Source organism: Rhodococcus sp. 14-2496-1d, from assembly GCF_002259365.1.
Classification (GTDB): domain Bacteria; phylum Actinomycetota; class Actinomycetes; order Mycobacteriales; family Mycobacteriaceae; genus Rhodococcoides.
In genome coordinates, this window is record NZ_NPFV01000010.1 from 1 (window position 1) to 57,671 (window position 57,671).

56 protein-coding genes and 1 pseudogene (1 of these 57 running past the window's edge) are annotated in these 57,671 nt (G+C 62.0%); 25 read left to right on the forward strand and 32 right to left on the reverse strand.

Annotated features, from left to right (window positions below; genetic code table 11):
• Positions 1–80: sugar phosphate nucleotidyltransferase (locus CH296_RS28555; protein WP_143546339.1), on the reverse strand; the 80-nt coding region annotated here is incomplete at its 3' end.
• Between the two features lie 496 nt (positions 81–576).
• Here CH296_RS28555 and CH296_RS06860 point away from each other — a divergent pair.
• Positions 577–1,608: a Coenzyme F420 hydrogenase/dehydrogenase, beta subunit C-terminal domain gene (locus tag CH296_RS06860; protein ID WP_256980378.1), complete on the forward strand. Its 1,032-nt coding sequence runs from the start codon at positions 577–579 to the stop codon at positions 1,606–1,608.
• Positions 1,609–1,616: 8 nt separating this feature from the next.
• Here CH296_RS06860 and CH296_RS06865 read toward each other — a convergent pair whose 3' ends face one another.
• The 19 genes from CH296_RS06865 to CH296_RS06955 all read right to left on the reverse strand — a co-directional run bounded on the left by CH296_RS06865 (position 1,617) and on the right by CH296_RS06955 (position 23,762).
• The gene (locus CH296_RS06865; protein ID WP_094684350.1) at positions 1,617–2,912 is read right to left on the reverse strand and encodes an oligosaccharide flippase family protein; all 1,296 of its coding nucleotides are present in this window, start codon (positions 2,910–2,912) and stop codon (positions 1,617–1,619) included.
• A gap of 3 nt (positions 2,913–2,915) precedes the next feature.
• Complete coding sequence (locus CH296_RS29770; RefSeq protein ID WP_143546335.1) at positions 2,916–3,575, reverse strand: CatB-related O-acetyltransferase; 660 nt, start codon at positions 3,573–3,575, stop codon at positions 2,916–2,918.
• Complete coding sequence (locus CH296_RS06875) at positions 3,572–4,699, reverse strand: polysaccharide pyruvyl transferase family protein (RefSeq protein WP_094684351.1); 1,128 nt, start codon at positions 4,697–4,699, stop codon at positions 3,572–3,574. Before CH296_RS06875 ends, CH296_RS29770 begins: the two co-directional genes overlap by 4 nt.
• On the reverse strand, positions 4,692–6,101 hold the full coding sequence (locus CH296_RS28560) for a hypothetical protein (RefSeq protein WP_143546336.1): 1,410 nt from the start codon (positions 6,099–6,101) through the stop codon (positions 4,692–4,694). Before CH296_RS28560 ends, CH296_RS06875 begins: the two co-directional genes overlap by 8 nt.
• The gene (locus tag CH296_RS06885; protein WP_094684353.1) at positions 6,098–7,099 is read right to left on the reverse strand and encodes a glycosyltransferase family 2 protein; all 1,002 of its coding nucleotides are present in this window, start codon (positions 7,097–7,099) and stop codon (positions 6,098–6,100) included. The genes CH296_RS28560 and CH296_RS06885 overlap by 4 nt, the downstream gene beginning before the upstream one ends.
• Positions 7,080–8,294 carry a glycosyltransferase family 4 protein gene (locus CH296_RS06890; RefSeq protein WP_094684354.1) on the reverse strand — a complete coding sequence of 405 codons (1,215 nt, stop codon included), beginning with the start codon at positions 8,292–8,294 and terminating at the stop codon, positions 7,080–7,082. The genes CH296_RS06885 and CH296_RS06890 overlap by 20 nt, the downstream gene beginning before the upstream one ends.
• On the reverse strand, positions 8,291–8,989 hold the full coding sequence (locus CH296_RS06895; RefSeq protein ID WP_094684355.1) for a DapH/DapD/GlmU-related protein: 699 nt from the start codon (positions 8,987–8,989) through the stop codon (positions 8,291–8,293). The genes CH296_RS06890 and CH296_RS06895 overlap by 4 nt, the downstream gene beginning before the upstream one ends.
• Entirely contained in the window at positions 8,986–10,110 is a 1,125-nt protein-coding gene (locus CH296_RS06900) for a glycosyltransferase (RefSeq protein ID WP_094684356.1), read from the reverse strand. Before CH296_RS06900 ends, CH296_RS06895 begins: the two co-directional genes overlap by 4 nt.
• A 58-nt stretch (positions 10,111–10,168) precedes the next feature.
• Entirely contained in the window at positions 10,169–11,680 is a 1,512-nt protein-coding gene (locus CH296_RS06905) for a sugar transferase (protein ID WP_094684357.1), read from the reverse strand.
• 497 nt (positions 11,681–12,177) lie between these two features.
• Positions 12,178–13,497, reverse strand: coding sequence for a UDP-glucose/GDP-mannose dehydrogenase family protein (locus CH296_RS06910; RefSeq protein ID WP_094684358.1), 1,320 nt, complete (start codon positions 13,495–13,497; stop codon positions 12,178–12,180).
• Positions 13,498–13,655: 158 nt separating this feature from the next.
• A complete protein-coding gene (locus CH296_RS06915; RefSeq protein ID WP_094645992.1) occupies positions 13,656–13,955 on the reverse strand; it encodes a hypothetical protein in 300 nt (99 codons plus the stop codon).
• Between the two features lie 51 nt (positions 13,956–14,006).
• The gene (locus CH296_RS06920) at positions 14,007–15,512 is read right to left on the reverse strand and encodes a sugar transferase (protein ID WP_230596900.1); all 1,506 of its coding nucleotides are present in this window, start codon (positions 15,510–15,512) and stop codon (positions 14,007–14,009) included.
• 254 nt (positions 15,513–15,766) lie between these two features.
• The gene (locus CH296_RS06925; RefSeq protein WP_256980360.1) at positions 15,767–16,636 is read right to left on the reverse strand and encodes a sialate O-acetylesterase; all 870 of its coding nucleotides are present in this window, start codon (positions 16,634–16,636) and stop codon (positions 15,767–15,769) included.
• Positions 16,633–17,850 (reverse strand): lipase family protein, encoded by a 1,218-nt coding sequence (locus CH296_RS06930; RefSeq protein WP_256980361.1) that lies wholly within the window; start codon positions 17,848–17,850, stop codon positions 16,633–16,635. Before CH296_RS06930 ends, CH296_RS06925 begins: the two co-directional genes overlap by 4 nt.
• Positions 17,851–17,854: 4 nt before the next feature.
• A complete protein-coding gene (locus CH296_RS06935) occupies positions 17,855–19,126 on the reverse strand; it encodes an acyltransferase (protein ID WP_032397205.1) in 1,272 nt (423 codons plus the stop codon).
• A gap of 16 nt (positions 19,127–19,142) precedes the next feature.
• Positions 19,143–20,381, reverse strand: a complete 1,239-nt coding sequence (locus tag CH296_RS06940; RefSeq protein ID WP_256980362.1) for a lipase family protein — start codon at positions 20,379–20,381, stop codon at positions 19,143–19,145.
• Complete coding sequence (locus CH296_RS06945; protein ID WP_094684360.1) at positions 20,378–21,055, reverse strand: YveK family protein; 678 nt, start codon at positions 21,053–21,055, stop codon at positions 20,378–20,380. Before CH296_RS06945 ends, CH296_RS06940 begins: the two co-directional genes overlap by 4 nt.
• Complete coding sequence (locus CH296_RS06950; RefSeq protein WP_094684361.1) at positions 21,052–22,296, reverse strand: S9 family peptidase; 1,245 nt, start codon at positions 22,294–22,296, stop codon at positions 21,052–21,054. Before CH296_RS06950 ends, CH296_RS06945 begins: the two co-directional genes overlap by 4 nt.
• Before the next feature lie 5 nt (positions 22,297–22,301).
• Positions 22,302–23,762, reverse strand: a complete 1,461-nt coding sequence (locus CH296_RS06955; protein ID WP_094645995.1) for a polysaccharide biosynthesis tyrosine autokinase — start codon at positions 23,760–23,762, stop codon at positions 22,302–22,304.
• A gap of 110 nt (positions 23,763–23,872) precedes the next feature.
• Between CH296_RS06955 and CH296_RS06960 the strand changes: the two genes are divergently transcribed.
• The 10 genes from CH296_RS06960 to CH296_RS07005 all read left to right on the forward strand — a co-directional run bounded on the left by CH296_RS06960 (position 23,873) and on the right by CH296_RS07005 (position 35,464).
• Positions 23,873–25,294: an O-antigen ligase gene (locus CH296_RS06960; protein ID WP_256980363.1), complete on the forward strand. Its 1,422-nt coding sequence runs from the start codon at positions 23,873–23,875 to the stop codon at positions 25,292–25,294.
• Between the two features lie 138 nt (positions 25,295–25,432).
• Positions 25,433–26,926, forward strand: coding sequence for a glycoside hydrolase family 5 protein (locus CH296_RS06965; RefSeq protein WP_256980364.1), 1,494 nt, complete (start codon positions 25,433–25,435; stop codon positions 26,924–26,926).
• Positions 26,927–27,353: 427 nt separating this feature from the next.
• On the forward strand, positions 27,354–28,487 hold the full coding sequence (locus CH296_RS06970) for a glycosyltransferase (protein ID WP_094684362.1): 1,134 nt from the start codon (positions 27,354–27,356) through the stop codon (positions 28,485–28,487).
• Positions 28,484–29,479 (forward strand): GDP-mannose 4,6-dehydratase, encoded by a 996-nt coding sequence (locus CH296_RS06975; RefSeq protein ID WP_032396558.1) that lies wholly within the window; start codon positions 28,484–28,486, stop codon positions 29,477–29,479. The genes CH296_RS06970 and CH296_RS06975 overlap by 4 nt, the downstream gene beginning before the upstream one ends.
• On the forward strand, positions 29,476–30,450 hold the full coding sequence (locus CH296_RS06980; RefSeq protein WP_256980365.1) for a GDP-mannose 4,6-dehydratase: 975 nt from the start codon (positions 29,476–29,478) through the stop codon (positions 30,448–30,450). Before CH296_RS06975 ends, CH296_RS06980 begins: the two co-directional genes overlap by 4 nt.
• Positions 30,447–31,064, forward strand: a complete 618-nt coding sequence (locus tag CH296_RS06985) for an acyltransferase (RefSeq protein ID WP_032396559.1) — start codon at positions 30,447–30,449, stop codon at positions 31,062–31,064. Before CH296_RS06980 ends, CH296_RS06985 begins: the two co-directional genes overlap by 4 nt.
• Positions 31,064–32,131 carry a glycosyltransferase gene (locus tag CH296_RS06990; RefSeq protein ID WP_256980366.1) on the forward strand — a complete coding sequence of 356 codons (1,068 nt, stop codon included), beginning with the start codon at positions 31,064–31,066 and terminating at the stop codon, positions 32,129–32,131. The genes CH296_RS06985 and CH296_RS06990 overlap by 1 nt, the downstream gene beginning before the upstream one ends.
• 30 nt (positions 32,132–32,161) lie before the next feature.
• Positions 32,162–33,322 carry a lipopolysaccharide biosynthesis protein gene (locus CH296_RS06995; RefSeq protein ID WP_032396561.1) on the forward strand — a complete coding sequence of 387 codons (1,161 nt, stop codon included), beginning with the start codon at positions 32,162–32,164 and terminating at the stop codon, positions 33,320–33,322.
• Positions 33,319–34,428, forward strand: coding sequence for a glycosyltransferase family 4 protein (locus CH296_RS07000; RefSeq protein ID WP_094645998.1), 1,110 nt, complete (start codon positions 33,319–33,321; stop codon positions 34,426–34,428). Before CH296_RS06995 ends, CH296_RS07000 begins: the two co-directional genes overlap by 4 nt.
• Position 34,429: 1 nt before the next feature.
• Positions 34,430–35,464 (forward strand): hypothetical protein, encoded by a 1,035-nt coding sequence (locus tag CH296_RS07005; RefSeq protein WP_256980367.1) that lies wholly within the window; start codon positions 34,430–34,432, stop codon positions 35,462–35,464.
• A gap of 7 nt (positions 35,465–35,471) precedes the next feature.
• Here the strand turns inward: CH296_RS07005 and CH296_RS07010 are convergent, their stop codons facing one another.
• The 3 genes from CH296_RS07010 to CH296_RS07020 are packed head-to-tail and all read right to left on the reverse strand — an operon-like array spanning position 35,472 to position 38,309.
• The gene (locus CH296_RS07010) at positions 35,472–36,092 is read right to left on the reverse strand and encodes a GntR family transcriptional regulator (RefSeq protein ID WP_032396563.1); all 621 of its coding nucleotides are present in this window, start codon (positions 36,090–36,092) and stop codon (positions 35,472–35,474) included.
• Between the two features lie 28 nt (positions 36,093–36,120).
• Positions 36,121–37,065, reverse strand: coding sequence for a pyruvate carboxyltransferase (locus CH296_RS07015; RefSeq protein WP_094645999.1), 945 nt, complete (start codon positions 37,063–37,065; stop codon positions 36,121–36,123).
• Positions 37,065–38,309, reverse strand: a complete 1,245-nt coding sequence (locus tag CH296_RS07020; RefSeq protein ID WP_045197130.1) for a CaiB/BaiF CoA-transferase family protein — start codon at positions 38,307–38,309, stop codon at positions 37,065–37,067. The genes CH296_RS07015 and CH296_RS07020 overlap by 1 nt, the downstream gene beginning before the upstream one ends.
• 168 nt (positions 38,310–38,477) lie before the next feature.
• Between CH296_RS07020 and CH296_RS07025 the strand changes: the two genes are divergently transcribed.
• From CH296_RS07025 to CH296_RS07045, 5 genes are all read left to right on the forward strand, one after another.
• On the forward strand, positions 38,478–39,824 hold the full coding sequence (locus tag CH296_RS07025) for a 2-hydroxycarboxylate transporter family protein (protein ID WP_256980368.1): 1,347 nt from the start codon (positions 38,478–38,480) through the stop codon (positions 39,822–39,824).
• 72 nt (positions 39,825–39,896) lie between these two features.
• Positions 39,897–40,559 (forward strand): TetR/AcrR family transcriptional regulator, encoded by a 663-nt coding sequence (locus CH296_RS07030; protein ID WP_094657572.1) that lies wholly within the window; start codon positions 39,897–39,899, stop codon positions 40,557–40,559.
• 92 nt (positions 40,560–40,651) lie between these two features.
• The gene (locus CH296_RS07035; protein ID WP_094684363.1) at positions 40,652–41,806 is read left to right on the forward strand and encodes an NAD(P)/FAD-dependent oxidoreductase; all 1,155 of its coding nucleotides are present in this window, start codon (positions 40,652–40,654) and stop codon (positions 41,804–41,806) included.
• A 74-nt stretch (positions 41,807–41,880) separates the two neighbouring features.
• Positions 41,881–42,165: a hypothetical protein gene (locus tag CH296_RS07040; protein ID WP_094683526.1), complete on the forward strand. Its 285-nt coding sequence runs from the start codon at positions 41,881–41,883 to the stop codon at positions 42,163–42,165.
• Positions 42,166–42,250: 85 nt separating this feature from the next.
• Complete coding sequence (locus tag CH296_RS07045) at positions 42,251–43,036, forward strand: hypothetical protein (RefSeq protein WP_094684364.1); 786 nt, start codon at positions 42,251–42,253, stop codon at positions 43,034–43,036.
• A 2-nt stretch (positions 43,037–43,038) separates the two neighbouring features.
• Here the strand turns inward: CH296_RS07045 and CH296_RS07050 are convergent, their stop codons facing one another.
• Positions 43,039–43,446 carry a hypothetical protein gene (locus CH296_RS07050; protein WP_094683444.1) on the reverse strand — a complete coding sequence of 136 codons (408 nt, stop codon included), beginning with the start codon at positions 43,444–43,446 and terminating at the stop codon, positions 43,039–43,041.
• Positions 43,447–43,571: 125 nt separating this feature from the next.
• Between CH296_RS07050 and CH296_RS07055 the strand changes: the two genes are divergently transcribed.
• Positions 43,572–44,015 (forward strand): VOC family protein, encoded by a 444-nt coding sequence (locus tag CH296_RS07055; RefSeq protein ID WP_094684365.1) that lies wholly within the window; start codon positions 43,572–43,574, stop codon positions 44,013–44,015.
• Here CH296_RS07055 and CH296_RS07060 read toward each other — a convergent pair.
• A complete protein-coding gene (locus CH296_RS07060; RefSeq protein ID WP_094684366.1) occupies positions 44,012–45,772 on the reverse strand; it encodes a 2-isopropylmalate synthase in 1,761 nt (586 codons plus the stop codon). The two genes, CH296_RS07055 and CH296_RS07060, sit on opposite strands and share 4 nt — an antisense overlap.
• 177 nt (positions 45,773–45,949) lie before the next feature.
• Here CH296_RS07060 and CH296_RS07065 point away from each other — a divergent pair, with 177 nt between their 5' ends.
• Complete coding sequence (locus CH296_RS07065) at positions 45,950–46,630, forward strand: FadR/GntR family transcriptional regulator (protein ID WP_094684367.1); 681 nt, start codon at positions 45,950–45,952, stop codon at positions 46,628–46,630.
• A 27-nt stretch (positions 46,631–46,657) separates the two neighbouring features.
• Positions 46,658–47,140: a hypothetical protein gene (locus CH296_RS07070; protein WP_256980369.1), complete on the forward strand. Its 483-nt coding sequence runs from the start codon at positions 46,658–46,660 to the stop codon at positions 47,138–47,140.
• Between the two features lie 7 nt (positions 47,141–47,147).
• Here CH296_RS07070 and CH296_RS07075 read toward each other — a convergent pair.
• A pseudogene (locus tag CH296_RS07075) lies at positions 47,148–47,396 on the reverse strand (VOC family protein); the annotation flags it as partial.
• Between the two features lie 224 nt (positions 47,397–47,620).
• On the opposite strand from CH296_RS07075, the gene CH296_RS07080 reads away from it, so the two are divergent.
• From CH296_RS07080 to CH296_RS07095, 4 genes are all read left to right on the forward strand, one after another.
• Complete coding sequence (locus tag CH296_RS07080) at positions 47,621–48,598, forward strand: bile acid:sodium symporter family protein (RefSeq protein WP_094684368.1); 978 nt, start codon at positions 47,621–47,623, stop codon at positions 48,596–48,598.
• A gap of 172 nt (positions 48,599–48,770) precedes the next feature.
• Positions 48,771–49,751, forward strand: a complete 981-nt coding sequence (locus CH296_RS07085) for an NmrA family NAD(P)-binding protein (RefSeq protein WP_094684369.1) — start codon at positions 48,771–48,773, stop codon at positions 49,749–49,751.
• The gene (locus CH296_RS07090) at positions 49,748–50,533 is read left to right on the forward strand and encodes an SDR family oxidoreductase (protein ID WP_256980370.1); all 786 of its coding nucleotides are present in this window, start codon (positions 49,748–49,750) and stop codon (positions 50,531–50,533) included. Before CH296_RS07085 ends, CH296_RS07090 begins: the two co-directional genes overlap by 4 nt.
• 57 nt (positions 50,534–50,590) lie before the next feature.
• Positions 50,591–51,307: a TetR family transcriptional regulator gene (locus CH296_RS07095; RefSeq protein WP_094630484.1), complete on the forward strand. Its 717-nt coding sequence runs from the start codon at positions 50,591–50,593 to the stop codon at positions 51,305–51,307.
• 134 nt (positions 51,308–51,441) lie between these two features.
• On the opposite strand, the gene CH296_RS07100 is transcribed toward CH296_RS07095, so the two are convergent.
• The 5 genes from CH296_RS07100 to CH296_RS07120 all read right to left on the reverse strand — a co-directional run bounded on the left by CH296_RS07100 (position 51,442) and on the right by CH296_RS07120 (position 55,711).
• Positions 51,442–51,696 (reverse strand): WhiB family transcriptional regulator, encoded by a 255-nt coding sequence (locus tag CH296_RS07100; RefSeq protein ID WP_094684371.1) that lies wholly within the window; start codon positions 51,694–51,696, stop codon positions 51,442–51,444.
• A gap of 69 nt (positions 51,697–51,765) precedes the next feature.
• The gene (locus tag CH296_RS07105) at positions 51,766–53,079 is read right to left on the reverse strand and encodes an MFS transporter (RefSeq protein ID WP_094630486.1); all 1,314 of its coding nucleotides are present in this window, start codon (positions 53,077–53,079) and stop codon (positions 51,766–51,768) included.
• The gene (locus tag CH296_RS07110) at positions 53,076–53,939 is read right to left on the reverse strand and encodes a fumarylacetoacetate hydrolase family protein (RefSeq protein ID WP_094684372.1); all 864 of its coding nucleotides are present in this window, start codon (positions 53,937–53,939) and stop codon (positions 53,076–53,078) included. Before CH296_RS07110 ends, CH296_RS07105 begins: the two co-directional genes overlap by 4 nt.
• Before the next feature lie 36 nt (positions 53,940–53,975).
• Positions 53,976–54,656, reverse strand: coding sequence for a DUF4286 family protein (locus CH296_RS07115; RefSeq protein ID WP_094683438.1), 681 nt, complete (start codon positions 54,654–54,656; stop codon positions 53,976–53,978).
• The gene (locus CH296_RS07120; protein WP_218830245.1) at positions 54,656–55,711 is read right to left on the reverse strand and encodes an NAD(P)-dependent oxidoreductase; all 1,056 of its coding nucleotides are present in this window, start codon (positions 55,709–55,711) and stop codon (positions 54,656–54,658) included. The genes CH296_RS07115 and CH296_RS07120 overlap by 1 nt, the downstream gene beginning before the upstream one ends.
• 122 nt (positions 55,712–55,833) lie before the next feature.
• On the opposite strand from CH296_RS07120, the gene CH296_RS07125 reads away from it, so the two are divergent.
• Both CH296_RS07125 and CH296_RS07130 read left to right on the forward strand, forming a co-directional pair.
• The gene (locus CH296_RS07125) at positions 55,834–57,003 is read left to right on the forward strand and encodes a CdaR family transcriptional regulator (protein ID WP_094684373.1); all 1,170 of its coding nucleotides are present in this window, start codon (positions 55,834–55,836) and stop codon (positions 57,001–57,003) included.
• 88 nt (positions 57,004–57,091) lie between these two features.
• Entirely contained in the window at positions 57,092–57,538 is a 447-nt protein-coding gene (locus CH296_RS07130; RefSeq protein ID WP_094684449.1) for a GNAT family N-acetyltransferase, read from the forward strand.
• 13 nt (positions 57,539–57,551) lie between these two features.
• On the opposite strand, the gene CH296_RS07135 is transcribed toward CH296_RS07130, so the two are convergent.
• Positions 57,552–57,671, reverse strand: the 3' portion of a protein-coding gene (locus CH296_RS07135) for an EAL domain-containing protein (protein WP_179277652.1). 624 nt of this gene lie beyond the right edge of the window; 120 of the gene's 744 nt are visible here — the last part of the coding sequence; its start codon lies off the right edge, out of view; its stop codon occupies positions 57,552–57,554.

A 57,671-nucleotide genomic window follows, 5' to 3' on the forward strand; every position in this document is an offset into this window, starting at 1 on the left:
GGGACCAGCTGCTTGCTGACGCCCATCGTGATCGGATGAAGACGCGAGCCCGTGCCGCCCGCCAGAATGATTCCCCGCATGACGGCGAAGTCTTCCAGAAGTAGGCCAAATCCGCGCGACACCTGATCGCGCAAATCGAATACGACTGCGCCTCAATCTCACGGGCCGCCGCAGATGACTAGACCCTCGGTCGGCGAAGCGCGCTACCATCCACGAGTGTCCTGTTGGGGAGTGTCAGACCTCAATCGAGTGCAAAGTAAACACAGAACTCGTCGACTTCCTCGGAAGAGGGTTCTGCCAATTGCGAACTATACTTCGTCGAACCGCAGTGCTAGCGCGCCCGAGCAGTGCTACCCCACACAAGGAGCTTAAGTCTTGCGAACTGACCCACTCCGACATGCAGTCAGGCAAGTTCTCAAGAACGACAATTGCAGCGGATGCGGAGGATGCGCTCTTGTTTCCGATCGAATAACGATCGGGCTGGCTGAGGACAGCTACATGCGCCCGACCCTGGCTCCACGCAGCCCCTCGGAAACCAGGGAACAATCAAAACTCGAGGCCGACGTATTCAAAGCAATGTGCCCTGGCATCCGCGTAATAGCACCGCTCAAGAATCCAAACCAGCATGCGCACAATATATTTGGATCCTACTCATCCGCGTGGGTCGGTTGGGCGACGGACCCAGAAATTCGCCTAGCAGGCAGCAGTGCAGGCGTGATAACAGCCTTCACGAATTGGCTCCTAGAAACAAAACGAGTCAGCGCCGTGGTGGCGAGTCAGGAAGACCCAAGTAACCCTCGGAACACAGTCCCTTTGAAACTCCTTTCGCGAGATGATGCGATAAGAGCTGCAGGGTCACGTTATGCGCCGGTAGCCAACCTACCAATGGTTGCGCCATCGGATTTCGACAGTCAAGCATTCGTGGGAAAGCCATGTGAAGCTACTGCCCTGGCCCAACTATCGAATGCGATCGGAATTCCCCAAGAAGATCGTCCCATTACCGTATCTTTCTTTTGCGCAGGCACACCTCGCCAATCAGCAACCGACGCGCTCGCAGTTCTGCTGGAAGCGCCGTCTGACCAAATCAAATCGCTCAGATACAGAGGCGACGGATGGCCCGGAACATTCAAGATCACACTCAAAACCGGCGAATCGCGAACGATGTCGTATGACGAGTCATGGGGAACACACCTAGGCCGCACCGTCCAATGGCGGTGCAAGTTGTGCGTCGATGGGACCGGAGGACACGCCGATATAGCTGTAGGCGATTACTGGGAGGTGGACAGCAAGGGCTACCCTGCCTTTGAGAACGCGGACGGTAGGTCGGTAGTAATAGCGAGGACCCAGCGAGGAGAAGAACTTCTTAAGGAAGCAGCCAGATGCGGAACGCTCTCGCTTTCACCGCTCGACCTCAAGCTAGTAGCTGCTGTTCAGCCGCTACAGGTCGACAGAAAACACACTCTGGCCGCAAGACTTCTTGGGCGAAGTTTAGCCGGGAAACGCATACCCCGTTACTCCGGTTACGGACTCACTCGCCTAAGCGCAACTACAAAGAGAAGCCTCAAAGCGGCGGCAGGAACATTCATTCGAACAAGGCAAGGTCGCTAGTAATCACACTACCTCATGTACACGAACTTTCCCCGCACGCATAGTTGAAAACATGCCTTCAAATCAGCCACACCAATAACTACTACGGAAGGTCCAACCCGCAGCGTTCCTAGACATCCGACCGTTGTCACCAACCAACCGGCTGCCATTGATAGAGCGGCCCCAAACGCGCCAAAATCGCCAGACAGACAAAGAAGCCCGGCGACTGCGATAGCTAACCCAGCAACTTGCCACAAAGCCATCGCCGAGCCACGCCCTTCTGCGCCGAGCACTTGCGTTGCGACATAATTTACGACCAGAAAAAGCGAACTAGAGACCAAAACGACAGCAGCCGGAACTGCAGGCAAAAAGGCGCTGCCGAACAATAACGGCAAACCGTACGGCGTAACAAGCACCAGCGTCAACGCGCCCAGAATCCCAACAACAAATGCTGCCCGGATCGCTGATGCCCTCGCTCTAGGCAGGTTGCTCGAATTGGCAGATGCAACACCTCCGAATACCGCGGATCCAATCGCATATCCAAGCGCTAGAGGCAGGGTGGCAAGCGTAATCGCGACGGCTAGCAAACCAGCCTCGTACGAGCCCATCGTGGCGACCGCCAGGAGCAAGACGACAGTGCTCGCAGCGGTCTCAGCGATCTGACTCCCCGCGTACTTGACACCCTGCCGACCTAGATACTCAAAAGACATACGCGGACCACGCACGCTGACTCTCAGCAAGACAAAAGCAGTCAGAGCAGCAAGCGACGTGCCGGCTACATATCCCCACAAAAGAATCTCGAGCGTGACCTCCGAGAAAGCCCAAAATACAAAAACGGCAGTAGCAGTGACAAAAGGCTGAATAAAATGCAACAATGCAATGGCAAAATAGCGATGGGCCGCTATCAGCACACTCTGCGCACAAAGCACCAACACGAAGAACGCAGTGGTTGACATTGCCACCAAAAACCAGTTTCGTTGCGAATAAGTCAAATTTGGAACCAACAGTATCGAGACTACGACACCAAGACCAAATGCTGGCGAGAGCAAAAGAAGCACAATCCGATAAGCGCTTCGAACAACTGGCCGATGGTCGATAATTGAGGCTAGTCTCCGAACTGCCATGGGAATACCGAGACCAATTATCACAGGGGCCAGACCAAGGGCCGCTAGACATGTTGCATAAAGGCCTCTGCCGGACGGACCCAGCTCGCGTGAAATGATTGGTGCCGTGCCGAGTGCAATCAGCATAATTGCAACACGACTCACCGATATGAGCAACGGCGAATTAAACTTTCCTGCACCTCGAGGGGGAGACAGTGCCATGATTCAGCCAAGCGTCGATTTATGGTCACGAAACGAAGCAATTAACTTCCGGACACCTGCAGGCTCAAGCTCCCAGTAGCGGGAGTCCAGAATTCGCTGTGCATCGGCCGGTTCAAACCGCTGCCGGACCACCCTAGCTGGATTGCCCACTGCAATAGCAAAGTCTGGGATATCACGAGTGACCACAGATCCTGCACCGATGACGGACCCAACGCCGATACGTGTGCAACCAGGTAGGATCAAAGTATTTGCACCGATCCAGCAGTCATGCTCAATAACGCACCCGGTTCGCTCGACATCGGAATCTTTATCTACAAAACCGAGCGCTGAGTTGTACCAGAACGGATGCATACTGACTTCAGCCAGTGGATGAGCTGCACCAATCCGTCGTACTCCCGGCCCGATCGATACGTATCGTCCGATAACTGTATCCACATCCGCGTATCCTGGTTGCAACAAAGAACCATAGCTATACGAACCGGCTACCACGCCGTAGTCACGCTGCAACACCTCCCTTAGCGTCGCCGAGAACATTTGCCCACCTTCAAATTTTGAAGCTAGTGCGATTGCCCGCCCACCAAAAGGAAAACGTCTGTAGTAGCGAGCGATTATTCGACTCATGAAGGCGCGGTTCATAGGTTCATCACGTGGCAGCGAACTCATGCCGTCCGACCCACGCTGAACGGAGCAAATAGGTCATGCGAGCTCAATACAGCGACCATCTCCTCGATCTCTCTTTCCGCGGAGGCTGCAACTCCAGGTGCTGCCTCCTCAAGTGCCTGGAAAGAGTCGGTCGTGATCAACTGCAAGGTTTCAGGAACTGGATCACAGCCGGTAGTGAGGTCGATAGTGTGCTGCCAACCTAACGCATCCATAAGTGGACCAAACTTTCTGGAGTACGACCACGAAATCGCGGGAACCCCCACAGACAGCGCGTTAATAGCAGAATGCATTCTAGAACCTACTAGAACACGGCTTCCGGCTAGAACCCTGCGAGCCTCCTCAAGATCCTCAGGGACGACAATCTCAACTTTGCCATTTATCGCGTCGGCAGCTTCGTATACAGCTGGAACGTCATTGTCGGGAACCGGAGAGTCCAACACATGTGCTAGCAAGGTGACGCGTCTGTCCGCGGCAAGCAAACGATCTACCAAATCGACGACATTCGCTCTGTACCGAAGAGAATCCACGTGCGGGTTCGACTGCCACAGCAAGCCCGACACATTCAGAACAACATCGCGCTGATCCACGGGTTTCGGCCGTGGTAGCGCAAAGGCCATATCGGTTGCCAGCAGGTTTGGCTTGCGGCCAAGATCCTTTGCAACTTGAGAGCTTACCGGGTCGCGGGTACACAGCACGTCCACGCTGGTCAATAATCGAGAAGCAACTACGCGTCCAAGGCGGGTCCGAAAAGGGCCGACTGTTTGCGGAGTCATTACTAACGACACCCCCGCCTTCCTACATGCTCGCTGAATGTAAGCCATCAAGAGAAGCCGCTGAACACCATAAATATCAGTGAAACTATCGCCACCACCCGTGTCCATAACTACATCGAATTGACGAAGATACGCAGCAATAGGCCCAGCTCGTCGACCAAAGTCCTGTAAGGCTAATTTTCTTCGTAGCGGGGTGCCAAGGGTGTTGTGCGAATGAAACGTGACGTCGCATTCACCCCAACTGCGCTCCGCGACAGCACGCACACCTGCGGCGAGGGCTTGAAGTCCTAGATTCTCTGCTGCGGGGTCCGCCCACAGCACCAGAACATTTGGCCTTTTTTGACTAGACATCTTCGACCAAACCTATCTTGTTGCTTACCGCCGACGACTTGGTTCCAATCAAGCTTGCGTCTAAATCTGAGAGGCCGCTCGGCGCTTCAGGATCGACCTTTCGGTCTGGGTTCAATCTGTCGTGCAAGGACAACATTCCGAGAAAAAACCAGAATATTGAGCCGAACTGCGTTATCAGAGCCACTGTAAACAGCGCCGGAACAACGGCCAAGACACTGATCGCGGGAGCGGACGATGTACGACGTAATACGCGCCATGCAAGCCACCCAACGCCCACGAGCGCAAGTAAGGCGATAACAAATCCGAAACTAACGCCCAGCAGTACGAAGGTGCTGTCAATAGACTTAAAGCCCTGAAAATAAAACTCTCCACGACTGGGCTCGGTATAACCCTTTGCCAATCCCAAAGGATTCATGGATGGAATCAGATCGATCAAAGTGATGCGGTAATCCGCTGAGATTGTCGCCCGACGACCTTCCTCGGCAAAAACGGACAAAATTTTTGGAATCGCAAACCAAGCAATAGACCCGAGTACCAGCACGACAGCCAATCTGCCTCGAGCTTTCTCTTTATCAGAGAAGAACAACAGTGAAAGCAGAAGGGCAAAGACGGCACTGATCATACCTGATCGGCTGAACGAGACAACTGCGCCACCGAGCAGCACGGCAATTAAAGCTGCACGAAACACGGGTTTAAAATTACAGTTGAAAACGATGGGAATTGCCATCGCCAGTGCGCAGCCCAGCGCAATCGAATGACCGAATGCCCATTCCGCACGGACAATTCCCCCTCGATCTTGCTCGTGTCCCCAAGCAAGGTACTGCGTGTTGTCGACTACCCATCCGTAGTAAGGATTCCAGTCTGAAAAAAATTCGACTATCGAACAGGCTGCAGCAGCGCTGAATATACACGTTATTGCACGGTAGGTGAAAGGGAGGCCAGCTCTTTGAACAAGCAGTCGGCCAACCACAAATGAAAGCAGCCACTGCGTCATGACGTTCGTGACGTCGCCCGGCCGTGACAGTCCAACTACGCCACACACGAGGCATAGGACGCAGAACAGAAGCACTGCTGTATCCACCCGCCCGATCCGCCATGGATTTCTAACAAAGGCGCCGCAAAGAACAAGCAGTCCAGCTAGAGAACTCGCAGGCAAGTAAAACGGGTTCTCAACACCAACCCAAAATGGTAGGAAGCATGCAGACAGCAACCACAAAACAACCGCAAACCTCGGATGAGCGGCGGAGGCAAGAACCAGTAAGATGCCAGCTACAGCTGCGATCACATACACGCTTCCCACCGTCGCTGGCGCTAACACCGCGCCGATGCCGATCACAAGCGTGATCGCTAGGCCAGAAAGAATCTTGCTGTTCTTTCCTGACGCTGAGGGCATTCCGATCATTTCATCCCTCGCAAACTATCTTGCTTTGAAAGTTCACGAAGATAAAAGTTGAACCGTCTAAAGTCAGAACTTCGGCTTGGCTGCTGGCGTTTCGAGAGCATCTTTACTGCAATTGCAAACGACCTGGCAGCGAGACCACCGCCGAAAATCATTTTCCACAGAACGTTATGCAATCGACTTGGAGAAATTTCCATTTTGTAGAGTTCGAACAAATTCGTTAGCCAAAGTGCGTTGGTTGGATCCGGTGCGGCGTTGCCGCTGCTTTCTCCGAGTCCGTGTGTCCCTTCTATTTCGCCGCATATTACAACCCGCTTGCCCCCATGCCGGACACGCAAGCAGAATTCTACGTCCTCCGCGTACATGAACCACCGTTCCGACAGTCCACCGTGCAAGTTCCAGACTTCAGAAGGCACCGCCATGCACGCTCCCGATACCCAGTCGACATCGATGCTGTCGAAACTCTGAGATCTGAGAATATACATTCCGCGAAATACTTTGCGACCGGCAAATATTCGCGATAAGCCATAGTAATGGCAGAAGACGTGCCAGATGGTTGGCGACATACCGCCTTCACGTACCGACAAGCCTCGACCCGGATGGTCCAGCAATGGTGCGACAACCCCAACATCGGGATTATCAGCTAGCACCCTATGAAGGGACAGTAGATTCGTGTGACTCACAGAAGCGTCGGGGTTCAGTAAAACAAGTGCAACACCGGTCGCGTAACTGGCGCCCAGATTCACCCCCTTGGCGAAACCCAGATTTCCACCACTATCGACGACTCTCACCGCTGGGTATTGTTCGCGGACGAAATCAGCAGTTCCATCGCTCGACGCGTTATCAACCACTATGATTTCTATAGCGGGCTTATTCTGAAGTGGTTCTATGCAGGATCCGACTATCTCCTTGCTGTTGTACGTTACGACGATTACGGATAACAGTCCTATATCCGGCGGCTCCCTACGGCTCATTTCACGACTACGAACCAGTTCGCTCATCTGCGGCCGCCTTTCGTCGGTCAAAAAGCCAGGAAAGTCCGTTTCGTGCCTTAATAGACTCTTCGACTGTGCTCACGATCGACCCTTGGTAACGCTCCACACTGAATCGCTGCACCGCTGAATCGTATCCAGCCTGAGCAAGTTTTGCTGCCCAAGCTGGGTCTTTCGCAAGAAGAGTGACGGCCTCGGCGATCTTGACATGGTCACCAGCGGGACACAGCAACCCGGTCCGACCATCATCAATGATCTCCGCAAGGCCCTGTACGTTAGACGCGACTACTGGTCTCGACGCAAGTTGCGCCTCGACTGCCACGTTCCCAAAGGGCTCAGCTATGGATGGAACAATCACAATGTCGGCCTCCTCAAGATAACCACGCACGTTCTTGATGTAACCGCAAAAGTGCACTCGGCCATTCAAATCGTCTTGAGTCGCCCGTCTTCGTAATCTGTCTTCGAACCACTCGTATCCTGGATACGTGTCGCCACAGAGCGCAATGGAGACATCAAGCCCTTGCTCAACTAGCGTAGCCAACGCCTCTAACGCCACATCTGTGCCTTTTCGCGGTGACAATCGTCCGACGAGTACAATACGTATGCCCTCGGTCTTGGGGAACAGGATGCCGCTGGTCGTTGTATCGTGTTGAGGAATCCCGTTGTAAATAAGTTCTATCCGGCCATCAAGCCTTGGCCACGATTCATAGATGACTTTGCGTGACGCCAAGCTATTTACGACAATCGTCCGACAAAGCAACAACGGCGCTGCTAGTAGCATTCGAAGCACACGGCTTCCTGTCTCCTCTGCTTCGTGGACATGGCAGAGCGTTGGGGTACCAGTTAGCCAGCCCGCCAATATCCATACAGGTGCCGTTATTGTGTTCGCATAGATCAAGTCAGGTCGCATGCGCCTCAACAGGCGCATACTACGGGCAGTGGCGGCGAGCGTTTCGAGGATATAACCAGGGAGAGCTTTGGGATTAAGTACCGACTTTCTGCTCACCGGAAAGGGAATAACCTCCGTACTCGCTCCCCGGTCGACTAGCAACTTTTCGAGTGGACCCGTCCTGGGAAGTACGACGTGCACTGGGTGCCCCCGTCCAGCGAGGGCGGTTACTGACTCCAGCAGCTGGAGGTCTGAGCCGTAGAGGTCCGGAGAGGGATGCGACACCAATATAGGGCGCTTATCTTCTTGGCTCATTCCCGTTCCCTCAAAAAGCGCGCCGGCACTCCTCCATAAATGGCGTTGGACTGATATATACCGGCTGTTACGACTGCGCCTGCTGCGATAATGCAGCCGTCTCCGATGATCGCCCCGTCGAGCACGGTTACTCGGGATCCAATCCAACAGTTTGCCCCAATGGAAATGCCCTGATGCGTTACTCCTTGATCTCGTATTGGAATCGACAGATTGGTAGAAATATGATTCTCGGAATGAAATGAACAGTAGTTTCCGACGATAGTGCCGTCACCAACTTTTATCCCACCCGCACAGCCGTACAATGAGTCGGTTCCGAGCCCGACATTATCACCGACCGTCAGCCCTTTACCAAGATGCTTCAGGCTGCCAATGCATTCGATCCTAGTGTTTCTTCCTACCGAACTATTCTGTCCGATGCTGACACCTCCCGAGGACATCGCATCGATGTAGCTGCCATCGTCGAATGTAACTCCAGTACCCAAGGTGATGTGCCGCCTGGCTTTGATCCTGACAGAGCGCCCAACGAAAGGACCGCTTCGAGCCGTCCTAAATCGAACAGCGCCAGTGGCTTTCATGAGTACTCGCTTGGCCATGATCGAAGCTATATAGCGCCCGTCGATCGCTGGGTCCACTTGATAGTCGGTTTTTTTTACTATTCCAATCAGCTTATTTGCCAGTTTCGTAGTTGCACTCATCTCAAGTCACTCACAGGCTCAGAAACAGGCACTAGTTTACTGATCGACCGATCGTAGTTTGCGCAGATATCGTCCCAGGAATATTCAGATTTGGCGCGCTCAATGGATTGCCTGCTGAGTTGGTCTTGAAGTCCGCGATCTTCCATGAGTCCGAGCATCGATTGGGAGATGCTCGCTGATGTGGGTTTACAGAAGACACCGGCCCCACCTAGCACCTCACGGTTGTATACGGTGTCTCGGGCAACGGTGGGAGCACCACAAGCCATTGCCTGGACCAACGCAGGATTCGTGCCCCCAACGCTGTGACCGTGAAAGTAGGCACCCGCATGCTGCCAGAGCGAGAACAGCTTCTTGTCGTCGCTGACATGGCCCAGCCACTGCACGCGGGACGATTCTTCAGACAACTTTTTCGCCGCAAGGTCTAGCTCCCCGCCGTAGCCTGAGGAGCCGACGATCACTACGTTCCACTTCTTGCTGAGTTCCCTAGCTGCTTCGAGGAACTCGGGAACGGTGTTTTCGGGGACGAACCGAGCCACAATCAGGACGTACTCTCTGGACTTCAGGCCCTCGACCACCGGAAGTCTGTCGGGAGTGTCGCCGCCGTAGGGAATGAACGCTCCGTCGCGCCCGAAATCGCGCTGCCAGCGCCGCTTGATCTCGTGCGAGTCGCATACCAGCTCCGACGCATACTTCGCAGTCAGTCGAGCCCCGCCGCGGAACACTCGCTTGGCGTTGCTGCCCCACTTCGCTCGTTCCCACTCGATGCCATCGACGTTCACGACCGTCGGAATGCCGCGAGATCGGAGCAGCGGAAGCCAGTATCCGTTTGCCACATTCATGATCAAAGCCACGTCGGGCTTGCGACGGGCCGCACTGAGCGATGACGTCAAACCATAGCTGAGAGTGCTCAGTGACTTGGTTTCGAGACCCTTCGTCATCAGTGATGACACCCTCAAGTCCAGTAATGGGTCATCCGTCTTGACTGCACCTGGACGCCCGTAAACAGCCACGTCCCAGCCTGCTTCGACCAAGTACGGCGCGAGGCGCCTGATCAGCGTCTCGAATCCGCCGTAATAGCTCGGGTATCCCCGCGTACCGATGATCGCAACTGACTTGCTCATTGAATTCCTGGCCCTCCCGACATGTGAACTGCGCGACGAACACCCGACTTGGGCAAACTCAATACGCCCCGTCGCTTCCAGCCACTGCCTTCATGGTCTTGGCGATGATCAACAGATCCCCCACCATCGACCAATTCTCGACATACGAAAGATCAAGCCGCACAGTCTCTTCCCACGACAGGTCCGATCTTCCACTGACCTGCCACAGACCCGTGACTCCCGGCTTGACCAACAGTCGCCGTCGAACCTCACCGTTGTAGGTCTCCACCTCACGTCGCAGCGGAGGCCTCGGCCCCACCACGCTCATCTCGCGCTTGAGCACGTTGATGAACTGCGGCAACTCGTCGAGACTGAAACGCCGCAGCACCTTGCCGACCGGTGTCACCCGCGGATCGTCACGCATCTTGAACAGGACACCGCCGGCACCCTCGTTCTGATCGAGAAGGTTCGCAACCTGCTTGTCCGCGTCGACGGTCATGCTGCGGAACTTGATCATCGAGAACGGCTTGCCGTCGATGCCCATCCGCTCGGACTTGTAGAACACCGGTCCGCGACTCGTGGCCTTCACCGCGATGGCCACTGCCAGCAGGACGGGCGAGATCAGCACCAACACCAGTGCCGCGAACGTGAGATCGAATGCGGTCTTGCTGAACCGCGTCGCGCCGTTGTACTGCGGCTTCTCTACGTGGATCAGCGGGAAGCCGGCAACGGGCCGCATCACCAGTCGGGGGCCGGCAACATCGACAACACCTGGGGCGACCACAAGGTCGACGTCCTTCTTCTCCAGATCCCAGATCATCTTTCGGATGCCCTTGTGGCCGAGGTGCTCGGTGGCCGTCACGGCAACCGTGTCTGCACCGCACTCTTCGATGGCGTCGAGAACGTCGTGCTCGTCGCCCAGCACCGGAATGTCGGTGCCTTCGACGTGAACCACACCGTCCCGCGGAGCCTCGTAGCCGGGCATGCAGATTCCTACCACCGCGTACCCCGCAGACGCAGACTTCTCGAACGACTGCGCCATCGACACTGCCGCCGTACGGCTCCCCACGATCAGGACTGAGGTCTTGTACTCGCCCTTACCGCGAAGTCGGGTGACGATCTTGCGCCAGGCCCAACGGGTCAAGAGCAGTGCGAGAAGTCCGACCGGTAGAGCGATAGCGAGGTAGAGCCGTGCGATGTCGATCCGGAAGAGCAGCGACGCGATCGCGATGACCCCGAACAGGCGGAAGGTTGCCGATACGATGCGCCGGTACTCTTCAGCACCGTTTCCGATAACGCGAGGCGATCTGGTGCGGAAGATCGCGAGAAACGCGATCCACAGACCGGCCAGGGCGACGGAGACGCCCGTGTACGTCATGGTCGAGAGCAAGCCCGTCATCTCGACATCCCCGAACCGCACGATCTGGGCCAGAGCAACGGACAGGATCACAACCAATACATCGGTCACCCGCAGGCGTGCGACGTACTGACGTTCCCACACGTGCCGCGACGTCAGCGTGCGCGTTGCCACCACGTCCGAACGACGGGGAGATCCCCAGAGAGAGCGGTGTGCAGCCCCGACAGTTGCCACGTGCTCCCCTCCTCTGCACTAGTACGCACGCCACCGGCGAGCGGATGAATCCGATCGATACCCATCCGCTGTGCGACTGGTATCGAATTGAAATAGTCCCATGCCGTTCGCTGTACCACCACGCGAGCGGTACAGATCACAAACCAATAACAGCATTGACGTTGTTTACCACATCGAAGGTAATGCTGCGATCCGCGAGAACAATCGAACACCGCTAGCAATTTTTCCGCCCAAAACCGCTCTGCAGCAAGCGGATTGAACGTGAACTGTGACCAGTCACAGGTATCGAAGTTGTTTTTGGGGGCATCTATCACATAGCGCAGCGTGCGCCTACTGCCGATAAAGGGTATGTCACCCCGAGATGCAGGCCGAAGCCAGCGAAGTGCCCGATACGGGCCGATAACCGGCGTTAAAATTGGATTCCGCCGGAGATGCCCCCGTAGTTCCGAAATTCATTCCCTTAAATGAATTTCAAAAAACGTCCTCGCCCACCGCGATCAGGGACGCCCCAACCCGCGGTAGTTCCATCCCGCCGCGCGCCACTGTTCCGGGTCCAGGCAGTTGCGCCCGTCGATCAAAGTCTTGCTGCGCACCGCACCCTCCAGATCCTTCGGAGCGAGTGCCTTGAATTCCTTCCACTCGGTCAGCACCAGCACCACGTCGGCGCCCTCGCAGGCCTCGAGCGCAGAACTGCTGTAGGTCAGGGTGGGGAACAGGGCACGGGAGTTCTCCATGGCCTTGGGGTCGTACACGTTGACCGCGGCACCCTGGAGCTGGATCTGCCCGGCCACGTTCAGGGCCGGTGAATCACGAACGTCGTCCGAGTCGGGCTTGAAGGCGGCACCCAGCACAGCGACCCGTGCACCGAGAAGAGACCCACACGCCTCACGCGCCAACTCCACCATGCGTGTGCGGCGTCGCATGTTGATGTTGTCGACCTCACGCAGGAACGTCAGCGCCTGATCAGCGCCCAGTTCACCGGCCCGAGCCATGAACGCCCGGATGTCCTTGGGCAGGCAGCCGCCGCCGAAGCCGATGCCGGCATTGAGGAACTTGCGGCCGATGCGCTCGTCGTGGCCGATGGCGTCGGCGAGCACGGTGACATCTGCACCCGCGGCCTCACAGACTTCCGCAATGGCGTTGATGAACGAGATCTTGGTGGCCAGGAACGCGTTGGCCGATGCCTTGACCAGCTCGGCCGTGGCCAGGTCGGTGACCAGGAACGGAATCTTCTCGTCGAGCAGCTGCGCGTACACCTCGCGGGCGAGCTCCTCGGCGCGTCCCGGACGGGCGCGATCCACGCCGAGCACCAGGCGGTCGGGTCGCAGCGTGTCCTTGACGGCAAAGCCTTCACGCAGGAACTCCGGATTCCAGGCAATCTCGACGCCACTACCGGCCGGTGACAGCTCGCGCGCCATATGTCCAAGCCGCTCTGCTGTACCCACGGGGACGGTCGACTTACCGAAAATCACAGCCGGCTTGGTCAACAGCGGCGCGAGCGTCTCGATCACTGAGTCGACATACTTCATGTCTGCCGCGTACTCGCCTCTCTTCTGGGGCGTACCGACACCCAGGAAGTGGATCTCGGCAAACGCGGCCGCCTCCTCGTACGAGGGTGTGAAACGCAGACGGCCGGCCGCGATATTGCGCTGGAGCACCTCCCGGAGCCCAGGTTCCCAGAAGGGAACCTCGCCGGCCTCGAGCTTGCGTAGTTTCGCCTCGTCTACGTCGACGCCGAGTACGTCGTGCCCCAGCTCGGCCATACAAGCCGCATGGGTGGCACCGAGATACCCGGTTCCGAACACTGTGATGCGCATACTCCGGCAATCTCCTTGGTTTCGACCGCAACCACGACAAAGCCGCAGTATCGGTACGACACTGAGTGCTCAAGGCAAACGACCGGATACACCGAGCTGAACTGCACATGAGCATCAGGGAGTTACCCCTCGAGCAGATGGTCAAACAGGAAGGGTGTTCAGCGACGAACGGGAAACTGCGGGTTCTCCGGTTCTTCGACGGCCTCGGCGCAGCGGTGGATGAAATCGCTCAATTCGGAGCGGACCTCGGGAGCGAGTAGATCCAAGGGGACGTCGGTACCGTGGTACTCCGCGAATGCCGAGGTGTAGGCATCGACGCTGTCGGAGATCACCGCGTGCAGCGAGGTGGACCTGTTCAGATGAACCTTGGCGATCACGTCGATGCGATCGGCCAGGAAGTCGTGAAACGTATTCTGCGCCATGGTCACGTCACGTCCGTTCTCCGAAACAGTTGTCATTGCGTCATGGTACGAACAAAACCGACCGTCCGCAGGGTGAGGGTCCGAAAACTAGTACGCGCCGTCGCTCTTGGCAACTGCGACCGCGGTCTTGGCGATGATGAGCAGATCCCCTGTCATGGACCAGTTCTCGACGTACGAGAGATCGAGGCGAACGCTCTCCTCCCACGACAGATCCGATCGGCCACTCACCTGCCACAGCCCGGTGATACCCGGCTTGACAAGCAGTCGACGACGCACGTCGCCGTCGTACGTTTCCACTTCGCTGCGCAGCGGCGGCCGCGGACCCACCACACTCATCTCGCGCTTGAGCACGTTGACGAACTGCGGCAGCTCGTCGAGGCTGAACTTGCGCATCACCTTGCCCACCCGCGTGACCCGTGGGTCGTCGCGCATCTTGAACAACACCCCGCCTGCCCCTTCGTTGAGGGCGGCCAGTTCCTGTACGCGCTTGTCGGCGTCCTGCACCATGCTGCGGAACTTGATCATCTGGAAAGGCTTGCCGTCGATGCCCATTCGCTCGGACTTGTAGAAGATCGAGCCCTTGCTGGTGAGCTTGATGATTGCGGCGAGAGTGATCAGGACCGGTGAGATCAGCAGGAGGACCGAGGCGGCGAACAGGAAGTCGAACGCCGTCTTGCCGAATCGCTTCGCACCGTTGTACTGCGGCTTCTCGACATGGATGAGCGGGAAGTTCGCCACCGGACGCATCACCAGACGGGGACCTGCGACGTCCACCACGCCGGGCGAGACCACGAGGTCGACCTTCTTCTTCTCCAGATCCCACACCATCTTTCGCAGTCCGCGATGGCCGATGTGTTCGGTGGCAGTCACCGCCACGGTGTCTGCGCCGGAGGTCTCGATGGCCTCGACGACGCTGTGCTCGTCACCGAGCACCGGGATCTCGACGCCGTCGACGGTGAAGGACGTGTCGTTGCCGGGCTCGTAGTTGGGTAGGCAGATCCCGACCACACTGTAGCCGGCCTCGGGGGAACGCTCGAACGACTTGGCCATGGCCAGGGCCGAGCTGCGGCTGCCGACGATGAGTACCGAGGTCTGGTATCCGCCACGAGCACGCTTGCGTGACACCACTTTTCGCCACACCCACCGACTGAGCAGAAGTCCGATCAGGCCGACGGGCAGTGCGATCGCGAGATACAGACGGGCGATGTCCAGTTGGAACAGCAGGGAGAGGATCGCGATGGTTCCGAAGAGACGGAACGTGGCCGACACGATGCGGCGGTACTCCTCCGAGCCGTTGCCGATCACCCGTGGCGAACGGGTGCGGAAGATGGCGAGAAACGTCAGCCACAGAATCGCGAGCACTCCGGATATGCCGAGATAGCCGATGACGGACCACGGTTCACGAAAATCGATCTCGCCGAAGCGGATGATCTGCGCAACCGTCACCGCGCCGAGGACGACCACCGTATCGGTGACACGGAGGCCCTCGGTGTAGTGCGTCTCCCATTCACGACGCGATGTCGTTCTGCGTAACCGTCGTGCATCACGCCGCGAGACAACCGAACTCTGCGCTTCCAGATCGCTGACTGACACTTGCTTCCCCTCGGTACTTACGCGTTGCCGAACCCTTGCGTGATCGGCACAGCTCCGTGCCACCCCGTCGTGCAGATTATCTTTTCGTACTTATTGTGTCACTTGGTAACGGTGTGTTGATCGGCGAGAACCCGCAGGTCGTTACATGTTTCTACCGCATTAACCGCACGCGTCCCCCGCGTTGCCGAATTCCCCCTGAAGCCCTCATACCGGCCTTTGTCGACCACCTATTAGTGCCACATTCACCTCGTGTGTCAAGCATTGTCGGTCGAACGCCGTACGTTCGGAGACATGTCTGCGAAGGCCTCCCACATTCGGCGGCCCAGTTCCCGTTGCCCCTCGCCGTTGTAATGGATCTTCTCGGTCTCGCTGTTGTAGAGCCCGCGCGGACCCGGCACGTACGCCACTTTCGCCTTGCGCCGGGGAGTATCGGCATGCACCGCATCGATGACGGCGTAGTTCGCCTCCCCCGATTCGATCTCGTCGGGCACCATCTGGCCCACCACGAACGGAACGTCGCCGAACTCGCCGCGGAGCGTGTCGATCAGGCTGTCGAGCTTCTCCGCGTACACCGGCCCGGTCAGCAGCGGCACATCGCTCTCACCCTGATGCCACAGCACCGCCGCGAGCTCGTTGCCGGGCTTCGTCGCCAGCCCTGTTCGGATGCGCTGCAGTGCATCCCAGAACAGATTGACTCGCGCGCCGGTATCGGCCGGATCCCAGGAGATGCCGTGAATCCGCGCGAAGCCCGAATCACCGCGCGCATACGGAACCAGCAACACCGGCCTACCCGTCGCATCGGCGAGGTGCGCGGCGAACGTCGGGCCGAATCCGACTGCCTTGGAGGGCACCTCGTGAAACAGAGGATTGCTGCCCGCCACGATGGTGTTCTTCGACCTGCCCGACGCGGCCCACTGATGCACCCGTGGATGCGGCGCATCCAGGCCTGCCCCGTCCAATCCGACGCCGGCACCGTGGGCATTGGACTGGCCCAGAATCGCAACCACCAGATACGACTCGTCGACCGGTTCCACCGGAATGCCGCGTCCGAGACGCTTCTTCACGACGTCTTTCGCTCGCACCTTCGCGTTCTGCCGAAACCCCATGACGCTCCCCCTACTCACGTGCAGTCGTTCTGCGCCGGTACCCCGGCGAAACGATCCCCTATCCACTGGTTGACGGCGTCGCCGTTCACATCCCCGTGCCCCCGGCCCGCCTGACGATCGATGGTGATGGTGTCTCCGTACCCGCAGGCCTGCTCGAGAGCCGCGTCGGTCCATGCCGCATCGATGTACGTATCGGCATCACCGTAGGCCACCAGCATCGGTGCCGACGCCGGTCCCTGTGGCACAGCCATCGCCGCCAGTGCGCGCCGGAGGGCATCTGCGGCCGCATCGGATTTCGGGGTGAAGTCCTTGTCGCCGAGCCTGTTCACCGCGTCCTCACGGGCACCGGCCTTGTCCGGCGTGCAGCCGGTGAGCGCGGCCCAGTCCTGAGCGGCCTCGCCACTGCGGTAGTCGTCGAGGTTCAGAGCCGGGTCGCGTCGCGCCAACGACTCCAGTACCCACTGCAGCAGAGGGCCTTGATCGTCGGTCAGTGTTCCCGCGATGGCCTTGTCCACCAGCCCCACCATGTTCGCCCCCGGTGCCAGCGCGACCGCGCCGACCAGATCCAGCTCGGGAGCGTAGGAATCGGCGAGTTCGTTCGCCGCCCACGCGGCACCCCCGCCCTGCGATCCGCCGAACGCAGCCCACTGCGTACCCACATCGGGAAAGACCGTCCGCAGTGCCCGTACGGCATCGATGACGTCGTAGCCGGCGGTGATGTTGTCCAGGTACGCATGGTTACCCGGATGCCCGAGTCCCTCGTAGTCGGTGATGGCCACCGCGAAACCGGCTGTGGTGTAACCCTGTACGAGCGCCGAGGCCCCCAGCAGCGACGCGGACCGCGACGGCGCGCATGCCTGTTCGATACCCGTGGTGCCGTGGGCGTAGGAGATGACGGGCCAACCGCCCTCGGGTGCCTCGCCGGACGGGGTGAACACCGTGCCCGATACCTCGCGCTCGCCCACCCCCGGTTGCACCGAGCGGTACACCACCCGCGCCGCGTTCACGCCCGAAAGCCGCACCTGGATCGGCAGATTGGGCATGGTCTCGGCACTGACGATGGACCCGCTACCGGTTCCCGGATCCGCGATCACCATCGGTTGGGGGTCCGACCCGCGCAGTACCGCCGCGAGGGCTCCCTGCACCTGCCCGGCAACGGGCACAACGACCGCGCACCCGGAAAGCAGGGGTAGCAGCAACAGTGCTGCCAACCACCGCCGCGTCGTCGTCACGTCACTACTTGGAGGCCTTGAACCGACGCGCGTACGTCAGACCGGGCTTTTCGATGAATCGATAGGTCAATGACCCGAACGCGATACTGATCGCGCCCACCAGCACGAAGTTCCGCAGGAGCCCCAGGGGGCTGTCCCCGGCCATCCACCCGAAGCGCCCCACCATGATCAGGATGGGGAAGTGCCACAGGTAGACGCTGAGCGAGATCATGCCGACGTAGCTCAGCGGTGCCCAGTCCGCACGTTCGGCGAGCAGCGACTTCTCCCCACGTGCCAGCGGCACGATGATGAACAGGATCAGCAGCGCCGAGCCGAATGCCACGGTGGAGCTCTGCCAGCGTGAATTGTCGTCGATGAGCTTGAGCGAGATCGCGGCCGTGGGGATCATCGCGAGTCCGGTCCACCAGCGCATCCTGGTGGCGATCGCGCCCTTCAGCATCCCGTTGTCGATGGCGACGAACACCACGGCGGCGAGCATCCCGTACGTGAAATTGTCTGCCAGCGACCAGAAGCTGCGGCTGAGCACCGCGACCTGGTTGGGACCCCAATCCAGCAACTTCGGGTCGGTGATGCCCGACGGCCCGACGAGCGAGGCGGTGTAGAGCTTTCCGGTGATACCGATGACGAACATGATCACCACCGGGATCATCGCCAGCACCGGTGCCGAGATGGACGTGCGCTTGCGGAGATAGAACGCGATGCCCGTCAGCAGTGGCAACGCGAGGTAGAACGCGAACTCCAGCGAGAGCGACCACGACGGGTTGATCCCGGTTTGCAGCATGCTCGGAATGTACGAGTGCAGCAGTGTCAGATTTGCCAGCAGCGTGAGCGGATCGGTGAGGATGCCCAGACCGTTGTCGGTGAAATGCCGTTCGGCGACGGCCGCGTTCTCCACGAACACCGCTCGCATGACGAAGTTCGCGAACAGGAAGATGAACAGATAGGCCGGGAACACTCGAAGCAGGCGATGCATCGCGTAGCTGAAGTTGTTCGGCATCGGCTTGCCTGCGAACAACTTTCGCACCATCGGCAGGAAGATCAGGAATCCCGACAGCGCGAAGAAGAAGATCAGGCCCTGCCCCAGCAACCCCAACTTGTACGTGAGCACGGTCTGCGGTGAGTAATGGCCACCGACGTGGACCGCGAGCACGCACAGGCACGCGAAGCCACGCGGGCCGTCGAGGCCGACGATGCGCGCGGGACGCTTGGACTCACCGGCCACCGAAGGCGCGGGCGCAGTCGCTGCGGCTGCGGTGCTGTCTGGAGTAGCAGTCATGGGTACCTTCTTCAGGTCACGGCGCTGGTGGTGGTACTGGGCAGAAGTTGACGGCCTCGGTACCGGCGAACCGGTCGCCGAGCCAGCCGAACGCAGCAGCACCGTCGATGTCTGCGTGACCGGAATTCGGTTGGAGCACATACTGAATGGTGTCGCCTGCGGCGCAGCCGGCACCGATGGCGGTGTCGGTCCACGCCTGGGAGATCAACGTGTCCTCACCGCCGTAGATCACCAGCATCGGTGCAGCAGCAGGAGACTTCGGCAGACTCATCTCCCGCAGGTATCCCTCGAGAACCGCGGTGGCCTCCGGCGTTGCCGGCCGCAGATCGTCGTCGCCGATCTGCGCGGCCAGCGACGTACGGTCGGCCGCGAGGACGCCCCCGCATGCCGAGAGCTCGTCCCACTTCTCGGCGACGATGCCGCGGCGGTAATCGTCCAGATCCAGCTCGGGATGGGCCTGCGACAGGCCCACGAGCACCCACTGCAAAAGCGGCTTCTGGTCGTCGGTGAGTGTGCCGTCGGCGGCTGCGGCCGCCAGGCCGGTGATGTCTGCTGCCGGCACCAGACTGACCGACCCGACCATGTCGAGTCCCGCTCCGTAGCTGCGCGCGAGTTCGTTTGCCGCCCAGGCTGCCTGACCACCCTGCGAACCACCGAACGATGCCCAGCGGGTCGACGTATCGGGCACCAACTTGCGGGCCGCACGCACCGAATCGATCAGGTTGTTCCCGACGGTCCTCGCATCGAGGTACGGGTGATACGTGCCGTCCAGACCGAGACCCTGGTAGTCCGAGACCGCGACCACGTATCCGGAGCGAACCAGCGCTGCCACGATCTGTGAGCTTCCGAGCAGTTCCGGATCGGTCGACGGCCCGCAATCGTTCAACACGCCGGTGGTGCCGTGACCGTAGGCGATGATCGGCCAACCACCCTCGGGCGCAGTGCCTTCCGGGGCGAAGACGGTGCCGGAGACTCGTTGGGTGGACCCGTCGATCCCGGACGTCGACGTGTACACCACTCGAGCGGCGATGGAGGAGATGGCGCTCACCCGGCGGTCCACGGTGAGCAACTCTTCCGCACTCTCGAGCGAACCGGGGCCGTCGTCGCTGTAATCGGCGGACAAGGTGGCCCCGACGGCGACGGACTGCGGATCGACCGCCGGATCGTCCGATGAACATCCCGCGGCGACCAGTATCAGCGCCAGCGCACCTGTTGTTGCCGCTCTGCGCAGCAGCATCGTTCGTGTGTTCGTCATCGTCTCTCCCCCGTGACCTGCTTGACCAGATGTTCGACCTGATCGCGATGGTCGATCGAATCCCTCGCGATACCGAGCGCGAGAACCAGTACGCCACCGAGCACGACCCCCATGCCCGCACCCAGCATCACGTTGCTCTTGACCTGCGGTGTCGTGGCCGAACCCGGCGTCGTCGCCGCATCCACCAGAGTCAGGACCGACACCGGCCCGTCGACCCCCAGATCGATCTCCCCGACCAACTTGATGAGCTGCACTGCAACGGAATTGGCGATGTCCCGTGCCTGCTCGGCATCGGCGTTCACCACCGAGATGTCGATCAACGCAGAGCCGGGACTCGGCACCACCGTGATGTCCTGCTTCAGCACGTCGGGCTCGACGGGCAGGTCCTGGGATGCGATGACGCGTCGCAACACCTGCTCCCCGGTGGCCAGCTCGACGTACGACTCGACACGAACCAACGCTCCTCGGTTGCCGTCGAGGGAGTTCTTGGGCGACGGTGGTCCAGGGGTGGTGACGAACACTCGCGACACCGCGGTGTACGAGGGCTCGACGAGATAGGTCGCCAACCACGCGACGCCCGCCGACAGAACCGCGGCGACCAGGATCGATGCCCAGCCGGACAACAGAATTCGGCCGTAGTCCTTGAGGGTCGGAACACCGGTCGGGGCGATCATTTGTTCAGCTCGCACGTGTTGACCGGGCGTTGGCCGGCGAACATGCCCTTGACCCACGGCAGCGATCGGCTGCTGTCCAGATTGCCGTGCCCCTCGCCCTGATGCAGCTCGTACTCGACGAGGTCTCCGGAGTCACACGCGCGCTGCAGCGCCTTCTCGGTCCACGGTTCGAGGATCAGATCGTCCTCGCTGCCGTACATGACCAGAAGCGGTGTCGTCGAACCCTGCTGCGGCAGCGCCATATCCGACAGGTAGCCGCGTAGCCGATCCGTGGCCTCGGCGCTCACCGGCTTCAGATCGGCGGGCTCGAGCTGTGTCTGCAGTTCCGGGACATCGAGCGACCCCGGCGGAACACACTCGAGCAGATCGTCCCAACGCTCCTTCGCGAAACCGGACCGGTAGTCGTCCAGGTTCATCTCGGGATGCGAGATCGCCAACGAGTGCAGCGCGTACATCAACAGGGGGTACTGAGCACGAGTCAACGTTTCGTTCGCGGCCGCGTCGGCCAGCCCCGACATGTCCGACACCGGCACCATCGCGGCCGTACCGACCAGCTCCAGACCGCCGCCGTACTCACCGTTGCGATCGCTCGCCGCCCATGCGGCCATCCCGCCGAGCGAGACGCCGTAGGCCGCCCACCGCGTGCTGAGCGTGGGCATGAAGTTCCTGGCCGCTCGTACCGCATCGATCATGTTGTAGCCGAATGTCTTCGAGTCCAGGTACGGATGGTAGTCACCGTCCATACCGAGACCCTGATAGTCGGTCATCGCCACCGCGAACCCGTTCAGGGCCAGAGCGGCCACGATAGGAGCATTGCCGAGCAGGTTCGCGTACAACGAGGGCCCACAGGCATTGAGTACCCCCGTGGTGCCGTGGCCGAACGACACGATGGGCCAACCACCATCGGGCGCAGTACCGGCCGGAACGATGACGGTTCCCGAGACCTCGGTCGGTGAACCGGTGACACCCGAGGTCGACCGATACACCACCCGAGTAGCGGTGGCACCGAGCTCGGTGATGTCGGTCGCAATGTCCTCGATCGGCTCGGCCGAGATCAGCGAACCGGGAGCTGTGCCACCGACATTCGACGGCGGAGGCGGCTCCGAGGCCGGAGCCTCGGCGGTGACCGGAGCCGTTGGCGCGTTGGGCGGAAGAACGACCGACGGCTGCTGAGAACAGGAGACCAGCACCGCGGCGGCGGTCAGCACGACGCCGACCTGTGCCGCGAACCTACCTGGCATCGAAACTATCCTCTGCTCGCCGAGGAGGTCGCGGTATCGCTCTGCGCCGGCTTCGGCCTGACCGATGTGGAATGGGCAGGTGCCGAGGACGGTGCAGTGAACGGTTCTGCGGAAGCAGGAGTCTCGGCGGCACTCTCGGTAGGCGTCGCGCTGCCACCGAGGAGGCGTCGGGCTGCTGGCTCGAAGGTGGTCACGACGCCGAGCACGGTGGCCCCGACCCCGTCGAGCACCTTGATCGCACGCCTCAGCTTCTCGCGCGTCGTGCGGCCGGTACGCGCGAGAACCAGTGTGCCGTCGGACAATGCGGTGAGAATCGCGCCGTCGGTGACCTGGAGCAGAGGTGGGGTATCGACGATGACGTAGCGGTACTCGCCGCGCAGCGACTCGAGTAGCTCCTGAGCGCGGTCCGACCCGAGCAACTCACTCGGATTCGGCGGCACCGGACCCGAGGGCAGCACCGAGACACCGCCGAACACATCGTCCTGGATGGCATCCTCGATGCTGTGCTCGCCCGAGAGCACCGTCGACAGGCCGCTGCTCTGGTCGATTCCCAGCCGGGTGCCCAGGGTTGCGCTGCGAAGATCGCCGCCGACGAGAAGCACCCGGTGCCCCGCCTCGGCGAGAACGGCCGAGAGGTCGATGGCCGTGCTGGTGCGTCCTTCGCCCGCGGCCGCACTGGTGACGGTGATGACGCGAGGAGGAGTGCCCCCGCCGAGAAAGCGAATGTTGGTGCGCAGAGCGCGGAGTGGCTCGCCCATCTTCTGCATCGATGCCACGGCGGCCTTGGGTCGCGTCGCGTCGATCGGAAGGCCGCCGAGGACGACGCGACCCGAAATCTCCTCTGCGCGTGGCCTGTCCCGAATCGAACGATCCAGCAGACCGCGAAGCAACGCGAGTGCGATGCCGAGCACGAAGCCGATGGCAGCACCGAGGCCGAGGACAGTGGTCAAGCCCATGCCGATCGGCGAGGTCGGTACATCACCCTGATCGACGACGGTGGCGCCGGCTGCCGGACTGCCGCCGCGCTGAGAGGTTTCCAGTTCCTGTACCAACTGGGTCAGCTGACCGGCCACCGCGTTGGTCAACACCTGAGCGACCGCCGGATCGGGATCGGTGGCGCAGAGATCGAGCAGCACCGTCTTCTCGATGGGGGTCGCAGTGACACGCGAACGCAGTTCGTCCGGGGACATCTGCAGCTGCAATTGATCTATCGCGCGTTGCGCAACCTGTGTGCTGGTTGCCAATCCGGCGTAGGACGTCACGCGTTCCTGTGAGAACAGGTTGTTCTGGTACGCCTCACCGACCGAGCTGCCGCCCTCCGTGGTGACGAACAGACGGGCGCACGCCTGATACTGCGGCGTCGTGAAGAACGTGTAGGCCCAGCCTCCGGCGATGCCGATGACCGTCGCGAGCGCAACGATCCACCAACCCGCGCGAAGAATTCGCCCGTACTCTCGAATCTCCACGAGTGCTCCTATCGAATGACATCGGTCAAGGGGAAAGAATAAAGCGCAGCGAACGATTCGGCACGGCGTAGATGTTGCGAGTGCATGAAAGCGTGACAACATCAGAGCCTATGAGCATCACGCAACGAGCCGGTGCGGCAGCCATCGTGATCGTTCCCGTTTTCGTTACATTCGCCATGATCGTCGGCGGAACTCCAGCGAAATTGGGGGCGTTCGCCCTCGTCGTGCTGACTGTGGGAGCGTACATCGGCCTACGTCATCCGCTGTATCTGTCTCGCGCTCTTGCATTTTCACTCGGTGCGTTGCCGTTCGGATACGTACCCGGTGTTCACGCTCCGTTGGTTTTCGCGTTGGGTATCGCGGTCGTTCTCGCCACTGTGATCCACCGCACAGCCGTGAGCCGCATCACATGGCCGGAACTGCCCATGATTGCGCTCATCGCTGCGTCCGCGTTGTCGATATTCGCGACGAGTGGCGCTCTGGCCGACTACGTCGAATTCGGTCAATGGCTCGTTTCCACACTCGTAGTCGTCTGCCTGTTGAGAATGCAGCGTGACGAATTGGCATTGTTCGGGCGCATCTACGTCTACGCAGCCTCGGCCGCAGCCGCTTTCGCCCTGGTGATCTTCGCCGTCGACCCCGCCGGGAAACTCATCCGCTATCTGTCGATATTCGGCTACGGCAGCGAGGAGGAAAGCACTCGCTTCGTCTACAGCAGCACCGGAGCCGCAACCGTCCGATTGGCAGGCACGTACGTCGACCCCAACGCAGCCGGAATCGGATTCGTGCTGGCACTGATGCTGTGCGTGCTGCTCTTGCGCGGCTATCTGCGCACAGCCCTTGCGGCCCTGCTGTTCCTGTCGATCGTGTTGACGCTCTCGCGGGCCGCACTGTTCTCGGTGGTGTTCGGCGTGGTGTTGATGCTGGTGTTCCAGCAGCTACGCACCCGCGAACGCCTCGCCATCGTCGGCGCGTTCGCGGCCGCCTTCGTCGGTGCCATCGCCGTACCCACCGTCCGCAATCGCGTCTTCTCCTCGTTCGGCAACGAAGACGCGGGCTCGAGTGCACGCGGTGACGCCCTCGTGGAATTCCCCGGTCACATGCAAGGCCACTGGATGTTCGGACTCGGCTGGGGCCGTGCAGAATTCAAAGACCCCACGGTCGCTTTCGAAGTCAACTACGTTGCCAACACTCCCCTGCTGACCATCTACCGCGGGGGTCTCGTCGCCGGAATCGCCTTCGTCGCGATACTCGTCGTCATCGCGATAGTGGGCTACAAACTGCTCCGCGCTCGGCAGTGGGAGTACGGGTTCTACGGCGGCGGAATGATCGGCTTCTCCGTCGTGGCACTGCAGCTCGACTTCCCGGTGGTCACCATCCCGGCCACGACGATGGCGTTTTCGGTCATGTACGCCTTTCTCGTCCACGCATGGGAAAAGGCGTCCGAAACCGATCTCGACGGCGAGAACTCCGAGAGTTCCGAAACGAAAAGCTTGCTTTCACCGGACAGTACTCGACCAGCAGTTTCATAAAAATCGCGCCAATTCTTGTGATTTGTACAAAGCTGCGTTCGTAGTGCAATGATTCACCGCACCGGCCCGTCGATTGGTACGGACCCCCTGGTGGAGAGAATGATGATGGTTCACTTTCGCGGTGGCTTTCGCACAATAATGTCAGCGACAACCGTAGTGGTCGTCGCTGTCGGGCTCGCTTTCGGAACGACGTCCGTTCTCCTTTCACCCGACCACCTCGTCGGCTCCCAATCACGTGCCGAGGCGGCCCCGAACCCGCCCGGTGTCGGACTCTCCGACGGCGGCGGACTGCTCTGGGCCACCGACGCCGAACTCGATACGACCGTGCAGTTCGTGACCGCCATGGGCGTGAAGTCGATGCGCATCGCCATCCCGTGGTCGACCGTCGAACCCACCCAGAATCAACAGAACTGGGCGCCCGTCGACCGGGTCGTGAACAAGCTGCGCGCGGCGAACATCTCGATGCTCGGCATCATCGCCTACACCCCGGCCTGGGCGACCTCGCCCGTGAACCAACCGATCAACACCCGACCGGCATCGCCTGCGGCATTCGGCACCTTCGCCGGACAAGTCGCGGCTCGATACAAGGGAAAGGTGGCCGACTACGAGATCTGGAACGAGCCCAACGGGGCGATGTTCTACGCACCGGAACCCGACCCCGCCGGCTACACCGCGCTGCTCAAGGCCGCGTATCCCAAGATCAAAGCAGCCGACTCGGCCGCCACCGTCGTCGGTGGCGTCCTGGGCGCGGCCGAACAGGCATGGGGAATCATCAACCCCGTCGATTTCACCAACCAGATGTACGCTGCCGGTGCCGCAGGGTATTTCGACGCCCTCTCCTACCACCCGTACCAGTACTCCCTGAAGTTCTCCGAAGGACCGTACGTCGACCACTCACCGGCCCGGCAGGTCATGGACATGCGGACGGCCATGGTCGCCAACGGCGACGGCAGCAAGAAGATCTGGGCCACCGAGTACGGCGTGCCGACATCGGTGGCGTCCGAGGATCAGCAGAGCGCGATGATCACCGACTTCGTCACCAAGTGGCGCGAGCTGCCCTACACCGGCCCGATCTTCCTCTATCAGCTCCGTGACAAGCAGACCGGCAGCAACGACCCGGAGATGACCTTCGGACTGTTGCGCACCGATTGGTCGGCCAAGCCTGCGTTGTGGGCACTGATGAGTCTGTTGCAGAACAACATCCCACGGACCGCCGAGTACAACCGCTTCGCCGCGGCACCCAACAACTTCGGTGCCGTTCTGGGGCCGGTGTTCCCCGTCCGAGACACCTGGGCGCAGTACCGCCAGGATGCCGTCGTGTACGAGATGCCCAACGGATTCGTCGGAGTTCCCCGCGCGGTCGCAGAAGCGGTGCGCTACACGGGCTTCTTGCCCACCACGCCGTTCAACGGCACCTACCAGGACTTCGACAGCCCCTACGGCCTCAGGGTGTTCTCCACCGCCATCGGCGGCACCCACAACATCGGTGGTGGCATCTTCAGCGCCTGGGATCCCACTCTCGGGCCGGCAACCAGTGACGAGGTGCCGCAGTACGGCGGCGGCGTGCGGGTGACGTTCCAGTACGGCGCGATCACGTGGGCACCGTGGGTCGGCACCACCGTCACTCGTTGAATTCACACACATCTGATCGATAATTCACAAACCGCGCGGACCTTTTCTTTCGATTCGTGCTGCCATTTCTCGGTGACTTCGTTGCGGCCACGTTAACTCTGCGCAAAGGCACGGTTTCCGTTCTCTGTAAATCTATTTTGCCTTGTGAACCACCTCACTTAGCGCTATCTATTTGTCCCCGAAACGGATATTCATATACAGCGAACGAATGACTCTTCGTGGCAGGATTATGTCCAGTGTTCGCACGTCTCGTCGGGGGACGCCAGCTATTCGACGCTCTTGTTGTGCATCGGCGCACTACGGGGCGCTATTCGGCGTGCGGGAAGCCCCAGCTCCATTCGAGTACGGACCGACACGATGGGTAGCTCATGAAGACCGATGTTTCTGTGTTGCAGCCGGGTTCACTGCTCCATGACGCGGCGGCAGCATGACCGACCGCCTCCGCGTGGCCATTGCGCACGACTACCTCACCCAGCGCGGTGGTGCCGAGAAGGTCGTCCTGGCCATGGCCCGCGCCTTCCCCGACGCACCCATCTACACCACGCTCTTCGAGCCGTCGACGACATTCCCCGAGTTCTCCGATCTCGACGTACGCCCGTCGTCCTTGAACCGAATCGGCTTCCTACGCAAGAACCACCGTGCCGCGCTCCCGTTGCTCCCGTTCGCATCCTCCTCGATCGAGATCGACGCCGACGTGGTGCTCACCAGTACCAGCGGTTGGGCACACGGCTTTCACACCTCAGGACGCAAACTCGTCTACTGCTATTCACCTGCGCGTTGGTTGTACGAATCGCAGATGTACCTGGGGGAAAGTCGCAGCCCCGTCAAACGTGTTGCCCTCAAGACGCTTTCGTATCCGCTTCGCCAGTGGGATCGACGGGCGGCCTTCTCGGCAGACCGTTACCTCGCCATCTCCACGGTGGTGCAGCAGCGCATCAGCGACGCGTACGGCATCTCGTCGACCGTTGTACCCGCACCGTTCACCGTCGAGACAGCGCCTGCCGAATCGATACCCGACGCTGCCGCGTGGCTGGGCGCAGACGGCTACTACCTGTGCATCTCCCGCCTGCTTCCGTACAAGAACGTCGACAAGGTGATGGCGGCCTTCGCCGACACCGATCGCAAGCTGATCGTCGTCGGGCGCGGCCCGGAGGCCGATCGATTGCGAAAGCTCAAGTCCGACAACGTCCTCATGCTCAGTGACCTGACCTCGGGACAGATGACCTGGCTCTACCAGGGCTGTAACGGTTTGATCGCTGCAAGCTATGAAGATTACGGATTGACCCCCATCGAAGCGGGTCATCACGGCAAGCCCAGCGCAGTGTTGCGCTGGGGCGGCTTCCTCGACACCGTCGACGAGGGCGTGACCGGTGTGTACTTCGATGAGCCCCAGCCGGATTCGATCGCCAACGCGGTCGACGCCCTGGAACGCACGCACTGGGAGCCGTCGAAGATCCAGAACCACATGGAGCAGTTCAGCGAAGAACGCTTCGCAGCCGAGTTGGACGCCGCAGTGACAGACATTCATGCAGGACATATGGAGAGGACGGCGTCGCGATGACCAAGCGCGCACTGATCACCGGCATCACCGGGCAGGACGGCCTGTACCTTGCCGAACTGCTACTGAGCAAGGGCTACAAAGTGTTCGGTCTGCTACGGGGACAGAACAATCCGAAGGCAGCGATGATCGAGCAGGTGCTGCCTCAGGTAGAGGTGTTGCACGGCGACCTTCTGGATCTCTCGGCGCTGATGCGCGCCTTCGCCGTAGCCGACCCCGACGAGGTCTACAACCTGGGAGCCGTCTCCTTCGTGGCGTACTCCTGGGAGAACGCACGTCTCACCACCGACGTCACCGGCGGCGGAGTGCTGAACATGCTCGAATCCACCCGGCTCTACGAGCAGGTAGCGGGCAAGCAGGTTCGCTTCTACCAGGCCTCGAGCTCGGAGATGTTCGGCAAGGTCCAGCAGGTTCCCCAGCGCGAGGAAACACTGCTCTGGCCACGCTCGCCGTACGGCGTCGCCAAGGTCTACGGCCACTACATGACCATCAACTACCGTGAGTCCTACGGCATGCACGCCAGCTCCGGAATTCTGTTCAACCACGAATCACCTCGTCGTGGACCGGAATTCGTCACACGCAAGGTGTCCCAGGCCGTCGCGCGCATCGCACTGGGGCTGCAGAGCGAGCTCTCGCTCGGCAATCTCGACGCAAAGCGCGACTGGGGCTTCGCCGGCGACTACGTCGAAGCCATGTGGTTGATGCTGCAACAGGACGACGCCGACGACTACGTGATCTCCACCGGGGAAACCCACTCGATTCGTGAACTCCTCGACCACGCGTTCGCCGCAGTCGACATCGACGACTGGGAGCCCTACGTCAAGATCGATCCCCGCTTCTTCCGGCCCGCGGAGGTCGACCTCCTCGTCGGCGACTCGGCCAAAGCCCATGCCGCACTCGGTTGGAAGCCGAAAGTCGGCTTCCCCGAATTGGTTACGATGATGGTTCAGAACGACCTCGTCGAACAATCGCCCGACACCGTCAAGATCGCGTGAGTGCCGGACATACCCCGACTGCGCTGATCACCGGAGTGGCCGGCCAGGACGGCAGCTACCTCGCCGATCTGTTGCTCGAGCGCGGTTGGACCCTCCACGGTGTGGCCAAGCCCGGCGGGAACGACGGGACGGTGAACGTCCACGTCGAGCAGCACCGCGTCGATATCAGCAAGCCGGGTGTCGCCCAGGTGCTGATCCACGAAGTGCAGCCCGACTACGTTTTTCACCTCGCCGGGATCTCCTCGGTGTGGCGATCGTGGAACGACCCGGTCCTGACCACTCAGGTCAACGGGCTCTCCGCTGCGGCACTGCTCGATGCCTGCTACACCGAGCAGGAAGCATCGGGTAAACGCATCGTGCTGGTCAACGCATCCAGTGCCGAGATCTTCGCCGGCTCCGGGGTGCCATTGCAGAACGAGGAAACGCGCGTTGCGCCCACCTCCCCCTACGGGGTGTCGAAGGCACTCAGTCACAACATGGTCCAGGTCTACCGAGCCCGAGGACTCGAAGCCACCAACGCCATCCTGTTCAACCACGAGTCGCCCAGGCGACCGGAGACCTTCGTGACCCGCAAGATCACCAAGGCCGCCGTCGCCATCACCCGGGGCACCCTCGACACGCTCGAGCTCGGCAACCTCACCGCGGAACGCGATTGGGGCTGGGCCCCGGACTACGTGGATGCGATCGCCGCCATGGCCGACTACGGAAAGGGTGACGACTTCGTGGTCGCCACCGGACAGGCTCACAGCGTCGCCGACTTCGTGGCCGCCGCCTTCGCAGCCGTAGGTATCGAGAACTGGCGTGACTACGTGCGCAGCGATTCCGAGATGCTCAGGCCCGCCGACTCGGCAAGAATGGTCGGTGACGCCACCAAAGCCCGTGATCTGTTGGGCTGGGCACCGACGAAGGATTTCGACCAGATCGTCGACGCGATGGTCCAATTCGACATGACCGAGGAGATGGCAGCATGACAGCGGTGGAACGGCCTGTGGGCGAAGCGGAGCCCGAGATCTACGACGTGTCGAACTACAAGATGCAGGACATCACGTTCAAGCGGAAGCTGCGCAACCGTATCGGCACCCTCGGCTTCAACATGATCGTCACCTTCATCCCGTCGCACTGGATTCGGCAGAACTTCCTGCGTGCGTTCGGGGCGACGATCGGCAAGGACGTCTCGATCTTCCGCGGCACCACCGTCCTCGACCCCGAGGGCCTGACCATCGGCGACGCCTGCTCCATCGGTTTCCGCTGCATGCTCGACGCCCGCGGCGGAATCACGATCGGCAGCAACGTCGTCATCGCCAGCGATACACACATCATCGCCGGCTACCACGATCACAACTCACCTGAATTCACTCCGATCCTCGAACCCTGCGTCATCAATGACTACGTCTGGATCGCCAGCCGCAGTACCCTTCTCAGCGGGGTGACCCTCGGTCGCGGCGCCGTCGTCGGTGGTTGCTCGATGGTGCGCGGAGACGTCGGCGAACTCGAAGTGGTTGCCGGAGTGCCCGCGAAGGTGCGAGCGATGCGTGACCCGAAGGCGCTGGCCTACCGCCCCAAGTATCGGCCGCTGTTCTACTGATGATCCTGCGTGACTGCCGACTCGTCTACGTCGCCCCGCGATCCGGGGTCGGCGGCGTGGGCGACTACGCCGACGACTTCGCCGACGCCGTGCGGCCACACTTCGCCGAGGTGATCGAGTACCGCCACGACGGACCCGGATCTCACTCGGTGCGCGATATCGTGCGGCACCGCAAAGCGATTCAGGAGCTCGTCGACGCCGATCCGGGCCGTGTCATCGTGCACTGCGAACTCAGCGGCGGCTCGGTGATGCCGTTCTGGGCCACAGCTCGGCTCACCGGCAACCCGATGGTGACCGCGACGGTGCACGACCCACCCGGAATCGTCTGGTGGCCCGCCCGCACCAAGTTCCTCGCGGGCAAGAAGGTCCTCAATCACGGCCTGCACTACCCACTTCGAGCGGCCTGGCGTCGCCTCGAGCGCACCGTGGTGGGCAGCCGGACGCTGTTCGCGCTCACCCGTTCCGGTGCCGACTCCCTCGAGCGTAGCTACCCCGAAGTGACGGCCGAGGCCGTGATGCACTTCGTTCCCGAGCGCCCCGACATCACCCCCGCCGAGGATCGTCCCCTGGCCGTCGGCCTGTTCGGATTCGTCTACCGCGGAAAAGGATTCGACCAGCTCCAGCAGCTCCGGGATCGTGTGCCGAACGACATCGCCATTCGCATCGCCGGCCGCGGAACCGAACTACTCGACCCCGTCGACGGCGTCGAGATCCTCGGTGAGGTCAACGGACCGGACGAGGACGCGTTCTTCGATTCCATCCGTGCACTCGTGGTGCCCTACGGCAAACGATCCATCTACGGTGACGCCTTCCCCGCCTCCGGTTCGGTCAGTCGCGCCATCGCTTATCAGACCCCGGTGGTGTGCCTTCAGGAAGGCGCACTGTCCGAAACCGACGGCGGTGCACTGGTCGTCGCGGGTGGAACGAACGAGATCGCCGACGCCACCGCAGCCCTGGTCACCGATCGGGCGGCACTGACGAGGCTGCGCCGAGAAGTGGAGACCCTGCGCCGCGCCAACTCCCCCGACATGGTGGCTCAGAACTTCGTGGCTGTGTGGTCCAAATGATGCGGTGGTTTCGATGATGCGGTGGTGCGAATGAACGGCAACCTGATAAAGGCCGGGATCGCGGCCCTGTGGACCTACGGCGGCCGCGGCATCGGCCTGCTGTGGACCGTCGCGCTGATCGCCAAGCTGGGGATCTCCGATTACGGCCAGTACGCGATGGCCTTCGCCCTCGCCGCGATTCTGGCTGCGCCACTGGATCATCCGTTCACCGTGCGCTCGATTCGCGTGACCGAACGCGATTTCCTGGGCGAGCGCACTACCCGCGTACTCGTCGGTGCCGTGCTCGTCGTCGCTGGGCTGTGTCTGGTACAGGTCAGTTACATCGCCTGGTTCGCCCTCGTCATCGGCGGTGGCGAGCTGGTCTTCAACGCATACAAGAGCAGGGCACTGCGCGACGGCCGTCCCGACCTCACACAACGACTGGACACCACGAGGCAGGCAACGTCCATCGCGCTGGCGACGGCGTACTTGTTCGCCGTTCCCGACCCCACGTTGACAATCGCCAGCCTGCTCTACGCCGCACCGTATTTCGTGATCGCACTGCTCGCAGCCCTGCAGGCCCGGGTAGCCGCGCCGCGCGTTCCCGGCTCGTGGCGCGAGATGTCGATGCTGTTCTCGGAGAACCTCGCCAACGCGGTCTACATCCAAGGCGACGTGCTGCTGCTCGGCTTCCTCACCGATTCCACCATCGCCGGCTACTACTCCGTTGCCGCGGTGACCGCCTGGGCGGTGGCCTTCATCGGACAGGCCTTCGGCAACACATTCCACGAAAAGCTGCGTGCAGCAGATGGACTCGTCAGCGCCGGACCGGCCTTGAAGCACACCGCGGCTCTCGGCACCGCCGCCGGCTCACTGCTGCTGGTGGCCGGCCTCCTGCTCTTCTTCACGCCCGCGTCGGATCAGATCGCGGGCGCTCTGGTGGTGATGTCGCTGTTCGTGGTGATGCGGGTGATGAATCACGTGTTCACCACCGTGCTCTACCTCCAGCACCGCGACCGCACGCGAGTGCTGGCGGCCGCAACCCTGGCACCGTTGAAAATGGTCCTCGTCCTGTGTCTGTTCCCGTTCGGTGCCGTCGGCGCAGCCGTCGCCTCGGTGATCACCGACGCCGTACTGCTCGTCTGGTTCATGCGCGCCCTGTACCGCACTGCGGTGAAAGACAATTCGGTGAAAGAAGAGGTGCCGCAATGAGACGCGCGACGTTCCTGCTGTCCAAGGACCCCGTCACCGAACACGGCGGCGACATCGCACTGTCCCGTTTGATGATGCAGCTCGCCCGTGAGGCGTTCGAGGTGCGATCGATCTGCCTGTCCAAGGAGACCGACGTCGTCCCCGACGTGGTGCGCGTCCCCAAGCCGACCGTCGACGTCGCTCTGCTCCTGAAGTCGGTGCGGCCGACGCGCTCGGTGGTACACGGACGCTACGACGTCGACGCCTTCCGCGACGCCATCGACGCATCCACCTCCGATGTGTATGTGGCCGAACACAGTTACATGGCCGAATCGTTCCTCCGCTCGGCCAAGATGGGGTCACCGTTCGCGATCAACACCGTCAACACCGAATCGCAGGTGTGGAAGGTGACCCGTGGACTGATCGGCCGTATCGAGGCACCCCGCATCCTGCGGGACGAAATCCGCGTCGCCCGCGCGGCCCATGCCGTCGGGACCTACGACGCCGACGAGGCCCAGATGTACCGAGACAACGGAGTCCGCGACGCTCGGTGGATCGACCTCACCCTCGAACCCGCGCCGCAACTCGACCTGTCCCAGACCGCGAAGCGCTTGGTGTTCATGGGGACTCGCGATTGGCCACCGAACCAGGAGGCCTTCAAGATCGCGCTCGAGTACTGGCCGGCGATCTCGGCGGGAATCGAGGGTGCCGAACTGTGCATCATCGGTGCCAAGGCTCCCGGTGCCAAGGATCCCGTCTACCCCGCCGGCGTTCGCGATCTCGGCTTCGTCGACGATCTGCAGGAATTCCTCGGCACCTGCCGGGCACTGATCGCCCCGGTCGCCACCGGCGGCGGCGTGCGCGTCAAGATCCTCGACGCAGCCAGCAAGGGACTTCCCGTCGTCGGTACCTCGGCCGCCGTCGGATCACTGGATTCGATCTTCGAGCTGCCCACGTTCGACGACAAGGAGCAGTTCGTCGCCGAATGCCGCCGCTACCTGCTCGACCGCACCGCCGCCGTCAAAGCGGGGGAGCGAATCTACGAGCTGAACACCGCGCGGTGGAACGACCGTGTGCCCCATTCGACCGTCGAAGCACTGATCAGCGCCCCGTTGACGAGCACTTAGGATGACCGCCATGACCTTCCGCTCACGCCTGCTCACCGTTGCCGCAGCCGCCGCGATCGCTGTCGGACTCTCCTCGCCCGTCGCGCAGGCGGCCCCGGCCGACCTGGGCTTCACCGGTGGCGCACCGTTTCTGACGCTCGACGACGCCACGCTGAACAACGAACTCGGTGCAGGACGCGACATCGGTGCCTCGTGGGTACGGGTGGTCGTGAACTGGGCCGCAATCGAGACGGCCCCGGGAGTCTTCGACTGGGGCAACACCGATCGCGTGATCAACGCCGCGAGAGCGCAGGGCTATTTCGTACTGGCCGTGCTGGGCGGAACCCCCGGATGGGCGCAGGGCGGCATCGCCTCACCACTTCCCGGCGCAGTTCCGCTCGATCCCAACACCTTCGGCGCATTCGCCGGCGCAGCCGCTGCGCACCTCGGTGATCGCGTCGACCACTACGAGGTGTGGAACGAGCCCAACATCCCCACCTTCTTCGCACCCGTCGATGCAGTCCGCTACACGAACATGCTGCGCGCGGCCTACCCCGCGATCCACAACGCCGACGCCGGAGCCACCGTGCTGAGCGCCGGACTGGCGACCACCATCAACGCCGGAGCCTGGACCGTCGCGCCGGTGACCTTCCTGCAGCAGATGTACGCCGCCGGAGCAGCCGGATTCATGGACGCCGTCGCCATGCACCCCTACACCTTCCCCTTCACCGTCGAGAACGACCCCAACGGCCAATGGGCACAGGTGGATCAGGCCTACGGCACGATGGCAGCCAACGGAGACGGCGGCAAGAAGATCTGGATCACCGAGCTCGGCGCACCCACCGGCACCGGCGCGGGAGCTGTTCCCGAGGATCTGCAGGCCGCCATCATCGGCTCGAGCCTGGCCAAGGCGTCGTCGCTCCCCTACGTCGGCCCGGTGTTCGTGCACTCCCTGCGGGACTCAGGAACCAACCTCGCCGACACCGAACAGAACTACGGACTGCTCCGCAGTGACTTCAGCGCCAAGCCGGCCTACGACGTGGTGCGGGGTTCGTAGCGGACGATCAGTCTTCTGCGGTCGCGCTGTGACAGCCGGCGCGAATGTGTGCACGCATGATGGCCTCCACCCACTCGGCGTCCTCGCATTCCAACGCGTCGACGATCTCGAGGTGATGTGCTGCGCTGCGCGAGATCTCCTTGGCGCTGTACTTGCGAAAAGTTCGTGCTGCAACAAGAGGTTTGAGCAACGCGATGGCCATCTCCGCCATTCGCGCGTTCGGACACTTCGACAGCACGGCAGTGTGGAAGGCGTTGTTCAGACGCGCGATCTCCGGCAGGTCCTCGGCCTCGACGACGATGTCGTGCATCCGCTGCGCCGTACGACGTAGCTCCGCCAGTTCCTCGACCGAGAAATGGCCCGTGGCAAGCTTGGCGGCGTGCGGTTCCAGGAGCGACCGAGACGAGTAGATCGCCTCGACCGTCTCGCGGGTGAACTCGGTGACCCTGGCCCCCTTGTTCTTCTCCACCGTGACCACGCCCGTGGTGGCCAGAGTGAGAAGCGCTTCACGCACCGGAGTCCGGCTGACGCCGAGCCGCCCGGCGAGTTCGGCCTCGTTCAGCTTCTCGCCCGGGCTGTACAGACCCGAGACGAGCAGGTCCAGGATCTTGTCGCTCAGCTCGGACACTGTGTGTGCCCGGCCGTCGGAGGTGTTCTCACACGGGCCATTGTGCATCAGCGAGCTGTTGCCTGGTGCCACCTCGGGAGACGAACGAGTACGACGGCGTTCCGGTGAACCTCTCACCGGCCCGCACCATTGCCAGATAGGCATCGAGGTCGATGCCCGTCTCGATCCCGAGCGAATCCAACAGCGCCACCACGTCCTCCATCGGGACGTTGCCCAGAACGGACGGGTCGCCGGGAAACCACATGTCTCCGCCGAGGCCCCCGAAGGACGCCTCGATCCAATCCGCTCCCGCAGACAGGCTCGCCAACGCGTTGACGGTGCCGAAGCCGTTGCGGTTGTGCAGATGAACCCCCACCGGGATCCCGGGGTGACGGCCCTTGACGCGTCGAACACCGTCGTAGAACTCGTTGGGAGTTTCCACCCCGCTCGTGCCCGCCAGGTACAAGGAGTCCGCTCCGGCATCGACCACGCGCTCGATCACCGCATCGAGCTGGGCAGCGTCGACCGCGCCGCGGCACGGAGCGAAGAAGGCGGTCGCCACCGCCGCGCTGACTTTCTTTCCCGAGCGATGCCCCTGGTCGACGATCGCAGTGAAATCGTGCAGCAACTGCTCGGGCGTCGAATTCTGGTTCTTCGCGGCCATCTCGCGATCGACCGGGATGATCGCGACGATCTCCTCGATCTGCGTGTCGCAGGCCCGTTGTGCGCCGCGAACATTGGGTACCAGCGCCTTGTAGTGGACGCCGTCTCGTCGCGGTGCCTGCTCGATGATGCGTTCGGCATCGCTGAACTGCGGCAACACTTTCGGGTGCGCGAAGGACGTGATCTCGACGGTGGTCACACCGGAATCGACGATTCCGTGCAGCAGCTCGAGTTTGTGGTCGGTGTCCACGAACTGCGATACCGCCTGCAGACCGTCTCGTAGGCCGACCTCGACCAATCTCGCGCTCGTGGGCAACCCGTCGAACACCATCAGATGGTCCCCGCGGCACGGAAGCCGTCGATGGCCTCGCGCGTGAATTCGCCGACGGTGCTGAGGATTTCGTCGGTGTGCTCGCTGAGCTTCGGGCCGGGCCAGCGCACCGACCCGTCGGTACGACTGAGCCGGGGGAACGTGTTCTGCATCGGCACCTCGCCCAGGGTCGGATGCGGGGTGGTGATGATGGACTTGCGGGCGATGAACTGCTCGTCGCCCAACATGTCCTCGGGTCGGTAGATCTTGCCGACCGGAACCGAATGCGCGAGCAGCAGCTCTTCGAGTGCACGCGCGTCGTGCTCGATGGTGAACTTCCCGACCATCGCGTCGAGCTGTTCCTGCCGCTCGCCACGCGCACCGTGCGTGCTGAACTGCGGGTCGGTGGCCAACTCCGGCATACCCATCGCCTCGGCGAGACGTGCGAACACCGTGTTCTGGTTGGCTGCGATCAGGACCCATCCGCCGTCCGCGGTGGGGTAGACGTTGCTGGGCGCGACATTCGGCAGAATGGCACCGCTGCGTTCGCGCTGATAGCCCGAGATGACCCACTCCGGCACAATCGATTCCATGATGCCGAGTACGGCCTCGTAGATGGCCGAATCCACCACTTGTCCACGGCCACTGCGGGTTCGTTCGTACACCGCACCGAGTGTCCCGATGGCGGCGAACACCGCAGCCAGGGTGTCACCGATCGAGATTCCGACCCGTGACGGCGGCGTCGAGGGATCTCCCACCACGTAGCGCAGTCCGCCCATCGCCTCACCGATGGAGCCGTAGCCGGCGCGCGAGGAGTACGGGCCGCTCTGACCGAATCCCGAGACCCGAGCCAGCACCAGACCCGGGTTGTCGGCCGAGAGCGTGTCGTAGTCCATCCCCCACCGCTCCAAGGTTCCCGGGCGAAAATTCTCGACGACGATGTCGGACCGCGAGATCAACGTCCGCGCGATGCCCTGCCCCTCGGGGGTGCGCAGGTCGACCGTCACCGATTTCTTGTTGCGACCGACGACCGACCACCACAGCGATTCGCCCTGCGGACGCGTCCGACCCCATTCACGCAATGGGTCTCCGGTTCCCGGCTGCTCGAGCTTGATCACCTCGGCACCGAGATCGCCGAGAATCTGCCCGCAGAACGGCCCGGCGATCAGCTGACCCATCTCGATGACGCGCAGGCCCTCGAGGGGGCCGGTTGACGCCGGCCGAGGTGTACTCGTCTCATCCGTGGCTCGATCGTCGACAGTCACAGCTTCTCCTCTATTGCATGCAATCAATGTTTCGTTCCAGGCTCTGGCCCAATTCTACCAGCAATCGGTGTTCTTTTGCATACAATCAGGTTGACGTAGTGATCCGCAACACATACCGTTGCGGCAGCCCGATCCCCTCATCGCGCACCGAGATTTCAGGAGAGTTCGTTGACGTCAACCCGCCCGACCGAATCCGAAGTCGACACCCAGGACGGTGAACGCGCGTCGGACATGAATTCGACCCTCGGTTTGCCGATGCGCTGGTTCGTACCCATGGCGCTGGCGATCATCGTGCTGGCGTACCTGTTCACCCCCGCGAAGGGAATGACGGCGGGCTTCACCACCACGATGGCCCTCGGCGGCCTGCTGATGGTGATCGGTAACGCGATCCCGTGGTTCAACCGCATCGGCGGTGGCGTCATCCTCGCCATCCTGGTTCCGGCCGTGCTGTTCAGCTACAACCTGATGCCCGAGCGCACCGCTACGGCGATCGACGACTTCTACACCCTGTCGGCGTTCGGTGAATTCGTCGTCGCCGCATTGATAGTCGGCAGCATCCTCGGAATGGACCGCTCACTGCTGATCAAGGCGGGTTCGCGCATCATCGTGCCGATCGCGGCCACCATCGCGGTGTGTTTCGCTCTGTTCGGATTCATCGGGTATCTCACCGGATACGGACTCGGCAAGATGTTGTTCTACGTCGTCGGGCCAGTTCTCGGTGGAGGCGTTGCGGCAGGGGCCATTCCGATCTCCGAGATCATCGCGCAGAACACCGGCGGAGCCTCGACCGACTACCTGTCGATGCTCGTGCCCGCAGTCGTCGTGGCCAACACCGTCTGCATCGTCGTGGCGGGTGCGCTGGCGTGGCTCGGCAGGCGAAAGCCGAACCTGTTCCCCCGCTTCAACGGCAACGGCGAACTTGCCGTCACGAAGTCGAAGATGATCGTGCCGGTGGGCAGAGCAGTGTCCTCGGCAGACGCCGTTCGCAGCTCCATCATCGGATTGTTCACTGCCGGAATGCTGTTCATGATCGCCGAGGCCATGTCGTTCTACCTCCCCTCGATCCACAGCTACGTCTTCCTGATCGTGTTGTGCGCCATCGCGAAGATCTTCCTGCCCATCCCGGACTTCCTGGTTCAGGGTGCGGACATCTGGTACAAACTCGTCGCAAGCGCCTTCATCCCGGCCATCCTGGTGGCAGTGAGCATCGTGGCGATCGACTTCAAGCAGGTGCTGACCCTGCTCAACGATCCCGTGTACATGTTCTCCACCATCGCAGTCGTTTTCGTCGCCCTGTTCGCCGCCGGATTCGTGGGATGGCTGGTACATCTGCACTTCATCGAATCGGCCATCTCGGGCGGACTCGGTCTGGCCGACTTCGGCTCGAGCGGCGACCTGGCCGTACTGGGTGCCGCGAATCGACTGGAACTGCTTCCCTTCCTGTCCATCTCGTCACGCATCGGTGGCGGACTGGTGGTGTTGACTCTGTCGATCCTGGGGCCTCTCGTGCTGTGACGCGTGACCTGGCACCCACCCGCCGATGCCGAGCAGTATGGAACAACGTTCCAGTTGTGGCAGGATCTGGCCATGACGAACACGAAGCCGACATCAGCTCGACGTTCGGATGCTCTGTCGAAAGAGCGCATCGTGACGGTGGCGATCGAGATGCTCGATGAGGGCGGAACCGAGGCTTTGACGTTCCGCACTCTGGCCGCACGTTTGTCGACAGGCCCCGGAGCGCTGTACCACCACCTCGGCAACAGAGACGATCTGCTCGCGGCGGCGGCCGAAACCGTCATGGCATCGGCCTTCGAATCATCGTCCGAGAACGGTGCGGCAGAACATGATGTTCGCGGCCTGATGATGAGAGTGTTCGACGTGATCACCACTCGTCCATGGGTGGCAACGCAACTCGCCGCCGCTCCGTGGCAGCCGGCCGTCCTGCATCTGTTCGACCGCATCGGAACCGAACTCGACGCACGCGGAGTTCCGAACGATGCGCAGTTCGACGCCGCATCCGTCCTTCTGTACCACGCTATCGGGGTTGCGAGTCAGCGCGATGCCGGGAGGGAACTGGCCGCCACGGTGACGGACCGTGCGGCATTTCTCGACTCCACGCGCACAGCAGTGACGGACACCGGCGACTATCCGTTCCTGACTCGGATCGCGTCGCAGTTCGCAAGCCACGACGACCGCGAGCAGTTCCAGGCCGGAATCGACATCGTCCTGGCCGGCATCGACCGAGGTTGAACCGAACGCCAGCCGACACCCCCGCTTGACAGGCTTGGAACAGTGTTCCATTCTTGGTTGGAACAGCGTTCCAACAACGAGCGGAGACAGTCATGGGTTCATCCATCTCGATCATCGGTGCAGGCCTCGGCGGCCTGGTGCTGGCACGGGTTCTGCACGTGCACGGAATCGCCGCCACGGTGTACGAGGCCGACGCCACGCCTGACGTGCGCACCCAGGGCGGGCAGCTCGACATCCACGAGGGGGACGGGCAAGTCGCCCTGGCCGCAGCCGGGCTCACCGAGCAGTTTCGGGCCATCATTCACGAGGGAGGCGAAGCGACTCGCGTACTACGCCCGAACGGCGAGGCTCTGTTCGACGAATCCGACGACGGCACCGGGGGTCGACCGGAGGTGCTGCGCGGCGACCTGCGACGCATTCTGCTCGACTCAATGCCCGCCGACACCGTTCAGTGGGGCCACAAGCTCGCCTCCGTGCGCCCGCTGGGCAATGGGCAACACGACATCGAGTTCGAGAACGGAACAACCACGGTCAGTGATCTACTCGTCGGCGCCGACGGCGCGTGGTCACGAGTCCGATCTCTGCTCTCCGCCGCCGTGCCCGAATATGTGGGCACGGTCTTCATCGAGACCTACCTGCACGACGTCGATGCGCGTCACCCCGCCACCGCCCGGGCAGTCGGTGGTGGTGCAATGTTCGCCGTCAGCCCGGGTAAGGGAATCACCGTGCACCGAGAGGTCGGCGGCATCCTGCACACCTACGTTCAGCTCAACCGCAGCCCCGAGTGGCTCGACTCGATCGATTTCTCCGACGCCGCTTCCGCCAAAGCAACGATCGCAGCCGAGTTCGACGGGTGGGCAACGGAATTGACGGCGTTGATCACCGACGGGGAGACCGCGCTGGTTCCCCGCAGGATCTTCACGCTGCCCAACGACCACCACTGGGATCACACATCCGGAGTGACACTCCTGGGCGACGCCGCACACCTGATGCCGCCATCCGGCGACGGCGCGAATCTGGCGATGTTCGACGGTGCCGAACTCGCTCGCGCGATCGCCGATCACCGCGGCGACCTCGACACAGCTCTGTCGGTCTTCGAGAAGGCCATGTTCACCCGCAGTGAAGCGGTGGCCGTCCAGGCACACGAAACGCTCGACCTGTGTCTCGGGGAACGATCACCGTTCGGGCTGATCGACCTGATCACCGGCGTCACCACCGGCAGCTCCGGTGATCGCCTCGCGCAGTAGCGCATTCGCTGTCCGCCGCGATGTCGAGTGCGAGGGTGGGACCCGACCGCCTCCATGTCGGTCATGATGTACCGGTGCCGACTACCGATCCGTTCCATGCCCTCGTTCTGATGAACGCAGTGTTCGCCTCTGCCGCATGGAGTCTCGCCAAGCCCTCGTGGCTCGCAGCGATATCACTGGGTGTTGCCTCCATCCTGTGGTTGTTCTTCAACGCCCCCATCGAAGGCGCAGTGTTGTACGTGGTCGACGCGGACAGAGGGTTGACCGAATCCGACTTCCTCACTGTTGCCGGGGTGATCCTGGCTGGGGTGACTGTTGCCAGAGTCCGTCGCGGCCGCCGACCGGACGTCGACTCCTGAGCTGGTACCTCGTCGGTCAGATGTAGTCCTGTAGATGGATGCGCAGTCGAGTACCCGGTGATTGACTCTTCCCGTGAGTCGTCCGATGAGTAAGTCCGTCAACCGAAGTCGCTGGCCGATCGTCGTATTGGCATGCGGCGGGGCGGCGTTGGTGGCCGCGTTCGTACTCGGCCCAGCTGCGTTGCTACGCGGACGCTATCCGCAGTTCCAGGATCGATCCGTCATGAGTGAGCTGCTCGGCCGCGGCTTGGTCGAGTACTGGGGCAGCGGCGTCCGCACCTATCCGCCCGGCTTGGCGGAGATGGTGAACTACTGGTTCGAGTGGCACGCGATCAAGATCGTCATCTCGGTGCTGCTGACCGTGGTTCTGGGTCTGCTCGCGGCGACTCTGTGGCGGCGATCTCTGACGGCAGGCGCAGGTTACATGGTCGCTGCGGCCACTACGACTGTGCTGTCGTTGTTTTCGGTGTTTCTGACTGTGCTCAACATCCAGTCGACGGTCGCACCCGTGATCGCCCTGCTTCCGATGCTCTCCGCTGACAACGCGGACGGGCGAGCGGCGCAGTCTCTGATCGAGAACGGCGTGCAGAGCGGAGACACCAGGCCGCCTCTGCTCGAGTTGCTCACACAGGTCGAGCACTACAACTGGGCGGTGATCGTCGCTACCGCCGTCGTGATCGCGGTCGTCGGTACCGGAACCGTCATCGCCTACCGACGCCACCGGTCGTCGGACGGTGCTCACCGTCGGATGTTCGTCATCCTCGGATCACTCGGTGCAGTGATGACGATCGCGATGGCGCTGCTGTTCATTGCGGCCGTCGTTGCCGTCGTCGATCCTGGAGCAGCCCTGCTCGGCGCGGTCGGTTTCTGACTCTATTGCCGGCTGCGATCGCGGGCACGGGCACGGAATTGGCCGAGTGCGAGGACGATCAACGCGACCCCCAACAGGGTGAGGGGAATGTGGGCGAGGGGAGCGTAGATGTCGAGTACGACGAGCTGCCACACCACCCACCCGATGGTCACCAGTCCCACACACGCGACGTACACCGCCGCTTCGGACGCATCGACGAGCACCGCGGCCACGCAGATCAACGGCCCGAGGCCGAGAAAGAACAGCACGAACAACCCGGATACGCGGTAGTCCCAGGTGTGCCACGAAGGGAGCATTCCGACGTTCAACCCGAGCGACCGCCCACTGGGGTCGGAGGTCAAGGACAGTCCGTTGAACATCCCGGCTGCACCGAGCACGATCAGCAATGCCACCGTCGAGAGCTTGTTCACGGTCGCGTCATGAGTTGGTCGTCCTTCGGTCGTGGCCGCCGCACCCCGGCGTAGCTGTTGATCCTGCCAGAAGGAGGCCGCTCGGTCTTGTTCTATCCGAGAAAGCACTATGCGAGACTCGACGCATGAGCATCAAGCTCGAAAACGTCGGCATCGCCGTCCGCGACATCGAAGCCACGATCGACTTCTTCACCGAGCTCGGCCTCACGGTCCTCGGCCGCGACACGGTCAGCGGTGAGTGGGCGGACACCGCCGTCGGTCTCGACGGCAACCACGCCAAGATCGCAGTGCTGCAGACCCCGGACGGCCTCGGCCGTATCGAGCTGTTCGAGTACATCCACCCCGACGCCGTCGAGACGACGCCGACGCTGCCCAACGAGATCGGCATGCACCGCATCGCGTTCTCGGTCGACGACATCGACGCCGCTCTGGCGATTGCAGCTCGCCACGGTTACTTTCCCCTGCGAGGCGTGGCCGATTACGAGGGCATCTACAAGCTCACCTACCTCCGCGGGCCGAGCGACATTCTTCTGATGTTCGCCCAATCGCTTTCGACTCCCGAAAGCTAAGTCACCGCGTTGGCAGCTCGAACAACCGCGTCGAGGGTGGCAGACAGGACGGAGCGATCGATACCGGCCGCCCATCCGGAGCCTGCGGCAGTGCGATATTCGAGCATCGTGACGGCATCGCTGTCGTTGCCGGCCCGCACACTGGTCTGGGTCAGACCGAGAATCTCCACGTGACGGCCATGCGCGGCCAACGCGTCGACGAGTGCCTCGACCGGCCCGACGCCCCTGTGTGACGTGCTGTAGGACGTCCCGTCGATCTTCAGCGTGACGCAGGTGTCGGCGGAACCGTTGTCATCGTGAGAGTCGAAGCCGATCAGCGTCACATCTGCATCGCCGATATCGATGTACTCCGCCCTGAAGATGTCCCAGAGCTGCTCGGCCGACAGTTCGGTACCGATCGAATCGGTGCGGTTCTGCACGTGCCGGGCGAGGTCGATCTGAAGGCGACGCGGGAGTTCGATGCCGTAGCCGGTTTCCAGAAGATAGGCGATTCCTCCCTTGCCCGATTGCGAGTTCACTCGAATGACAGCGTCGTACGAGCGACCGATGTCGTTGGGGTCGATCGGCAGATATGGCACCCGCCATTCGATCTCGTCCTCGGAGCGACCTTCGCTCACCGCTCGCGTGCGGTGCTCGGCGAAACCCTTCCTGATGGCGTCCTGGTGCGTACCACTGAAGGCGGTGTGCACCAGATCGCCCACATACGGGTGCCGAGGATGGATCTCGAGTTGGTTGCAGTATTCGACGGTGCGGCGAATCTGGTCGATGTCGGAGAAGTCGATCATGGGATCGATACCCTGTGCATGCAAATTGAGTGCGAGAGTGGCGATATCGACGTTTCCGGTGCGTTCGCCGTTGCCGAACACACAACCCTCCACTCGTTGCGCACCGGCCAGAACTGCCAGCTCGGCGCAGGCAATGCCCGTGCCGCGGTCGTTGTGCGGATGGACCGAGAGGATCACGCTGTCTCGACGCGCAAGGTTGTTGTTCATGTACTCGATCTGGTCTGCATAGACATTCGGTGTCGCCACTTCCACGGTGGCAGGCAGATTCAGGATGACCGGCCGCTGCTGCGTAGCGTCCCACGCAGTCGTGACTGCATCGCAGACGTCGAGAACATAGTCGGGTTCGGTGAGATTGAAGACCTCGGGTGAGAACTCGAACCGCACGTTGGGCAGGTCGCCGGCAAGTTCGAGAACGTCGGCCGCACCCGAAAGTATCAGTGAGCGAAGCTCGTTGGCCTCGCGGCCGAGTACCACCTCACGCCACGTCGGAGCAGTGGCGGTGTACATGTGGATCACGACGTCGTTGGTGATGCCGCGAATCGACTCCACCGTTCGCTCGATCAGGTCGCGTCGAGCCGGGGTGAAGACCACCACGGTGACGTCGTCGGGTGCGAGATCGGTGTGGGCAAGCAGTCGCACGAAATCGAAATCGGTTTGCGAGGCCGACGGATAGCCGACTTCGATTTCCTTGTAGCCCATGGCAACCATCAACTCGAAGAACTGCTTCTTGCGGGCAGGATCCATCGGCTCGGGAAGCGCTTGGTTACCGTCGCGGAGATCGACAGGTACCCACAGCGGTGCCTCGGTCAGCCGTCGGTCCGGCCATTGACGTTCCGTAAGCGGAATGTCGACCTTCGAGTAGACGTCACGGTAACGATGTGACGGCATCTGGGAGCGCCGCTGCCGATTCCAGGTGGGCGCACCGGAGGGGACGGGACCAGCGGGAGTGGACAGGGTGGGAAATGCAGACATGGTGGAGGTACCTGTTCTGATCGGACGGTGAGACGAACCGGCAGGCATCGGACTCCACGACGGGGTTGCCGGTCCTGGCTATGCCCCGTCGTGGCCGATAAGGAGAAGGCCCGTGAATGTGCGCATGCGAGCAATGTATCACTACTCCTCAGACAAGCTGAGGAGTAGTGTTCCAGTGTGACCGCGATACGCCGAACATCCTTGGCCGATCAGGCCGCCGAACTTCTGCTTGCACGAATTCAGTCCGGCGAGTGGCCGATCGGCACCAAACTGCCAGGTGAAACCACCCTTGCCCCCATGTTCGACGTCGGTAGATCGACGATGCGCGAGGCCATCAGACAACTGGCGGGGCGCGGAATCCTCGTCACCCGGCAGGGCTCCGGAGTCTTCGTCGAATCACTCGACGAGGCACGGACGGAATGGGACCGAGTTCTGCAGCGGGTTCACATCACCGCAGTCCTCGAAGCCCGCCTCGCGATCGAAGGTGAGGCCGCCGCCCTCGCCGCAATCAGACGCACCCCCACCGATCTCGACACCATTCGCAGCTCACTCGAAACGCGCAACACCGCTCGCAGCGACGCAGTCGATCTGGTGAACGCGGACATGGCTTTTCACCGCTCCATCGTGGTCGCGTCACACAACGACATTCTGCTCGGACTCTTCGACTCCATGGCACCACGTCTCCGCGACGCCATGATCGACATGTTGCGAATGGCCGGATCGTTCGGCGACAAGGCCGACCACGACACGCACGCAGACGTCGTCGAGGCAATCGGGGCCCGCGATTCACAAAAAGCTCACGTCCTCACACGCGCGCACCTGCTGGAGTTGTCGGAGTCGATGAATCCGTCGATGTAACGGGCCGGCAGGTAAGGGAGGAACAAGGTGTATCCGGGATGGGACTACATGCGGAGCGACAGCTTGGTGTGGCGACTACCCATGTACGCGGGGACAATTGGCCCTGAAGGCAATCCAGCGTTCGAGCCACCTGTTGCGTGGTCACGCGCGCTCGAGGCCGTGGCACGGGACCTGGAGTGCCTGCGGTTCGGGCGTGAAGTCAACCTGCGCCCACTCGTATGGGAGTTCGAGATCACCCCCCAATACTGCGTGATAATCGGGTGGGCCGGAGCCAAGGGCATCGGAGGTTTCGGCCGAGGCGACGGTATGTCGATGGATTCGACCTACCCCGACGCCGCCGTATGGGTGGCCGAGACGGTACAAACGGAGTTGGCCGGATACGAATTCGTGCAGTGGCCGAGCCACGGCAAGCACTTACTGAAGCCGTCCGCCCACTCGAACGTTGCGCGATGGATAGATCCGCACGACAACACCGTGGTGGCCGATATCGGATCTCTCTGCCTTCCCTGAGGAGTTTTCACACAGGGCTGAGTCGTGTTCGCAGCAAACAGAATTCGTTACCTTCGGGATCGGCGAGCACGTGCCACGACTCCTGGCCGGTCTGACCGATGTCCACTCGTCGTGCGCCGAGCGCGAGAAGTCGTTCCAATTCGGCGTCCTGATCCCGATCGGTTGCGCTGACGTCGATATGCAAGCGAGGCTTCGCCTTTTCGGGATTCTCGTTACGACTGAGGATGATGGTCGGCTGCGACCCTCCGAACGCCTCTGTTCTCATCGGAATTGCCCGGGTATGCGACCTCGATGGCCGAACACGCTACCGATCCCGCGCCAACCGCGGCAGATCCCGACGGTCGGACAAGAACGACGAGAAGGATGCGCAAGCCGTGGAGCAGGGTCGCAAACTGCGGGAGGAACACAACCCGGAACAGTGAGCTCAGCGAAAGAGCTAGACTTCCCGACGCCGCGTCCAACCACCTTTGGAGTCTCCACATGCCCCAGCTGAAGACCGTCAGCGAATTCACCGGCAAGTGGTTCGCCCTGATCGTCGTGGCCGCAGGAGCGCTGGCCCTGATCACTCCCGACACGTTCAGCGGCGGCACACCGGCCGTTCCGTGGCTGCTGTCGATCATCATGCTCGGCATGGGAATGACGTTGCGGCTCTCCGACTTCGCTGTCGTCGCCCGGCGACCGTGGGCACTGTTGCTCGGGGTCGCCGCGCAGTTCATCGCGATGCCGCTCCTCGGACTCGGTATTGCCAACGCGCTCGGACTGTCGGCGGCACTGACCGCAGGCATGGTGTTGGTCGGCTCCGCACCGGGCGGTACCGCATCCAACGTGATGGTCTATCTGGCCAAGGGCGATACCGCACTGTCGGTGGCGATGACCTCGGTGTCCACCCTGCTCGCACCGATACTCACGCCACTGCTGGTGCTCTGGCTCGCCGGTGAATACCTGCCGGTCGACGCCGGTGGACTGTTCGTCTCGATCCTGCAGATCGTGCTGGTACCCGTCGTACTCGGAGTTGTTCTGCGCCTGCTGTTTCCGGCGATCATCGACCGCATGCTCGACGCCCTGCCGCTCATTTCCGTCGCCGGAATCACCGCCGTTGTCGTCCTCGTGGTGGCCGCCAGCGCCCCGACTTTGCTGTCCATCGGCGCTCTCATCGTCGTGGCCGTGGTTCTGCACAATTCGCTCGGACTCGCGGTGGGGTACGGCATCGGCAAGGCGTGCGGACTCGATGTCGCCAGCCGACGCGCGATCAGCATCGAGGTGGGTATGCAGAACTCCGGCCTGGCCGCAGCACTCGCGTCGGTCCATTTCAGCCCCGCGGCGGCTCTGCCCGCGGCCATCTTCTCCGTGTGGCACAACGTCTCCGGCTCACTTCTGGCCAGCTACTGGTCCAGGCGATCGATCGAACCGCGGCCGGCCGAGCTCACGCCGGAGTCGACACGTACGACGACCGAGTAGAACCCGCACGCTGGATTTCGACACAGAATCCGGTGCAGCTGACCGCGCTGAGCGCGGTCGGCTGCACCGGATTTTTCGGTTCTGCTCCGCACCGTCCTTGCGTTATCTGCATTCATTATGCAATATATGCATTACGCTCAGTGTCCGCCGAGCTCGACGTCGAGGAGGCCCCATGATCACAGTGACCAGCGCCGCGGGTGGTGTCGGACGCTTGCTCGTTCGACAGCTCGCTGCGCAGAACGTGCCGGTCCGGGCGGTGGTCAAGAACACGACGCAAGCCGAGACCACCCGCGGGGACGGAGCCACCGAGATCGTCGTGGGTGATCTCCGATCTCAGGACACGCTCCATACCGCCCTGGCAGGGACCGACGCCCTCTACCACGCTGCACCGACGCAGATCATCGACGAGAAGCCGATCATCGATCACCTGATCGCAGTGGGACCGGCAAGCGGATTGCAGCACATAGTTTTTCATTCCGTGATCCATCCGAACCTGCACCAACTGACGCACCATCACCAGAAGGACATCGCCGAAGGGATGCTGCGAGACAGCGGAATTCCCACCACGGTGCTCAGGCCGTCGCACTACATGCAGAACTACTTGGAAGTGTGGGAATTTCTGCAGGCCGGAGTGATGCCCTACCCGGTTTCACCGGACAGCGTCATGGGCGTTGTCGACGTAGCCGACGTGGCCGAAGCCGCCGCGAACATCCTGATCGACCCATCGCCGCACAAAGGTCGCGTCTACGACCTGTCCACCGTGGAACTCACGCGTCACGAGATGGCAGAGATCTGGTCCGATGTGCTCGGCCACAAGGTGACTGCCCTTCGGATCCCGCCGTCGTCGCTGACGAACTCACTGACGGTGCTGCCTGCGCTTGCCCCGGTCATCGGACATGCGTTGGTCTCGACCAAACTGAAATCCATCGGCCACCTCGTTCGTGGTGCCAAGGCTGCGTCCAACCCGCGTGACATGAAGAACTGGCCCGCCGACGCACGCACGGCGTACCGAACGATGATGACCCACTACGACGGCTACGGCCTACCGGCAGGAGACCTGAAGGTTCTTCCGACGCTGCTCGGCCGTGCTCCCACATCGTACGAACAGTTCGCACGGCGTTCGGCCGCTGAGCTCGGGCGGTCGGACCGATGATGCGCCGAGGGCCCCACTACCGTCCCGGCCGGTCGTTGGTCACCGGCGCGAGTTCCGGAATCGGTGCCGAATTCGCCCGAGCGCTGGCGGCACGAGGATCCGATCTCGTACTCGTCGCACGACGAGAAGAGCGACTGACCGCTCTAGCGGAGGAGCTCGAGCAGAAGCACGGAATCCGTTGCCGCACAGTGGTCTGGGACCTGTCGGAAAAGTCGAGCGGACGCCGACTGCGCGAGCTGGTGCCCGAGCGGATCGATCTCGTCGTCAACAATGCAGGGTTCGCCGTACAGGGACCGTTCGCGGACGGCGATGCCGACGACTTCGAGCGCCTCGTCGCCGTAGACATCCGCGCGGTCGTCGACATCTGTTCGGCGTTCCTGCCGGACATGATCGACCGCAGGGACGGGACCATCGTCAACGTGGCCAGCACGACTGCGTTCCAGCCCGTTCCGTCGCTCGCGGTGTATGCGGCCGCCAAAGCATTCGTTCTGAGCTTCAGCCAGTCCCTGTGGTACGAGTCTGCCAAGAACGGAGTCAGGGTGTTCGCACTCAATCCCGGGCCGACCCGCACCGAATTCTTCGATGTCATCGGAGACTCCGCCGCAGCGACCGGTACCTACCAAACACCGAACGAAGTCGTGGACACTGCCATGCGCGCACTCGACGCCAGAAGGTCTCCGCCGCAGGTGATCTCGGGCCGACGAAATACTGTTCAGGCCATCGCGGCGGGTCTGGTCCCCGCGCGAATTCTGTTGCCCGCCCTCGCGCGCATGCTTCACTAGTACGGTTCCGAACGCGGCGTTCTCCCGACTCCCCCACCGAAATGTAGTGTCACGAACATGGCCAGGGTCTCCAGATTCACACTCGCCGATCGGCAGGAAGCGGTCGCGCGCGCCTTCGGCGGTGCCGAAAGCCCAGCGAGCGTGGCGACCTCGCTGGGTATCCACACCACCACGCTCTATCGCTGGGCCGGATCGTCGACCACCGACGAGCCCGGGCCCGCAGCGGCCCGACTGATCGAGGCCACCCAGGAGCTGTTGCGTCACGCCGACTACTCGGACATCACGATCGAAAGCGTTGCTGCCCGATGCGGTCTCGCACCGAGAACGGCGTTCCACCACTTCCCCACCAAACGTGAGCTGTTCCAGGCGGCGGTCGACGACGCCGCCACCGTACTGATCGGCCGCATTCACGAGGGCTCGATCGCCGCGACGTGGCCCGACTCGCCACTCGAGCAATTGCAGACGTTTCTTCACATCGCGGCAGCGAGCATCTACGACACCCCGCGTACCCATGTGCTGTTCCGCAATCTCGGAGTACCGAGATCCGAGGGCTCGGCAGAACGCTGGCACGACAGCTTCGTCGATGCGATCGCACAACTACTGAGGGCCGCGGCGGAAGCACGACAGATTCGCAGCGACACGGACATCGTCGCGACCGCACACCTCCTCACCGGCACCATGCGAGGGATTCACACAGCAGTATTCGAGGGCACGGACGCTGCCACCGCATTGAGCCTCGTCGACAGGGTTCACTTGTTGGTCCCACCTCGCTGACATCAAGTACGAGTCGAATACCTGAGCACAACAACGGAATTACGGTTCGGTGAAGGGCCGGTCGCACTACGCCCGCGAACGAAAATCATCTCGAGCCGGACCTGCTACCTCGACTTGTACTTCTCTCGGTGTGGTCATCGATCTCTCTCGGACAACCCCGCCCATACGCCGTGACGTTCCTCGAACGTCATGCAATGGTCGTAACACGAGTCGATGACCGGACACGCCGTGCAGATCAGCTTGGCGGCGCGTTCGCGCTCGGACTGTTCGCGACTGCTCTCGTTTCCGTCGCCGTAGAACAGATACCCGAAGCCGCGACAGTGTGCGTCTGCCTGCCATACCCACTGTTCGACCAGTGGCACCAGCACTTTCCGATTCCCTCTGTTCATTGCTTTCGACCCAGTCTTCTTTCACTGCGCACGATGGGCCCCGAGGCGTCCTGCCTCGGGGCCGATCGATCAGTCCGTGGTGATGACTTTCCCTCGAGTTTCGGGAACCAGAAGGCACCCGAGCATTCCCACGACCGCTCCGATGACTCCGAACCCCATTGCACGATGGATGTTTCCGTCGGCCAGCATGATCGCGAACAGCGGAAACAGTCCCGACCCGATACCGCGTGCCACGTAGTACGTGGCACCCGAACCGAGGGCTCGGTAGCGCGTGGGGTAGAACTCCGATATCCAGGTGCCGATCACACCGAATCCCGCATAGCCGATGGCACAGCCGGCCAGAGCTGCTGTGGCGGCGGTCCACACACTGCCCGTACCGGCAGGCATCTCGGTGTCCGACCCGATCGACAGAAACAGCCCGAATCCGACCACACCTACTGCACAGGACCAGAATGTGGATCCGCGGCGACCGATCCTGTCCGACAACGCTCCGAACGTGATGTACGAAGCGATGCCGAGCACAGTTCCGATCGAAAGCACGATCGTCGCCCAGCCCAACGACAACCCGGCGTATTCGCGCAGGTAGGTGGGACCGAACGTGATGTAGCAATAGCTGGCGGCGAAAATTCCGGTGGTGGCAAGGGTCAGGAACAGTCCACCGACGATCGTTCGACGCTTGTCGGCCGCGCTCGTCAGCTGCTGCGCTTCGGTAGGTTCCACGGCGACCAACGGCGGTGCGTCCTTGGCTGCGCGCCACACCTTGGATTCCGGCAGCATCCGGAAAGCGAACAGCCCCACTGCGACGCTCATGGCTCCGATGATGACGAAGCCGGTACGCCAACCGGATTCCGATCCAAGCGTAGTGATGGTGCCGAACAGAATTGCCTGAGTGATAAGAGTTCCGCAGATGAACATCCCCTGCAGAACACTCCCCATCAGTCCTCGGTTTCGCGTCTTCCACGTCTCGGTGAACATCGCGAAGATGACGCCAAAGGCACCGCCCATCGCCACACCTGCCAATACGCGGGTCAGGGTGAAGAGCTCGAAGCTGTCGAGGAATGCACCGACGATCGCCAGCACGCCGTAGATGGCGGTGAACGCGACGTAGGTCGGCCGACGGCCCCAACGATCGGCGGTCCAGCCGAACAGGAAGCCGCCGGCAATCGACGCGATGCTCTGAGCCGTGATGACGCCGACCACAGCCTGAGTCGATACCGCGAACGAATCGGCGAGATCCCTCAACGGGTAGCTCAACAGGTTCAGTTCCATGCTCTCGATGAGGGCACCGGTGATGGCGAAGCCGAGAACTATCTTTCGTTCCTTCGGCGTGTACGCGTTCTCGGCGTTGAGCCGGCTCTCCCCCACTGCGCTGGTCGACTTCACAGTGCTCCGACCTTCCCTGCGCGAGCCCTGACCTTGTTGGTCATCGACCCGATTCCCGTGATGCTGCTGGTGATGACATCGCCGTCGGTGAGGAACCGCTGAGGCGTCATACCCAGGCCGACACCCGCGGGTGTCCCGGTGAAGATCAGATCGCCGGGGTAGAGGGTGACCTCCGACGATATGTACTCGATCAACTCCGGAATCGAGAAGACCAGGTCCCCGGACGTTCCGTCCTGGACGAGTTCATCGCCGATCCAACACTTCAACGACAGCCGATCGAGGTCCTCGAACTCGTCGGGAGTCACCAGCACCGGCCCGATCGGCGCGTAGTTTCGAAACGACTTGCCGAAGCTGTACTGCGGAGTGCTTCCCTGCAGCTGGACCTCTCTGTCCGAGATATCCTGCCCCACAGTCAACCCCGCGATGCAACTCCATGCGTCGTCCTTCGAGACCCTGGCTGCTTCGCGTCCGATGACCGCCACCAATTCGACCTCCCAATCGACGGAGTCGCCCGACAATTCGACGTCGGCGTCCGGTCCGGCGATCGCCGACGGGAACTTGGTGAACAACAGCGGGACCGTCGGCAGCGGTGATCCTGCCTCGCGGGCATGGTCGACGTAGTTGAGCCCTACCCCGATCACCTGACGTGGTCGGGGGCTCACCGGACCCACGTCGGCAGTGCCCGAAGACGCGGCCGGGTGATCGGGGTTCACCGCCGCGGCCCACGCTGTGAACTCCTCCCAGCGCTCGAAGATGTCTTCGATACGGTGGCCGAACCTCTCACCGCTGAGCCGAGCAACGTCGATCTCGGCCCCACCGTGCAGCAAGGTGAGCCGACCCGCATGATTGGCGATACGCATTGTCGAATCCTGTTCTGAGACTGTCGTTGGGCAACACTATGATTGGGACGATTGGTCGCTGACGAGTCGGTAGGTGGACCAGCGCGCGTGTGCACCGATCCTGTCGACCGCCGCCGATACCGAACCTGTCGGGGACACCGCCAGCGATCCGTACTGCTCGATGACCACGAACACGGACGGTCGCTCGTCGGCCGCGGCGGCGCTGCCGGCCGCTTTTCCCTCCGCGGTGCTGTCTTTCGCCGACGCGGCGACCGCGTCCGTTTCGTAGACCGCGACTCCCTCGGCCAGACCGCTCTCGATCGTCGCCCTCGCGATGTCCTCCACCGCCTCGACGAGCGACCCGTTCATGCCCACCCCACCGGTGATCCGGCCCAACAGAATTCGGCCGGTTCGGCCCAGCCCTCCGCGGAAGCGTCGAGTTCCCACCGTTCTCTCGTTCTGGCGGAACAGCGCTACCGCATTTTTCGTGCGCGGTGTCGGTGAATCCAAGGCGGCGAGATACTCCGGGCTCGTCAGTACCTCGACCGAGTCCGTCTCGTAGATGGAGAAGTACTCGACTCGGGCAGCCCCTCTGTCGGGATCCTCGACGAATCGACGGGCGTTGCGGAAACCGGTGACAGCGAGCCTTTCCGGGAAGTGCTCACGTGAGTACCAGTCGTCGAATTCCGGAACATCGTCGCGGTCGACGGCAATTACGTTCATCAATGCGCCGGTCATCAGAACAGACCCTGCCGCTGTTGAAATTTGGTGGGCTTGCCCAACGTCTCGCCATCGCGGCCGACCCACGCTGCGACAGCGTCGATCATGAAGGACAGAGTAGTGGAGGGATATCCGAACTCCTTCTGCAGTGCCGTTCCATCCATCACGTACGAGGTACCCGTCTCGGTCCCCACGAATCTCGGTTCTTTGCCCAGGATTTCGCCGAATCGGTGCGCAAGCCATCGAATGGACACGATCTCCGGCCCGGTGATGTTCAGCCTCCGTGGCGGCGAGCTGGCAAGCGTCAGCGATCGAATCGCGTAGTCCGCGACATCGCGTTGCCAGATGACGCTGGCATGGCCCATCTCGAGTGGGATCTCGGATCCATCCTGAACTGCCTGCGCAATTTCCTGGAGCACTCCGTACCGGGTCTCGATCGAGTATCCGAGCCGGAAGATCAGCAAGGGCGTCCCGAACTGGAGGGAGTGGTACTCGAACACGCGCTCGCGTCCGACGCAGGATGCCGCGTATTCACCGATGGGGTCGACCGGATCGTCTTCGCGCGAACCGCCCGTGGCGACATCCGCCAGCGGGTACGTCACCAGGGTGGAGAACGCAACGATTCTGCTGTCGCGATACTTGGTGGCGACCCGACCCGGCAGATAGGCATTCATCGCCCATGTGAACGACTCGTTGCCTGTCGTGCCGAACTTGTTGCCTGCCATGAAGATTACGTTCGCGGCCTCGGGTAGGGCCTGTAGCTGGTCGTCGTCGGTCAGATCCGCGGCAACGCACTCGACGCCGTTGCGCTCGAGAAACGCACGGGTACGCACGTCCGAGAACCGAGCGACGCCGAAGATGCGCTTGTCGGTACCCGCTGCCTCCGCGGCGCGCTTGGCCATCACCGCCACGCTCGGGCCGACCTTGCCACCCACGCCCAGCACTGCAATGTCACCCACGATGGTCCGCATTGCGTCGATCAGTTCCTGCGACGGCGTTGCGAGCGCCTCTTCGATGGCGTCGACTCCGTCGAACTCGGTGTCCTTTTGCCGGGTTTCTTGCGTGATGCTCACGTGTTGTCCTCTCGTTGTGACCTGTGACATACATCGTGACCCACAATCAACCCACGCAACACCGGTCATATCGCTACCCGAAGAGCGGAAACTATGTGGGTTTCCCACAGTAGGGTGATGGAATGCGGAGTTACCACCGATCGATCGACGAACTGGTCGACGAGGCAGTCGGACTCATCTGGAACACGTACCGCGGTTATTCGAACGACGTGCTCAGCCGGAGCGAACTCGACTATTTCGTCCGTCGCAACATCGAGGTGGTGCTGGACTGCGTAGGACGCGGTGTCACGCCGTCCGGCGAGGAACTGGGCCATGCCCGCGAACTGGGTATCTCGCGGGCGCAAGAGGGTGTACCGCTCGAGTCGGTCATTCAAGCGTTTCGCTCGACCGAGCGAGTACTGCTGCTGCATGTACTCCGTAGCCAGGACAGCGCGACGGGGACGACACCGACCGAACTCGCCCTCTCCTGCTTCGACGCGCTCACCAATTCGATGATCGACGCCTACCGTGAGGCCTCGTCCGTGATCGACGCAGTGACGCGCCGAGCCGAGGACGAACTGGCGACAGCACTGACGAACGGCTGGGACGTGGACACTCAGGAGTTGAACCGGTGGACCAGCGTGCTCGGGGTCGATCCGAACGCCGCGCACGTGTGCGCGATACTCACAATGGCCGACAGTGCAGATCCTCTTGCCGGCCAACGACTTCGACGTCAGGTGAGCAGTGCGCTGACCACCGCACGCCTCGGCCCCTCGATATTCGGGGAAGCAGACGGCAGCCTGATCGTCTTCGTACCGCTTCCCGACGGGCCGTCCTCGCTCGGAGCGCTCGACACCGTGGTGACAACATTGCTGAGGCATACCGCCGACTGTCTGGCGGTGTCCGTGGGCGAAAGCACGTCCTCCTTGAGAACCGTCCATCGGTCCTTCACACAGGCGAGTGCGGTTCGCAACGCTTCCAACCCCGACCTGACGTCGAGAACCCTGGTGCACTACGCCGATGTACTGCTCGACATCCTCATCAACAGCGATGTGGAAGCACGAGAGAAGTTCGAGATCGACCGCGTCGGACCCATCCGTAACGCGGCGCACCTGATGGACACGATCACCGCTCTGGCCGAATCCAACATGTCGCAATCCGCCACCGCCAAAAGGCTTTACGTACACGTCAACACCGTGTCTGCACGGTCGAAACGAATACAGGAACTGACCGGTCGAAATCCGCTGGTCTTCAACGACCTGGTCGAGTTGTATCTCGCGTCGCGCGTGGTGGTACGAACCCGCACTTCCTGACGAACAGCCGAGTTGCGCATCTCCGGCACGGACCGCGGGACCAGTGTGGCCCGGCCTCCAATATGCTCGGTCGGTGAGAACTCGGATGATGGAGTCGAATCTTCGACATGCGCCGCTTGCGGGCGTGGCCCCGAATACCCTCTATCGCATCATGGCGCTTCGGGTCGCGGTGTTCGTCCACGAGCAGAAGATCGTCGACGAGGCGGAACTCGATGGCGCGGACCTACTTCCGACGACGGAGTTGTTCTGGATCCAGGACGACCAAGGCGAGGTGGTGGCCACTCTTCGCGTCCTCGTCGACGACACGGTTCACATCGGACGGGTCGCGACCGCAGCTCATGCGCGCGGTAGCGGCTACGCAGGCGAACTCGTCGATGCCGCACTGACGGCCTACCCCGGGGTAGTCGAAATCTCCGCGCAAGCGCACCTCGAGAAATGGTACGAGCGCTTCGGATTCGTTCGAGTGGGAGAGCAGTACCTGGAAGCGGGAATCCCGCACGTGAAGATGCTCACCCGGGATGCAGACCCCCGATAGATCACGCGGACGACTACGGCTGCGCAGGGCGGCCCAGTCGGTAGCCCTGCAGCAAGTCCGCCCCGATCGACATGGCCGCCGCGAGGTCCTCGTCGGTATCCACACCCTCGAACACGCATCGGGCGCCGGTCTT

Excerpts from the sequence above, each read along its gene's own strand:
- CH296_RS06860 (WP_256980378.1), top strand. The coding sequence starts at position 577 with ATGTGCCCTGGCATCCGCGTAATAGCACCGCTCAAGAATCCAAACCAG.
- CH296_RS06865 (WP_094684350.1), bottom strand. The coding sequence starts at position 2,912 with ATGGCACTGTCTCCCCCTCGAGGTGCAGGAAAGTTTAATTCGCCGTTG.
- CH296_RS29770 (WP_143546335.1), bottom strand. The coding sequence starts at position 3,575 with ATGAGTTCGCTGCCACGTGATGAACCTATGAACCGCGCCTTCATGAGT.
- CH296_RS06875 (WP_094684351.1), bottom strand. The coding sequence starts at position 4,699 with ATGTCTAGTCAAAAAAGGCCAAATGTTCTGGTGCTGTGGGCGGACCCC.
- CH296_RS28560 (WP_143546336.1), bottom strand. The coding sequence starts at position 6,101 with ATGATCGGAATGCCCTCAGCGTCAGGAAAGAACAGCAAGATTCTTTCT.
- CH296_RS06885 (WP_094684353.1), bottom strand. The coding sequence starts at position 7,099 with ATGAGCGAACTGGTTCGTAGTCGTGAAATGAGCCGTAGGGAGCCGCCG.
- CH296_RS06890 (WP_094684354.1), bottom strand. The coding sequence starts at position 8,294 with ATGAGCCAAGAAGATAAGCGCCCTATATTGGTGTCGCATCCCTCTCCG.
- CH296_RS06895 (WP_094684355.1), bottom strand. The coding sequence starts at position 8,989 with ATGAGTGCAACTACGAAACTGGCAAATAAGCTGATTGGAATAGTAAAA.
- CH296_RS06900 (WP_094684356.1), bottom strand. The coding sequence starts at position 10,110 with ATGAGCAAGTCAGTTGCGATCATCGGTACGCGGGGATACCCGAGCTAT.
- CH296_RS06910 (WP_094684358.1), bottom strand. The coding sequence starts at position 13,497 with ATGCGCATCACAGTGTTCGGAACCGGGTATCTCGGTGCCACCCATGCG.
- CH296_RS06915 (WP_094645992.1), bottom strand. The coding sequence starts at position 13,955 with ATGACAACTGTTTCGGAGAACGGACGTGACGTGACCATGGCGCAGAAT.
- CH296_RS06935 (WP_032397205.1), bottom strand. The coding sequence starts at position 19,126 with ATGACTGCTACTCCAGACAGCACCGCAGCCGCAGCGACTGCGCCCGCG.
- CH296_RS06940 (WP_256980362.1), bottom strand. The coding sequence starts at position 20,381 with ATGACGAACACACGAACGATGCTGCTGCGCAGAGCGGCAACAACAGGT.
- CH296_RS06945 (WP_094684360.1), bottom strand. The coding sequence starts at position 21,055 with ATGATCGCCCCGACCGGTGTTCCGACCCTCAAGGACTACGGCCGAATT.
- CH296_RS06950 (WP_094684361.1), bottom strand. The coding sequence starts at position 22,296 with ATGCCAGGTAGGTTCGCGGCACAGGTCGGCGTCGTGCTGACCGCCGCC.
- CH296_RS06960 (WP_256980363.1), top strand. The coding sequence starts at position 23,873 with ATGAGCATCACGCAACGAGCCGGTGCGGCAGCCATCGTGATCGTTCCC.
- CH296_RS06965 (WP_256980364.1), top strand. The coding sequence starts at position 25,433 with ATGTCAGCGACAACCGTAGTGGTCGTCGCTGTCGGGCTCGCTTTCGGA.
- CH296_RS06970 (WP_094684362.1), top strand. The coding sequence starts at position 27,354 with ATGACCGACCGCCTCCGCGTGGCCATTGCGCACGACTACCTCACCCAG.
- CH296_RS06975 (WP_032396558.1), top strand. The coding sequence starts at position 28,484 with ATGACCAAGCGCGCACTGATCACCGGCATCACCGGGCAGGACGGCCTG.
- CH296_RS06985 (WP_032396559.1), top strand. The coding sequence starts at position 30,447 with ATGACAGCGGTGGAACGGCCTGTGGGCGAAGCGGAGCCCGAGATCTAC.
- CH296_RS06990 (WP_256980366.1), top strand. The coding sequence starts at position 31,064 with ATGATCCTGCGTGACTGCCGACTCGTCTACGTCGCCCCGCGATCCGGG.
- CH296_RS06995 (WP_032396561.1), top strand. The coding sequence starts at position 32,162 with ATGAACGGCAACCTGATAAAGGCCGGGATCGCGGCCCTGTGGACCTAC.
- CH296_RS07000 (WP_094645998.1), top strand. The coding sequence starts at position 33,319 with ATGAGACGCGCGACGTTCCTGCTGTCCAAGGACCCCGTCACCGAACAC.
- CH296_RS07005 (WP_256980367.1), top strand. The coding sequence starts at position 34,430 with ATGACCGCCATGACCTTCCGCTCACGCCTGCTCACCGTTGCCGCAGCC.
- CH296_RS07015 (WP_094645999.1), bottom strand. The coding sequence starts at position 37,065 with ATGGTGTTCGACGGGTTGCCCACGAGCGCGAGATTGGTCGAGGTCGGC.
- CH296_RS07030 (WP_094657572.1), top strand. The coding sequence starts at position 39,897 with ATGACGAACACGAAGCCGACATCAGCTCGACGTTCGGATGCTCTGTCG.
- CH296_RS07035 (WP_094684363.1), top strand. The coding sequence starts at position 40,652 with ATGGGTTCATCCATCTCGATCATCGGTGCAGGCCTCGGCGGCCTGGTG.
- CH296_RS07045 (WP_094684364.1), top strand. The coding sequence starts at position 42,251 with ATGAGTAAGTCCGTCAACCGAAGTCGCTGGCCGATCGTCGTATTGGCA.
- CH296_RS07055 (WP_094684365.1), top strand. The coding sequence starts at position 43,572 with ATGAGCATCAAGCTCGAAAACGTCGGCATCGCCGTCCGCGACATCGAA.
- CH296_RS07060 (WP_094684366.1), bottom strand. The coding sequence starts at position 45,772 with ATGTCTGCATTTCCCACCCTGTCCACTCCCGCTGGTCCCGTCCCCTCC.
- CH296_RS07080 (WP_094684368.1), top strand. The coding sequence starts at position 47,621 with ATGCCCCAGCTGAAGACCGTCAGCGAATTCACCGGCAAGTGGTTCGCC.
- CH296_RS07085 (WP_094684369.1), top strand. The coding sequence starts at position 48,771 with ATGATCACAGTGACCAGCGCCGCGGGTGGTGTCGGACGCTTGCTCGTT.
- CH296_RS07090 (WP_256980370.1), top strand. The coding sequence starts at position 49,748 with ATGATGCGCCGAGGGCCCCACTACCGTCCCGGCCGGTCGTTGGTCACC.
- CH296_RS07095 (WP_094630484.1), top strand. The coding sequence starts at position 50,591 with ATGGCCAGGGTCTCCAGATTCACACTCGCCGATCGGCAGGAAGCGGTC.
- CH296_RS07100 (WP_094684371.1), bottom strand. The coding sequence starts at position 51,696 with ATGAACAGAGGGAATCGGAAAGTGCTGGTGCCACTGGTCGAACAGTGG.
- CH296_RS07110 (WP_094684372.1), bottom strand. The coding sequence starts at position 53,939 with ATGCGTATCGCCAATCATGCGGGTCGGCTCACCTTGCTGCACGGTGGG.
- CH296_RS07115 (WP_094683438.1), bottom strand. The coding sequence starts at position 54,656 with ATGACCGGCGCATTGATGAACGTAATTGCCGTCGACCGCGACGATGTT.
- CH296_RS07125 (WP_094684373.1), top strand. The coding sequence starts at position 55,834 with ATGCGGAGTTACCACCGATCGATCGACGAACTGGTCGACGAGGCAGTC.
- CH296_RS07130 (WP_094684449.1), top strand. The coding sequence starts at position 57,092 with ATGGAGTCGAATCTTCGACATGCGCCGCTTGCGGGCGTGGCCCCGAAT.